The organism is Aeromonas sp. TW 6, from assembly GCF_013168745.1.
Lineage (GTDB): Bacteria > Pseudomonadota > Gammaproteobacteria > Enterobacterales > Aeromonadaceae > Aeromonas > Aeromonas caviae.
Window position 1 is genome coordinate 1 of the sequence record NZ_JABERS010000012.1, and the last position, 57,671, is coordinate 57,671.

The window sequence follows — 57,671 nt, forward strand, 5'->3', positions numbered from 1 at the left end:
GACGATTAAAAAGTGTGAAGGCGATCCTGACTATAAAGTTAACTGCATATCACAGGCCTATAAGTATTTGTTTTGTAGGCAAAAAACTATTTTTAATTTTTAACAAAATGTTCACGATCTCGCCCTGGCTATTACCCCACCATTGATCTGCGTGGTGGCGTTGGTTACGAGAAGACTGACAGTCCCTCGACCCGTGCCGCAGGTCCGAATTCACAGACGATCGATGACTCCATGACGCGCAAGGAGGCCGGGATCAGCCTTCGCCAGATGCTGTTTGACGGCTTTGATGTCAGCAGCAATGTGGCACGGACCGATGCCGCCGCCCAGGCCCAGCGCCTGGCGATGATCTCCGAGGCGGAGAACACGGCCCTGCGCGTGGCCGAGGTCTATCTCAACATGCTGCGTCAGCAGGAGATCCTGGAGCTGTCCAAGCAGAACCTTGAAACCCACGAGCAGATCCGCAATGACATCCAGAAACGGACCGACTCCGGTCTTGGGTCGACCGCTGACCAGACCCAGATCGACGGTCGTGTGGCTCGGGCTTACTCCAATCAGGCGGCGGCGGAGAACAACTATCGGGATGCCGAGAGCGAGTTCATCCGTGTCGTCAATGAAGTGCCCAAGGATCTCGTTCAGCCAGTACCGAACACCCAGCTCCTGCCCGCAACACTGGAAGATGCGCTGAAGACGGCAACAGAGGTTCACCCGACCCTGCTGTCATCCCTGCAGGACATCGAAGAGGCGAAGTACCAGCATGAAGGCTCCAAGTCAGGGTTCTACCCGAACGTAGCCTTTGAAGTGGATCAGAACTGGAACGAGGACATCGATGCGGTCAAAGGCCGTAACGACGATCTCACCGCCATGGTCCGGATGCGTTACAACCTGTTCCGCGGTGGGTCCGATCTGGCAGAAAGCAAGGCAACCTCTGCGCTCTATTCCCAGGCCAAAGACATTCACATGAATGCCTTCCGTCAGGTGGAAGAGGGGACCCGCCTCGCCTGGAACGCCAAAGAGTCGCTGGCCAAGCAAAAAGTCTTCCTCAAAGAGCACGTGGACGCCAGCTATGACACCGTACAGGCGTACAAGAAGCAATTCGGCCTGGGCCAACGGACCTTGCTGGACGTGCTGAACACGGAGAACGAACTGTTCGAGGCTCGCCGCAGCTACATCACGGCCGAGTACGACTCCCTGTTGGCGGATTATCGTATCCTCAATGCCACCGGTGGTCTGCTCAATGCCCTGAATGTGCAGCAACCGGCTGAATGGCAGGCCAACAACAACTGATGGCCCTGCCACTGATGTCATATCAGGCAAGGGGAATGGCTGCAGCGTGCTGCAGTCATTCTTTTATGCGTCCGGCGGTCAGGGGATGATGGCGGCGTCATGACACAGAAAGAAGTGGCATCGACAGGCTGGAGCCGACGTGATGGGTATCGAGCCCTCGCAGCTGCACGTGCGCCCTGGCGGGTTCGCCTGCTATGGCTGGCCCTGCTGGCGATCCCCCTGCTGCTCAGCGCCAGCCAGCCTCTCTCACCGGAGGATATGAAACTGGTCAAGCGCGCGGAGGAGACCTATGGCCCCAGGGCCGGCAAACGGGTCACCAGCTGGCGCACTTTGGCAATGCAGAACAAGGCGGCGGGGCTGACGGATCGGCAGAAGCTGGAGAAGGTGAACCAGTTCTTCAACCAGATGCGTTTCATCGATGACATCAAGTTGTGGCACAAGAAGGATTATTGGGCGACACCGCTGGAATTTCTGGGCGCAGCGGGGGGAGATTGTGAAGACTTCAGCATTTCCAAGTATTTTACCTTGCTGGAACTTGGCATCCCTGATGAAAAAATGCGAATGGTATATGTCAAGGCATTGGATTATAACCAGTTTCATATGGTCGTTGCCTACTATGAGACGCCTGCGGCAGTACCCCTGATTCTGGACAATCTTGTCGGATCAATTCGCCCGGCGACCCAACGGGCGGATTTGTTGCCAATTTACAGTTTTAACGGTAGTCACTTGTGGCTGATGAAGGCGCGTGGTCAAGGGGAACTGGCCGGGCAATCATCCCGCTTGGGATTATGGACAGACTTACGCAATCGCATGACATCGGGGCGATTGGCTCGGCCTGCGGTCAATTTGGATGATTAACCTATGACGCTCTACAGACAACTATTGGCAACCATGCTGCTGCTGTTCGGATTGCTGTTTGCCGCCACCTATTGGGTGCAATTCAATTCGACCCGCAACTACCTGGCGCAGCAGCAGGAGACCACCGTCATCAATACGTCCACCGCACTGGGTCTGGCGCTGACCCCCTATCTGGAGAACGGCGACAAGGTCAGTGCCGAATCCGTGATCAAGGCGGTGTTCGACGGGGGTTACTACAAGCTGGTCCGTCTCGATCTGCTGGCCTCCAAGGATGTCATCGAGCTGGAGAACAGCAGCCATATCGAAGGGGTCCCACAGTGGTTCATTGGGCTGGATCTGTTCCCTGAAGTGGCCAATGAATCGATTTTGACGTCGGGTTGGCTGCAACTGGGCAAGCTGAAGGTCGTCGGCCACCCTGGACAAGCCTACTACGAGCTTTGGAAAGGAATGAGCGAACTGGCCACCTGGTTCCTGGTCGGCTTTCTCGTCACCACTCTCTTGCTGATGCGGGCGCTCAATTATCTGCTCAAACCGCTCAAGCTGATTTGCGATCAGGCGGTTGAAATCGAGCTGCACCATTTCGGCCACGCCATTCCCGAGCCCAAGACCCGCGAGCTGCGGCAAGTGGTACAGGCCATCAATACCCTTTCCAGCAAGCTCGCCGTACAGTTCAAGGAGCAGGCCGACGAAGCCGAGAATCTGCGAGCCCGTGTCTATGTGGATGCCGTCTCCGGGCTTGGCAACCGCTCTTACTTCGTCGGGCAGGTCAATGCCTGGATTGCGGAGGCCGGGCAGGGCGGGGTCATGCTGGTGGCCGTCGACATGCTGGACGATCTCTATCGGGAAGAGGGCTTCGCTGCAAGGGACAACATGGTCAAGTCCATTGCACAGGTGCTCAGGGAACTGCTGGATGGCTGGGATGGCGCGGCACTGGCCCGGATCTCGGCGACGGAGTATGCCTTGCTCTGCCCCACCGATGATCTGTCTCAGCTCAAGGAGCTGGCGGAGCTCATCAACAGCCGTATCGCCGATCTGGTTGTCAATCCCATGGGAGAAAGCGGTGCGCTGTCCGTCGTCGGCATCGCCGGCCGTGATGGCAATGACGATCTCTCGGCCCTGCTGACGAAGGCGGATAACGCCCTTGGCAAAGCGCGCAATGAGCGGCGCGGTGCCGTCGTGATGGAAGGCGGCAATGAGCAGGGACTGATGGGACGCCTTGCCTGGCGAGACCTGGTGCAGGATGCCATTGTCAGACATCTCTGGCGCTTCAAGGCACAGCCTGCATGCCGCTTCGATGATGGTACCCGCCTGCATGCCGAGTTGTTCGCGGCCATCTCGCGAGATGGAACGGATTACTTCGCAGGGCAGTTCTTGCCTGCGATCGAGCAGTTCAAGATGGGGGCCGAGTTTGACAAGGCGGTGCTGGAAGCCTGCGTCCCCTTGTTCAATCAGCAACCGGAATTGGTGTTGGCAGTCAATATCACGGCGGGTTCTCTCTGTTCGGATGAGTTCCTGACATGGCTCAGAGGCTATCTGTCGCTGAACGTGGAGCTGAAGGAGCGACTGCTGTTCGAGATCCCGGAAGCGGCCATCATGAAACACAAAGAGTATGTGACTCATCTGGTTGAGCTGTTGCGAGAGCACGGCTTCTTGTGGGGGGTCGATCACTATGGCCGGCACTTCCAGTCCCTCGGCTATCTGGAAGAGCTGGCCCCCGCTTATGTCAAGGTGGACCACGGGTATACCAGCCAGGTCATGGAACCAGGCGCCGATACCTCCTTCCTGGCGGCTGTCTGTCGGGCTGCCCACAACGCGGGTGTCACGACCATCGCCACCCGGGTGGAAGATAAACGGCAGGTTGAATTGTTGTCCAGTTTGCATATCGATGGTTATCAGGGGTTCGTTCACCCAGCATTTCCACTGGCATAAGCGGTACAACTCGATAGAAAGGGGCTCATTAAGGGCCCTTTTTTATATCTGTTTAGAATATGTACATCATTTTTACGCGACATATAGGTAATATCACTAAAACTCGCGCTGTTACTTAATTGATTTTTATATGTAAAAAATATTCGTTCGATTCGCTGCATCGGATGAAGTCAAAGAGGTGACCGGCGTCAGCTACAACCCGGTGACAGGGGTTGGCAGCGTGACCTACAGCTACACCCTGAACGATAACGAAACACATAACAAACCTGCAAATGATGGGGCTCTGACGGAGAGCTTCAACGTTGTGTTGACGGACCTCGATGGCGACACGACCAGTGCAGGGCTGGATGTCGTGGTGCTGGACGACGTGCCGACGGCGGTGAGCGACGTCAACCTGACGGTGGCGAGCGAGAACAACCTGGTCCTCAATGGCAACGTCATCACCAACGACGTGCAGGGGGCGGATGGCGCGGCGGTGACCGCGGGCACCCTGAGCGGGACCTACGGCAGCCTGGTGCTCAATGCCAACGGCACCTACACCTACACCCTCAACCCGAACGACGGTGACTTCAAGGCGCTGACCGGGGGCGGGGTGGGCAGCGAAGTGTTCACCTACACCCTGACGGATGCGGACGGAGACGTGAGCACGGCGACCCTGACCCTGACCATCAAGAACGACGATGACGGGGTGACCATCACCAACCTGACGCCCAAGGGCGAGGGCGGGGATGTGAAGGTGTACGAAGACGACCTGCTGGCGACCCGCGGCGAGAATGAGTCGGCGGGGTCGGACAGCAGCAAGGAGTCGACCACGGTGACGGGGGACTTCACCATCAGCGCGCCGGACGGGGTGAAGACCCTGAGCGTGGGTGGCATCAACATCGTGGTGAACGGGGTGGTGGCGGGCTTCCCGCTGAGCGGGGTGACCACGCCGCTGGGCAACACCCTGACCATCACCGGGTACAACCCGGCGACCGGGCTGGTGAGCTACAGCTACACCCTGAACGACAACGAGGCGCACCCGACGGCGAACGGCAACAACAGCCTGTTCGAAGACTTCGCGGTGAGCCTGGTGGACAGCGACGGGGACTCGGCCTCGAACACCCTGAGCGTGCAGATTGTCGATGACGTGCCGACGGCGGTGAGCGACGTCAACCTGACGGCGGCGAGCGAGAACAACCTGGTCCTCAATGGCAACGTCATCACCAACGACGTGCAGGGGGCGGATGGCGCGGCGGTGACCGCGGGCACCCTGAGCGGGACCTACGGCAGCCTGGTGCTCAATGCCAACGGCACCTACACCTATACCCTCAACCCGAACGACGGTGACTTCAAGGCGCTGACCGGGGGCGGGGTGGGCAGCGAAGTGTTCACCTACACCCTGACGGATGCGGACGGAGACGTGAGCACGGCGACCCTGACCCTGACCATCAAGAACGACGATGACGGGGTGACCATCACCAACCTGACGCCCAAGGGCGAGGGCGGGGATGTGAAGGTGTACGAGGACGACCTGCTGGCGACCCGCGGCGAAAACGAATCGGCGGGGTCGGACAGCAGCAAGGAGTCGACCACGGTGACGGGGGACTTCACCATCAGCGCGCCGGACGGGGTGAAGACCCTGAGCGTGGGTGGCATCAACATCGTGGTGAACGGGGTGGTGGCGGGCTTCCCGCTGAGCGGGGTGACCACGCCGCTGGGCAACACCCTGACCATCACCGGGTACAACCCGGCGACCGGGCTGGTGAGCTACAGCTACACCCTGAACGACAACGAGGCGCACCCGACGGCGAACGGCAACAACAGCCTGTTCGAAGACTTCGCGGTGAGCCTGGTGGACAGCGACGGGGACTCGGCCTCGAACACCCTGAGCGTGCAGATTGTCGATGACGTGCCGACGGCGGTGAGCGACGTCAACCTGACGGCGGCGAGCGAGAACAACCTGGTCCTCAATGGCAACGTCATCACCAACGATGTGCAGGGGGCGGATGGCGCGGCGGTGACCGCGGGCACCCTGAGCGGGACCTACGGCAGCCTGGTGCTCAATGCCAACGGCACCTACACCTACACCCTCAACCCGAACGACGGTGACTTCAAGGCGCTGACCGGGGGCGGGGTGGGCAGCGAAGTGTTCACCTACACCCTGACGGATGCGGACGGAGACGTGAGCACGGCGACCCTGACCCTGACCATCAAGAACGACGATGACGGGGTGACCATCACCAACCTGACGCCCAAGGGCGAGGGCGGGGATGCGAAGGTGTACGAGGACGACCTGCTGGCGACCCGTGGCGCGAATGAGTCGGCGGGGTCGGACAGCAGCAAGGAGTCGACCACGGTGACGGGGGACTTCACCATCAGCGCGCCGGACGGGGTGAAGACCCTGAGCGTGGGTGGCATCAACATCGTGGTGAACGGGGTGGTGGCGGGCTTCCCGCTGAGCGGGGTGACCACGCCGCTGGGCAACACCCTGACCATCACCGGGTACAACCCGGCGACCGGGCTGGTGAGCTACAGCTACACCCTGAACGACAACGAGGCGCACCCGACGGCGAACGGCAACAACAGCCTGTTCGAAGACTTCGCGGTGAGCCTGGTGGACAGCGACGGGGATTCGGCCTCGAACACCCTGAGCGTGCAGATCGTGGACGACGTGCCGACGGCGAAGGATAACAGCGTTACGGTGACGGAAGCCGGGTTGCCTCCATTCAACCTCGTCTTGGTGATCGATACTTCGGGCAGCATGCTCTGGAAGATAGGCACGACCACTAATGGATCCCCGAATCGTCTGGAACTGGCCAAGAGTGCGTTGAACCACATGATTGACTCTTATGTGGCTCTGGGGGTTCCCCTGACCATCACAGTAATCGATTTTGCCAGTGGTGCTTTGCTGATCCCGCAGACGAGCGATCCCGACGTGGCCAAGGCCAGCATCTCCGGCCTGCCAACAGATGGCGGTGGTACCAACTACAATGCGCCTCTTGTATTAGCACAGAACCAATTGACAGCCGATCTAGCCAATCCGGCATTGGCTGGTTACGAAACCAAGGTCTACTTCCTGTCGGATGGTGCACCCAATGAGGGCAACGTTCCGGCAGGCTGGACAAGCTTTGTGAACAACAACAACGTGGAGGTCTATGCCGTTGGCCTCAACGTCAGTGGCAACGCATCGGCCATTTCGCAACTGGCCCTGGTGGAGGATAACGGTGACACCGTGACTCTGGTCGATAATATCAATGACCTGGATGCCACCTTGCAAGCCACAGTGCCGCCACCGGCAACCGGCAACGTGATCACCGACGTAGATGGCAGTGCTGGTGTGGATGTTGCGGGTGCCGATGGCCCCGTGACCGTAGTGCAGATCAGCTTTACCGTCACCAATCCGGCTGTTTATGCCGGGGTGGCCGACAGCATCAACGGCAATGTCGTGACCTTCCTGGTGCAAGGCGGCACAACGGGTCCCATCCCGACGCCGGCAGGGGGCCGACTGACCGTGAATGCGGACGGTTCCTACTCCTACTCACCCCCCAATGATGTGGCGGCTCATACCCAGGAGGTCTTCACCTACACCATCGTGGATTCGGACGGCGATACCTCCAGCGCCCAGCTGAAAATCCTGGTACTGGATACGTCCCCCATCGTCGCCTCCGTGTTTGAAGACGGCCTGCCCACAGGCTTGCCAGGCAACAATCCTCTGCTGACGACGGTCAGTGGGTCTCTGGCGCAAATGGTGGCGGATAGCGTGGGGGTTAGCTTTGGCATGGGGTCGACGGCAGGGCTGCCTGCACTGACCTCGGGGGGCGTGGCGATTACCTATAGCATCACTCATGGTGCCGGGGTCGATACGCTGGTTGCCATGGCTGGTAGCAAACCCATCTTCACCCTGCAGGTGGAGAGTGATGGGGATTACACCTTCACCCTGCAAGGCTCCATTGATCATCCCCAGGGAGATGGAAACGATCTGGAGCTGAAGGCCCTCAACCTGTCCAGCGTGATCAGCGCACATGAAGGCGTGGACAATGTCGCATTGATCCGCAACTTCATCGTCCAGGTGGAAGATGATGTGCCCTTCGTGATGACGCCCGCCATGGGGGTCATGTTGAACCAATCGGGCGTGACCGGCACCTTCTTGCTGGATGGTGATGGTACCTTGTCAAACAACTATGGCGCGGATGGTGGGAGCATCCGCTTTGACAGTGCACTTAATGGCAGCAACAGCGGACTGACGTCCGGTGGCTTGCCCATTACTTATTCATTATCCTCAAACGGAACAGTGCTCACGGCTTCCACGGCTGCAGGGACTGTCTTCATCGCGACCTTGCAGCCTGCCTCTGCCACTTACCAAGTCCAGATGATAGGAGAGGTTGATGGTGGTCAGACCACGATAGACTTTAATGGTGGTGGCTATAACTTCGTCGGTGGCAACGGTCCTTGGGCTGGATTCACCGCTGTGGCTAATGACAGCAAGGATCTGCTGTTGACGGCGATGACGGGTGGGGTGGACGGCGGTACCGTTAATACCACAGCCAATACCGGGGGGATCAGTGGTGGAGCATCTATCGGCCTCGGTGAGGCTATGCGGATCGACTTTGTTGTCGATCTTACAGGTTCTCCTGGGAGTAGTGGGTCTTATGGCGACCCAGCCACACATGCCTTTGAGGCACACTACGACGTCAATGGTGCCTCGGCTCTGTTTACCGCAATCGGCAGTAGTGGATCCAGCGTGAAGATCGTTGCCCGTCAGGATGTAGACAATGACAACGATATAGGCGATGGAAACAAGGAGTCGTTGACAGCGGTGGCCATCAGCTTCAACGGCTCGACTAAGGTTGTCAGCATAGCTGCAGGCATGTCGCAGATTGTCTCCGTGGGAGGGCGAAACTTTACGGTGAACTTCAGTGATGATGATCCCGGTGCTGGTGTGGCCTATGTCGCAACCGTGGTGGGGGTGGTGAGCAATACCAAGTTGGCTGCCTACACGGCGGATGGGTATAACAGCCTAGAATTCCACTACGCTGCGGGCAGTGACTTCAAGATAGGGGACTTTGGTTCCAGCGTTGCCACTCCTGGGATCCCGGTCAGTCTGCAACTGCCAGTCACACTGATTGACGGGGACGGCGATGCAGTCCACAGCAATATCGGACTAAGCCTGTTGCCGGAAGCCCCGTTCACAGCAGACTATGATGCCGCCGCCAGCGCTGTGAATGTGACCTTCAACAGCACGCAAGGGCATGCCATCGGCTCCGATTTTGGGGACAGCATAACAGGGAACAGTCTGGACAATATCTTGTCGGGTGGCGCCGGTGATGATCTGCTCTTAGGAGCTGGCGGCAAGGATACCTTGGTCGGGGGAACCGGAAACGACCAGCTGGATGGAGGCAGTGGTAACGATACCTTGCTCGGAGAGTCCGGCAACGACACTCTGACGGGTGGCCTTGGCAACGACATCCTGCTGGGGGGGGATGGCAATGACCTGCTGATTGGGGGTACCGGCAGTGATACCCTGACTGGTGGGGCTGGCAAGGATACCTTCAAATGGATGGCAGGTGATGCAGGAGGCACGGATACCATCAAAGACTTCACCACGGGGGCCAATGGAGATGTTCTGGACCTGAGTGAACTGCTCAGTGGTGAGCATGCCGATGCGAGCACACTGGATCACTATCTTACCTTTGCTCCTGGTCCGGGCAGTGGCAAGTCGACACTGACCATTGATCTGGATGGAGCGGGAAGTGGCACCACGACTCATATCATCCTCTTTGACAACGTGGATCTGACGGCTGGCAAATCCAATCTGCAGATCATTCAGGATCTGCTGGATCAGGGCAACCTCAAGGTCGATCCGTAAGCAGGGTATGGGGGCCGGGTGTGCCCGGCCCCTGTTATTTGATGGAGTGGGCAGATAAGATAGCTGCAGTATCAGGAGAGGGTCACCATGCAGTCATTCAACTGGGTCGACATCGACGGCATTCGCTATAGCTGGAACGGGCAGGACAATATCGTCTGCACCGGCCGCTTTGGCTATCAGGCCACGATGACGGGTGACACGCTCAACGGTCTGGAGCTGGAGAGCGAAGATGGTGAGGTGGCGGGGTTGCTGAATGTGGACTTTGCCGCTTCTCGTATCAGCTTCACGCCAGCAGAGGATGCGCCCCTGCCCCACATGATGGTGCTGGTCGGCCATGAGTGGGGGCAGCAGGAGTATTCGTTGCAAAGTCTGAGCGATACCTCCTTGCAGGGGCTGCTCAGCCACGGTGAGGAGCTTGACTGGGGGGCGCTGGCCGTTGTGACGACGTCCGAGCCGAATCTGCCATCACAAGGTCATGTTCTGTCGTGGGATTCGTTCCACTTTGAGGATGAATCGCTGTTTGGCAGCCCGGCGCCTGCTCCCGTGATGACAAGCCATGGCAATTCAGGAGGAGGGGAGATCAGCATCAATATCGACATGACCAATCAGGTGCTGGACCAGATCCCGCCGACACACGATATATGAATCCCAATCGACGACATGCATAATGACCTCCATCTAAATGATGGAGGTTTTTTTATGTGGCGTCCCCTTCTTACCCTGTCCGCGCTGGTTGTCAGTGCTCCGTTGCTTGCCATCGAGGTTCCTCAGGCCCCCCATCTGGTCGTCAGTGGCTATGCGGAGCAGAAGGCTGAACCAGACATGCTGACGCTCAATGTCGCCGTCACGGCACTGGAGAAGCAGGGCATCAAGGCCAAACAGCAGGTAGATACCAAGGTAGCAGCCTTCTTTGGCCAGCTGGAGAGCCTGGGCATCAAGCGCAGCGACGTGGAGGCTGGCAATCTGGTGATCTCCCCCGAGTACCAGTACCCCCAGAACAAGCAGCCTGAAATGGTGGGTTACCGTGCCCAGCGCCAACTGGCCGTCAAACTCTATCAACTCGACAAACTCAGCCAGTTGATGGATACCGCCCTCAAGGCGGGTCTGGAGTCCGTGACCCAGATAGAGTACGGCCTGAAGTCACCACAGGTCATCAAGGAGCAGGCCCGGCTTGGTGCTGTCGCTGATGCCACGAGCAAGGCGGAATCCCTGGCCAAGGCTTTCGGCATGAAGCTTGGCAAGGTGTATAGCGTCGAATACCGCAACAGTTCCCCCATGCCGGTCTATACCCGTGCCATGAAGGCCGCGGCAGCCCCTGCCGCCGACATGATGGAAAACAGCTATCAACAGCAGCAGATCAGCATCACTGACAATGTAGAAGCCGTCTTCCTGCTGGAATAACACAGCCCCTTTGTCCATCACTCAAACCCGAGGCAACCCCTCGGGTTTGTCATTGCAGGGGCTGGCAGGACAAGTGAGCCGCGAATTGGGTCAGGTGAAACGGGAATGGAATAAAAAATGCCGGTCAGTGACCGCAATGCTGTTCACTTAAGAGAATTTGAGTTCCAGTCCACGTAGTATCAGGACAAAAAATCGAGGGAGGCATGATGCCTCCCTCTTTCTATTGCAAGCCCCGCTGGATAAAGGCTGGAGGAAGATCGACTGGACACAGCCTTGCCCCCTCAACTCAAATCCAATTTATGAATAATCAGTCAAAAAAGTGCTTATCTGAACAGCATTGCGGTCAGTGACCGGCATTTTTGCTGGAGAGGGATGATGCCTAGCCCAGGTTGGTCGCCAGCTTGCGTTGGCTCTTCTGTTTGAGCAGATAGCCGATACCGAGTACCAGGACCCAGGCCGGGATCAGCTCGACCGAGATGCGGGTGCCGTCGTTCATGTACATGATCACCAGGATGGCGGCCATGAAGGCGAGGCAGAGGTAGTTGCCAAACGGGCTCCACAACGCCTTGAACTTGGGTTCAACCCCCTCGGCCGCCTTGACCTTGCGGAACTTGAGGTGGGCGAGGCTGATCATGGCCCAGTTGATGACCAGGGCGGAGACCACCAGAGACATCAAGAGGCCGAAAGCCTTGCCCGGGATCAGGTAGTTGATCAGCACGCACAGCAAGGTGGCCGCCGCCGAGATGGTGATGGCGGTCAGGGGAACACCGCTCTTGTTGGTCTTGAGCAGCGCCTTGGGACCGTTGCCCTGCTTGGCCAGACCAAACAGCATGCGGCTGTTGCAGTAGACACAGCTGTTGTAGACGGAGAGCGCAGCGGTCAGTACCACCAGGTTCAGCACGTTGGCCACCAGGTTACTGTCCAAGGCGTGGAAGATCATCACGAACGGACTGCCGCCTTCGACCACCTTGCCCCAGGGATAGAGGGAGAGCAGCACGGTCAGGGCACCGATGTAGAAGATCAGGATGCGATAGATCACCTGGTTGGTGGCCTTGGGAATGCTCTTCTCGGGATTGTCCGCTTCCGCCGCCGTGATGCCGACCAGCTCCAGACCACCGAAGGAGAACATGATGAAGGCCATGGCCATCACCAGCCCGCCGACGCCATTGGGGAAGAAGCCGCCCTGGGCCCAGAGGTTGCTGACCGTGGCCTCGGGGCCGCCGGTGCCGGAAAACAGCAGGTAACCGCCGAACCCTATCATGCCGAGGATGGCGACCACCTTGATGATGGCGAACCAGAACTCCATCTCGCCGAACGCCTTGACGTTGGTGAGGTTGATGGCGTTGATCAGCACGAAGAAGAAGGCCGCCGACATCCAGGTCGGGATCTCGGGCCACCAGTACTGCACGTAGATGCCGACCGCCGTCAGCTCCGCCATGCTCACCAGAACATAGAGCACCCAGTAGTTCCAGCCGGAGGCGAAGCCGGCGAAGTCGCCCCAGTATTTGTAGGCGAAGTGGCTAAATGAACCGGCCACCGGCTCTTCCACCACCATCTCGCCGAGCTGGCGCATGATGAGGAAGGCGATGAAGCCACCGATGGCGTAGCCAAGCAGCACCGCAGGGCCCGCCATCTTGATGGTGTCGGCAATGCCGAGGAACAGGCCGGTGCCGATGGCACCGCCCAGCGCGATGAGCTGGATGTGGCGGTTTTTCAGGCCGCGCTTGAGCTCTTCGCCGTCTTGTTGAAGATCCATTCTTCCTTCCTTACGTCGCTGAATTCACTCGTCTCGCGCCTCGTCTGCCGTGGCACCTCCTGTGCCCGGCGCGGCATCTTGTGCCGAAAACGTGACGAAATCCGTATTAATATCGTTACGGTTTGCCGCGCACTGTTTTTTATGGCGGCTACCAACCCGAGCAGAATAGTGATAATCGACCGCTTGTGCACCTGTTTTCCTCATCATTGGTTTGCTTTGTGGGCAATGTTCAGGTTTTTCATGATCTGGAAAGGGGTTTTGAGAGTGGTTGCTGGTTTTGTGTTCGGGTGGATTTTAATCTATTGACTCAGTCCGGTTTTTATGGCCTTGTTGCCCTTTGATAAAAAGGGACTCATATGATGGAGCGTATAGTCGGTGGCCTGGTGATGGCCGTGCTCTGGCTCGGGATCTGGCTATCCCCCATGTTGCTGACGATGGCGATGAGCAGCCTTGTTGTCTGGGGCTGGTTGGGAGCGGATTACCTGGTGAACCACATCGCCATGGTGCTCATCCTTGCTGCCGGGATGGGGATGGTGCCAGCCTGCTGGCTGAGCGAGCGAGTCCGCAAGGGCAGGGGACTCATCCATTTTCACGGCATGTTGATGAACAACAAGGAACTCAACAAGCCCTGAGCCTGCTTGCCCCGCGAGTGATGGGATGCCAGCGATGATGCTGGCATCATTTTTTCATCCTGTTCTTCTGTTTCGTTATCTTGCCACTCATCTATTTCATGGTGCGTTGTGCTGTCACAGCCTTGAAGGTTAGCAGAGCTGGCGGCGAAGGCCGGTTGCTTCCAGGATCTTGGCGCTGATCTCCTCGACCGAGTGGGAGCTGGTATCGAGGAAGCGGATCGCCTCCTGGCGGAACAGCCTCTCGACGCTGGCCAGCTCCTGTTTGCATTGATCAAGCGAGGAGTAGCGGCTGTTGGCGCGGCGCTGGTTGCGGATCTCGTGCAGCCGCTGCGGCATGATGGTGAGGCCGAACAATTTGTGGCGATTGGCCTTGAGGGCGGCGGGCAGCTCCAGCGATCCCATGTCCTGCTCGATAAAGGGATAGTTGGCGGCGCGAATGCCAAATTGCAGCGCCAGATAGAGGCTGGTCGGTGTCTTGCCGCAACGGGAGACCCCGATGAGGATGATGTCTGCCTCGTCATACTCCCTGGTGGTGATGCCATCGTCGTTGGCCAACGCAAAGTTGACCGCCTCGATGCGATCGTCGTAAAGCTTGCGGTTTTCCATGCCATGGGTGCGATGCAACCTGGGTTCGGCCTTGATACCGAGCTCCTGTTCGAGAGGGCTCACGAAGGTGTTGAGAAAATCGTGGCTGCTGGCCTGGGCCTTGAGCACCTCTTCACGCACCATGGGGTCGACGATGGTGTGAAACAGGATGGGGCGCACCCCGGTCTGGCGAAACTGCTCATCAATGCGTGCCCGTACCTGGCGCGCTTTCTCCTGGGTCTCGACAAAGGGGATGGTGACCTGTTCGAAGGCCAGGGGAAACTGGCTCAACACGGCGTGGCCGAAGACTTCGGCGGTGATGGCGGTGCCGTCGGATACATAGAATACGGTGTGCACTGCGGACTCCTGTGGTGCGCTCCAGAGGGCGGCGAGAAATAAGTATCTCTCGAAACCATATCGTTTTTGTCAACAGATCTGCCATGCCCAAGTTGTGAACTCGCTTGCAAACCTGAGTCGTTACCTTTTTGTGTCGCTATTGTAGAATGCCTGTGTCAAACGACCATCCCCAACTCTTGCTCGGGGATTTTTTTGACAATAAATAGAAAACGTTTTCATGGTCGTTGACAACAGACACTAACAAAAACACACGACTTGGCACAGCAGGTGAATTGTCACCCTGGCCCCCCAACCTGGAGACATGCAAATGCAACAGTACGTACTCTGGTACGAACAGCTAGGTATGCAGGACGTTGAACGCGTCGGCGGCAAGAATGCATCCCTTGGCGAGATGATCAGCAACCTCTCGGGGGCCGGCGTGTCCGTGCCGGGCGGGTTTGCGACCACGGCCTTTGCGTTTAACGAGTTTCTGGAGTTAAGCGGCCTCAACGGCAAGATCCATGACCTGCTCGACAGTCTGGATGTGGATGACATCGCCGCCCTCAACCGGGCCGGTCAGCAGATCCGCGACTGGGTGGTGGAAGCACCCTTCCAGCCCGCTCTGGAGCAGGCGGTGCGCGAGGCCTATGACAAGCTGAGCGCCGGGCTCGAGGCATCCTTTGCCGTGCGCTCCTCTGCCACTGCGGAAGACATGCCGGATGCGTCGTTTGCCGGTCAGCAGGAGACCTTCCTCAACGTGCGCGGTATCGATGCCGTCATGACTGCCATCAAGCATGTGTTTGCCTCTCTGTTCAACGATCGCGCCATCTCCTACCGGGTCCATCAGGGCTATGACCACAAGGGGGTCGCTCTCTCCGCCGGGGTACAGCGTATGGTGCGCTCGGATCTCGCTGCCTCAGGCGTCATGTTTACCCTGGATACCGAATCCGGCTTCAACGACGTGGTCTTCATCACCGGCGCCCAGGGTTTGGGCGAGATGGTGGTGCAGGGGGCCGTCAACCCGGACGAGTTCTATGTGCACAAGCCGACCCTCAAGGCCGGGCGCCCCGCCGTGGTGCGCAAGACGCTGGGCTCCAAGCTCATCAAGATGACCTACTCCGGGGATGCCGGTCATGGCCGTCAGGTGAAGGTGGTCGACACCACCGATGCCGAGCGCAACCGCTTCTGCATCACGGACGAGGAAGTGATGGCCCTGGCAAAGCAGGCCCTCATCATCGAGCAGCATTACGGTCGTCCGATGGACATCGAGTGGGCCAAGGATGGTCAGGATGGCAAGCTCTACATCGTTCAAGCCCGTCCGGAAACCGTGCGTAGCCGCCAGGAAGCCAATACCCTCGAGCGCTTTGCCCTCAAGCAAACCGGCAAGGTGCTGATCGAGGGGCGCGCCATCGGCCACAAGATTGGCGCGGGTCCGGCCCGTGTCATCTCCTCCATCAGCCAGATGGATGAAGTGCAGCCCGGCGATGTGCTGGTCACCGACATGACGGATCCGGATTGGGAGCCCATCATGAAGCGCGCTTCCGCCATCGTCACCAACCGGGGTGGACGCACCTGTCACGCCGCCATCATCGCCCGGGAGCTTGGCATTCCGGCAGTGGTGGGTTGCGGCAACGCCACCGACCACATCCAGGATGGTCAGCTCATCACCGTCTCCTGTGCGGAAGGGGATACCGGCTTCATCTATGACGGCGAGCTCGACTTTGACGTGGCGGTGACCGAGGTGGGCAACATGCCGCGCCTGCCCATCAAGATCATGATGAACGTCGGCAATCCGGACAGAGCCTTCGATTTTGCCCAGTTGCCGAATGCCGGCGTGGGCCTGGCCCGCCTCGAGTTCATCATCAACCGCATGATTGGGGTCCACCCCAAGGCGCTGCTGGAGTTCGATCAGCAGACCCCGGAACTCCAGGCCACCATCACCAGGATGATCGCGGGCTACGAGAGCCCCAGGGAGTTCTACGTAGCCAAGCTGACGGAAGGGATCGCTACCCTGGCGGCCGCCTTCTGGCCTGAGCGGGTCATCGTGCGGATGTCGGACTTCAAGTCCAATGAGTACGCCAACCTGGTGGGGGGCCGTGGTTACGAACCCCATGAAGAGAACCCCATGATCGGTTTCCGTGGTGCGTCGCGCTACATCGCCGACAGCTTCCGCCCCTGCTTCGCCCTCGAGTGCGAGGCGATGAAACGGGTGCGGGATGTCATGGGGTTGACCAACGTCGAGGTGATGATCCCCTTCGTGCGTACCCTGGGTGAGGCGGAGCAGGTGGTGGAGATACTGGCTGAGAACGGCTTGCGCCGTGGCGAGCGCGGCCTGAAAGTCATCATGATGTGCGAGCTGCCCTCCAATGCGCTGCTGGCGGACAAATTCCTTGAGCACTTCGACGGCTTCTCTATCGGCTCCAATGACATGACCCAGTTGACTCTGGGGCTGGATCGGGACTCCGGGCTCATCGCCCACCTGTTCGACGAGCGCAACGAGGCGGTCAAGGCACTGCTGGCCATGGCCATCGCCGCCGCCCGCAAGGCGGGCAAGTACGTGGGGATCTGCGGCCAGGGGCCGTCCGATCACCCGGACTTCGCCGCCTGGCTGGTCGAGCAGGGGATCGATTCCGTGTCGCTCAACCCGGATACCGTGGTCGACACCTGGCTCTATCTGGCCGAGCAGCACAAGGCCGGTTAAACCCGTCCCCGCTTTTTGATGACACGGCGCCGCAATGGCGCCGTTTTTGTCTGCGCCCCCCTTTTTCTGTTACAAGGGGAATGCGCAAGGCGCTCCGCACCCATCACAGGACGATCCCATGACCTCATTGCAGTGGCAATCCGCCACCCTGGCCCTGCGTGGCCACCACACCCTGGTTATTCCCGAACTCTGTCTCACCCCGCAGGCCTGCTGGGCCTTCGTCGGCAGCAACGGCAGCGGCAAGACGGCGCTGGCGTCGGCCCTGTGGGGCGAGCTGGTCGTGCGTGCCGGAGCGGTATCGGGTCGAGTCCGGGCCGAGCGACTCTCGTTCGAGTCGCAGCAACAGCTGGGGGAGCTGGACTGGCAGCGGCGCAATACCGACATGCTGGGGGAAGAGGAGGAGGCGGGGTATCGGGTATCGACCCTGATGCTGGAGGCAGGGGGTGAGGAGCATGAGGCCCGCGCGCTGCTGGCCCGTTTTGGCATTGAATCCCTGTGGGAGCGCCCCTATCGCTACCTCTCGAGCGGGGAGGGGCGCAAGCTGCTGCTGGCCCTGGCCCTGCTGGGGCGACCCGAACTGCTGGTGTTGGACGAACCCTTCGATGGTCTGGATCAGGGGGCCAGGGCTTCTTTGATGATGTTGCTGGCCGACCTGGTGTCAGAGGGGCTGCGCCTGGTGGTGATCGTCAACCGTTTTGACGAGATCCCCCCCTTTGCCACTCACCTCGGCCTGCTCGGCGAGTGTCGTCTGCTGCTGGCGGGGGAGCGCGAGGCGGTGCTCGGCAGCCAGGAGGTTGCCCAGCTGGCACGCGCCGAAACGGTATCCCCCCGTTTGCCGCCACCGCTGACGACCCCCGAGCCCCTGCCTCCCGGCCCTCGGGTCGTCATGAAAGCCATGCGTATCGCTTACGGGGATCAGGTGATCATCGATGGGCTCGACTGGACCATTGACGAGGGGGAGCACTGGCAACTGGTGGGACCGAATGGCGCTGGCAAGTCGACCCTGCTCTCCCTCATCACCGGAGATCACCCGCAAGGTTACAACAATGAGCTCCATCTGTTCGGACGGCGGCGGGGCAGCGGCGAGAGCATCTGGGAGATCAAGCGCCACATCGGGCTCGTGAGCCCGGCGCTGCATCTGGACTATCGTGTCAGCTGCCCGGTGCAGACAGTGATCCTCTCCGGTTTCTACGACTCCATCGGGCTTTATACCCGGCCGGGGGATCGTCAGCTGGCGCTGGCCAACCAGTGGCTGGCCCTGCTGGGGCTGGCCGATCAGGGGGCGCAGCCTTTCCACTCTCTCTCTTTCGGTCAGCAGCGACTGGTGCTGATCGCCCGTGCCCTGGTCAAGCATCCGCCGCTGCTCATCCTGGACGAACCCCTGCAGGGACTGGATCCCCTCAACCGTCACCTGGTGCGGGAGATGGTAGCGCGCCTCGTGGGCGAGGGAACCCAGCTGTTGTTCGTTTCCCATCATGCCGATGATGCGCCCCCCGGTCTGACCCACAGGCTGAGCTTCGTGCCAAGGGAGGGGGAAGGATACGACTATCTGCAGGAGCGTCTGGGGAGCTGAGCCGTCCGGGCGGCATGGTCAGAGAGGGGCCGGTTCGGTGAGGAGCGGCGGCATCCCCAGCAGCGTCCACCACAGCCCGAAGAAGAGCATGATCCCCAGCCAGAGCCAGGCCAGATAGTGACGGGTGGCGGCCATCCCCGTCACAGTCACCATGAATGCCGCCCCGAAGGCGATGAGGGCGAACAGAAAGGGCGCCATATTGTCCATCATGGCGGTCATTTCACCAGGGAGAGGATCTGGCGAAATGCCGGATGGCGGCAGTCCCCCATCAGCTCATAGAGGCACATCTCCACCGAGGTGAGGGCGGCGCCCCGGGCCGCCTGCTGAGCGATGGCGAGATCCCGGTTGGCAAGGGTGCGAGACGACACCGCATCCACCACCAGCGAGACCCGGGCGCCGCTGGCCAGAAGTCCCAGCACGCTCTGGTAGACGCAGATATGGGTCTCGATGCCACATACCAGCCAATGCTCGATCCCACTCTCGGCCAACGCGGTCGCCACAGTGGGCTCCCCCAGGGCGCCGAAGCTGTATTTGGGCAGCACAAGATCGCCTGCCTGCAGCGATTGCAATTCGGGCACGGTGGCACCGAGCTTGTCCGGGTTCTGCTCCAGCCAGACAACCGGCAGCCCCAGCACCCTGGCCCCTTGCACCAGCCTGGCGGTATTGGCAATCAGGGCGTCGCTCTCTTCGACCAGGCGGGCCAGCTTGCCCTGGATATCGACCACCAGCAGGCCTGGGTGATGGTGTTTGTGCATTTTTTGTCTCCTTTCTCCGTTGCGGATGAGATACAGCGCCATCCTGGGAGCCATTCTCGCGTACATCTTGATACAAATTGTGAGCTGACCGACGGCGTGGGGGACACTAGGATGCGCGTCATGGAGCCCGTTTTCTCAGTTGTGGTGTGCATGACAAGGGGCGACGCATCAACCCGCTACTGCGTAGTTGGACGATTTTCCATTAACGATGAGAAGTACCATGAAGAAGATAATCCTGTTCGTCTCCCTGGCTGGCCTTTTGGCCGGTTGCGCCAGCCCGGCACAACGCATGGCGGAATGCCAGGCGCAAGGGATCAGCAAGGACGCCTGCTACCAGGCCGAGCAAAACCGCCAGGCGTCCATCATGAACGCCGCCGAGAAGCAGGCCTTGGAGAACGCCAGCAAGGCGGTCAAATAATCTAACCCGACTCATTACGTGTACTTCTCAGGCCCTGGATTCACCGAATGCAGGGCCTTTTGCTGGGTGGCACAGTGCTGCGATGTGTTTGCGGCGTGTGAGGACTCAATGTAGGTCATCGCCTCGATGTTGCTGCCATCGGGATCGCCCAGGAAGGCGGCGTAGTAATTGGGGGCATAGTGGGGACGTAGTCCCGGCAACCCATTGCAGGCAAAGCCTGCCTTGATCCCCGCGTGATGGAACGCATCCACCTGTGTCGCGTCGTCGGCCCTGAATGCGAGATGGCAGGAGGCGCCCTGCTGCCCCCGCTCAATCAGGAAGCCCACGTGATCGCGGCCCATCAGGCCAAAACCGGCCGCCGCCTCATCAGACCATTTGAGTTCTATCAAAAGAGGAGCCAGCACAGTGGCGTAGAAGTGCTGACAGGAGTCAAAACGCACCACCTTGATTTCAACATGATCGAACACGGTGACTCCTTGTGTTGCCTGGGTGTAGAACAGCCCATCAGGCCCTCATGGGAACCGTTGAAATGGGTATCGAATGACCACAATAAGCCAGTTTGACGCCAGGCAGGGAGAGGGCAAGGCGCATAACTGCGTGCTCCGTCAAAGATTTTTCATCCAGTTGCGGGATGCGCTTTGCTTCGTGCTGGCCAAGCTTGCCCGGTTTTGTTGCTTGGCGAAGGCTACGAGCTCTGTTATGGTGTGCTCAGTTAGCCGTTTGGATGGCTAGATGGTTGTGCGTTGACTGCATGTTCGCGCCCCCGACCGCTCACCGTTTTGATGATCATGTTGACAGGGAGTTTTTATGCAACGTCGTTCCTTCTTCACCCTTTCCGCCCTGGCGCTGCTCGCCAGCAGCCTGCCGCTGTCCGCCTTTGCCATCGATGAGGCGAAGAAAGAGATCGTCATCGGCACCACGGTTGGCGACTTTGCCGACATGGTCACCGACGCCATCAAGCCGCAGCTCGAAGCCAAGGGCTACAAGGTCAAACTGGTGGAGTTCACCGATTACGTGACCCCCAATATCGCCCTGGCGGACGGGTCGCTTGACGTCAACTGCTTCCAGCACAAGCCCTATCTGGAGAGCTTCGCCAAAGACCGGGGTCTCTCTCTGGCGCCCATCACCCAGGTACCGACCGGTCCCATGGGGCTCTACGCCGGCAAGCTGGGGGATCTGAAGGCGGTGAAAGAGGGAAGCACGGTCGCCATCCCGAACGATCCCACCAACCAGGCGCGGGCACTGCTGATGTTGCAGGATCTAGGCTGGCTGAGCCTCAAGGAGGGGATCAATCCCCTCAAGGCGAGCGAGTTCGACGTGGTGAAGAACCCCCACAACCTCAAGCTGGTGCTGCTGGAAGCGGCGCAGCTGCCGCGCTCCCGTGAGGATGTGGACTTCTCCGTCATCAACGGCAACTTTGCCGCCTCAAGCGGGATCCCGTTCAGCTCCGGCCTCTTCCTCGAGCGCAGCTATGACTTCATCAACTGGGTGGTGGTCAAGAGCGCTGATGCGGGCAAGCCGTTCGCCAAGGATGTGGCGGCCGCCTACAACTCCCCCGAATTCAAGGCTTATGCCGCCAAGCGCTTCGTCGGCTACAAGTATCCCGAGGGCTGGCAGCAGAAGGGGTGAGTGGCGTACAAGCGATAAAAACGGGCACCCAGGTGCCCGTTTTTTATTGGAGGTCAGTAGTGGCGCAACCACCAGCGGGCGGCCAGGAGGGCGGTAAGGCTGCCAAGCAGGGCGCTTGCCAGCACATCCAGGGGCCAGTGCATGCCGATAAGGGTGCGCGAGAGGCCGATCCCGATGGCCCAGAGTGGCAGCAGCCAGGCCCCGGCGGGTGCCCGGGCCAGCCAGATCAGGCCGAAGAACTGGGCGAGGCTCATGGCGGCGATGCTGTGACCGGAGGGAAAGGCGTAGTTGACCTCTGCCTGCCAGTGCTGGCCGAGCCAGGCGGGCAGCGCCAGCAACTGGGTCGCGGCGTGGACCTGTTCGCTGCGAAGGGCCTGGCTTCCCCCATAGAACTGGCGGATGGCGGGGATCAGCTCCTGGCTCTCCAGCCAGATGAGGTAGGGCCTGGGCTCCTCGGTCAGCAGCTTGATGAGGCTCTTGATGACCCAGTCGCTCGCCAGCACGGCAAAGAGGGCGCCAGCCAGCGCCAGCAGGGCGCGACCGTCCAGCGTCAGCTTGTGTCTTGTGAGCAGCAGCAGGGCGGCGATGGTGAAGACCAGCCCCGGCGAGTCCACCATGCGGGTGAGAGCGTAGGGCCACCATAGCCAGCCCGATTGCAGGGCCTGGGTCATGAACGGCTGCCAGGGCAGGCAGACGAGCAGCAGCAGGGGGAGGAGCAGGAGGGCATTGAAATGAAGCACCTTGCGGCGTGGCAACGAAGAGGCGTGAGTCGGCATCAAGGGGTCCGGTTCGGTGGCGCGAGCGGCTAAAAAGAGGCGTCATTGTGCCAGTCAGGTTGCTCTGGTCAAGGCGAAGGGGGCGAGGGCAACAGGCTGTTACATATGATGCCGCCGGGCATCGTGCCCGCACCTGAGGCCGGAAGGCGGAAAGATGGCCGTAGGGAGGTCTGCCAACAAGCCTCTGAAAATCCGCCGCGTTTGGGCTAGAATGGCGCGCCTGTGGCCCTTGTGGACGAGATGCGTGCCGATGAAGATCGTCGTTGATGAAAATATGCCCCATGCGGTGGAGCTGTTTGCGGAATTTGGTGAAGTGGTTCCCCTGCCGGGACGAGAAATAAAGGCCGCGGATCTGCAAGAGGCGGATGTGCTGCTGGTGCGCTCCGTGACCCGGGTCAACGAAGCGCTCCTGGCGAGTTGCCCCAGGCTGGGGTTTGTCGGCACGGCCACCATCGGCACGGATCACATCGATCAGGGGCTGCTGGCGGCGCGGGGCATTCCCTTCTTCAGCGCCCCCGGCTGCAACAAGGTGTCGGTGGGGGACTACGTGCTCTCCGCCCTGCTGGTTCTGGCGGAACGCCATGAGCTGACCTTGAGCGAGATGAGCCTCGCCGTCATCGGCGCTGGCAACACCGGCGAGAGCGTGGCCGGCAAGGCCGAGGCGCTCGGGATGAAGGTGCTGCGCTGCGACCCGCCCCTGGCCCGTAGCGGCGCCGCTGGCGACTTCGTGGATTACCGCACTGCCCTGGATGCCGACATCGTCAGCTTCCATGTCCCCTATCTTCGTGAAGGGGATGAGGCCACCTTCCACCTGCTGGGAGCCGAGGAGATCGCCGAGCGTCCGGCCGGGCAGATCCTCATCAACGCATCCCGCGGCGAGGTGTGGGACAACCGTGCCCTGCTTGTCCGCCAGCAGGGACCCCATCCCCTGCGACTGGTGATGGACGTCTGGGAAGGAGAGCCGGAGCCCCTCAATGAACTGGTGCCCCATACCGAGCTAGCCACCCCGCACATCGCCGGTTACAGCCTGGAAGGCAAGGCCCGTGGCACCTGGATGCTCTATGAGGCGCTGTGCCGGCAACTGGGGCGCACCCCGCGCCAGGATCTGCAATCCCTGCTGCCTGCCCCAGAGGTGCGCGAGCTAACGCCGGGGCAGCCAGCGGATCAGGCGCTCATCAAGCAGCTTGTCCACCTTGTTTATGACGTGCGCCGGGACGACGCCCGTTTTCGCAACCGGATCGGGCTGCCCGGCAGCTTCGATGAGCAGCGCAAGCGCTACCCCGAGCGGCGCGAACTTGGTGCCCTGCAACTGAAAGGGCCCTTCGCCGACGACAGACTGGCCCGACTGGGCTTTGCCGTCTCGGAGCAATAAACCCGATTTCAACAAGGGGAGGGGCTTGCCCAGGCGGCGCCTCCCCCGGCCCCGACGGGCCGCATCACAGGAGAACAGATCAGTGAGTCAGCAATTCAACGTAGCGGTATTGGGTGCCAGCGGCGCCGTGGGTCAGGCCATGATCGAGATCCTGGAGGAGCGCGCCTTCCCGGTAGCGACCCTCTATCCGCTCGCCTCCAGTCGCAGCGCTGGGGACACGGTGCGTTTTGGCGGCAAGAACGTCGACATCCTTGATGTGGAGGCCTTTGACTGGAGCCAGGTGGAGATCGCACTCTTCTCCGCCGGTGCCGAGGTCTCGGCCAAATGGGCGCCCATCGCCGCCGAGCACGGCTGCATCGTCATCGACAACACCTCCTGCTTCCGCTACGACGAGGACATTCCCCTGGTCATTCCGGAAGTGAACCCGGACGCGCTGGCCGATTTTCGCAACCGCAACATCATCGCCAACCCCAACTGCTCCACCATCCAGATGCTGGTGGCCCTCAAGCCCCTGCACGATGAGGTAGGCATCAGTCGCATCAACGTGGCGACCTACCAGTCCGTCTCCGGTTCCGGCAAGGAAGGGGTGAGCGAGCTGGCGGGCCAGACCGCCCACCTGCTCAACGGCCGTCCGGTGGAGCCGACCCTCTATCCGCAGCAGATCGCCTTCAACCTGATCCCGCAGATCGATGCCTTCACCGACAACGGCTATACCCGAGAAGAGATGAAGATGGTGTGGGAGACCCAGAAAATTCTGGGGGATGCCAGCATCGCCGTGAACCCCACCTGCGTGCGGGTACCGGTCTTCTACGGTCACGCCGAGGCGGTCCATGTGGAGCTGCATCAGCCGCTGGACGCCGAGCAGGTCAAGGAGCTGCTGCGCAATGCCCCGGGCGTCACCCTGTTTGATGATGAAGGGGACTACCCGACCCCGGTGCGCGATGCCACCGGTCAGGATGATGTGATGGTCGGGCGGGTACGCCAGGATATTTCTCATCCGAGTGGTATCAATATGTGGATCGTGGCCGATAACGTTCGTAAGGGCGCGGCAACCAACAGCGTGCAGATTGCCGAACTGCTGGTACGCGACTACCTCTGAGGCCGGATGTCGGCCCCGGGCGGGGAGGGAACCCCGCCTTGATGTGGGCGCCCTGGCCCCGGTATGTGACCGGGAACCCACTCTCCGGTTTTTGGAATACCGTGTGATATCAGTGGACTAGGTTTTTTTCTACACTCTGGTTCGCGTCTGGGGCTGCTTTCTGGCCGCCGCCGGGCGCGAAATATGTCGGATCGCTGGCTTGAGACCGGCGCCTGATTTATATTGAGCCGATTGTTTTGGGGTAACTATCCAGATTTTTCAATGTGATAGGGCCGTCATACGAAGGAACGAATATGGGACATTCCCGCATAACGCTGGCAACGCTACTCGCATTGGGGCTTCTGGGCACGGTTCAGGCCGAAGAGGGGGCGCGAGAACCCTTCTTTGTCGAACTCAAGGGACCGGATGGCTCACCGCCCCCCGCGGTGCAACCAGAGCCCTGGGCCCAGCCCGTGGCGCCCGTCACCCTGCCCAGAGCCCAGCCCATCGTGCGTCAGGTGCCTGCTGCGTCGGCTGGCAGTTATGGTCCCGTGCGTCCCACCGATACCCTCTGGAGTCTGGCGAGCAAGCATCGCCCGTCCAACCGGGTAAGCGTCTACCAGACCATGGTGGCCATCTATGACAAGAACCCCCGAAGCTTCGCAGACGGCAACATCAACCATATTCTGGTGGGTTCCCACATCCTGCTGCCCACCGCCGCAGAGGCGGGGCGCATCACGGATGCCGAAGCACGCCGTCGCTTCAACAGCGACAACGCGAGCTGGAAGGGGCTGAGCCCCAAATACCTGGCCAACAAGCAATCCCATGTCGCCCAGCCGGTGGCGAGCAAGCCTGCTCCGGCCAAGCCGGCTGTGGTGGCCAAGAATACACCGCCCAAGGCGGCGCCGATCCCGGCGGCACCCAAGGCGACGGCTCCTGCCCCCGAGGTGAAGGAGACCGCCAAGGCGGCTGTCTCCACCCCCGTGGTGGTGAGCGCTGCTGCGAGCAGCGCCGTCAGCACGGCGCCGGCGCCCCTGCCCGCCACTGCGGTGGGCAAACCCTCAACCGAGATGGCGCTGGCCCTGGAAGATGCCAACGCCCAGCTCGGCCAGGTCACCGAGATGAACCACAGGCTCAAGCTGCGTCTGCAAGCCCTGACCGAAGAGGTGGAGACCCTCAAGGCGCAGTTGCAGGATCAGACCGCCCTGCAAAAAGAGGTGGCGGAACTCAAGGCCAATCCGACGCCTCCCGTGGTGGCGCCGGTGCCCAAACAGAGCTGGCTGATGGAGCTGCTCTCTTCGCCGCTCAATCTCGCCATGATCATCCTGCTGCCGGTGCTCCTGGTGCTTGCCCTGGTCACGCTCTGGCTGCGGGCCCGCGCGCGCCGCGAGCTGGAAGAGCAGGAGAAGAGCCTGTCCGAATCGACCTCCATGGTGATGGGGGACGAGAGCAGCGAGTTCGATCAGCTGATGACGGTGGGCATCGCGGATGACGAGCCCCTCCATGGCATGCCGGATCTCAACGAGCCGGAAGTGAGCAGGAAGCAAGATGGCGCCAGTGCTGCCGCCGATGTCATCTTCCGGGATGACGAGACGGCGCTCTCCGCTTTTGATGTGGAGCCTGCGGTGACGACGGCGAACCGGGATCCGGATCTGGTGCCCGAGCTGGATCTGGCCCACGAGGGGGACTTCGATCTGCCCGTGGTGCCGGAACTCGATCTCTCCGACGAGCCCGCCTCCTCTGCTCGTGGTCATGACGAGATCATGACCGAGGAGGAGCTGCAGGCCGCCCTGTTTGCCGAGCTGGACGCGGATTTGGAAGCGGATCTGGCCCAGGCCCAGGAGGAGAGCCGCAGCCAGCGTGACGAGACACTGGCCAACTTCGATCTGAGCGATCTAGAGACCGGGTTTGGCGAGCCGACCGACGATGAGCTTGCCACCAAGGCGCCGCACATCGACGAGACGGGGTTTGGCAAGGACGATGTGGACGACATGCTGGCCGAGCTCGGGCTGGAGCCCACCAAGCCGACGGCGTCCGAGTGGGATCCCAGCGAGCTGGCCCTGGCGGACTTCGAGGATGCCTTCGCCGAGGTGGAGTCCCATCAGGGGGAGGTGAAACCCCGCGAGCAGGTGCAAGACAGCGACTTCGTTGAAATCGACAAGCTGCTGGCCGATGCCGATGCCAGCAGCACGGAGCAGGAACCCTATCAGGGCTTCTCCCTGGATGTGGGGCTGGACGGTTTCCCCGAGGTGCTGCCGGAGTCCAACGGCTTTGATGTGGATGCCGATGACGGCGGGGTGGGGGCCAAGCTGGATCTGGCCCGGGCCTACCTCGAGATCGACGACAAGGAGAGCGCCCGGGAGTTGCTGGAAGAGGCCGCTGCCCAGGGCAGCGAACACCAGCGTGCCGAGGCACAGAAGCTGCTCAAGCGCCTGGGATAAGGGCCGTTTGCCGGCGAACGAACCAAGAGGGCAGCCTGCGGGCTGCCCTCTCTTTCATGGTCACGAGTGCCGCCGCCTCCACGGTCTGGGACTTTTGAGCCCGAGCGCGTATAATCCGCCCCGTTTCTTTCACCGCATCCTTTCATCAGAAGACACCGTTATCCATGCGAATTGCCCTAGGTATTGAATATGACGGCAGCCGGTATTTCGGCTGGCAGCGTCAGCGCGAAGTGATCAGCGTCCAGGAGGAGCTGGAAAAAGCCCTCAGCCGCATCGCCAACCACCCCGTCTCCATCCAGTGTGCCGGTCGCACCGATGCGGGGGTGCACGCCACCGGCCAGGTGATCCACTTCGATACCGAGTCCAATCGCGCCGAGGGGGCCTGGACCCTGGGGCTCAACTCCAACCTGCCCCCTGACATCGCCGTGCGCTGGGTCAAGGAGGTGGACGAGCACTTCCACGCCCGCTTCAGCGCCACCGCCCGTCGCTACCGTTACGTCATCTACAACCACAACTACCGCCCGGCGATCCTGGGCCAAGGCGTCAGCCACTACCACGAAACCATCGACGCCGAGCTGATGCACCAGGCCGGCCAGTCCCTGCTGGGCGAGCACGACTTCAGCACCTTCCGGGCCGTCGCCTGCCAGTCCAACACCCCCTGGCGCAACGTGACCCACCTGTGCGTCAGCCGCTCCGGCCCCTATATAGTGCTCGACATCAAGGCCAACGCCTTCCTGCACCACATGGTGCGCAACATCACCGGCTCCCTGCTGCTGGTGGGGCAGGGGCTTCAACCGGTGGAGTGGATTGCCGAGGTGCTGGCGGCGAAGGATCGCAACCTGGCGGGCCCGACCGCCAAGGCGGGCGGCCTCTATCTGGTGGATGTGGATTACCCGGCCGAATTCGGGTTGCCCCGGCCGCCCCTCGGCCCGCTGTGGCTGCCGGACTCGGCACCGGGTACGACCAGTTTTTAGTAACTGGGCCCGAAAATTTGTGGTTTAATGATCCGTCGTTTATTGCCATCGAGCCGTTAAGTCATTGAACAATCAAGGCTCGATGTGTTTTGTCAGGCACAAATGCATTAAGGAATTCCATGAGCTGGCTTGAGAAGATCCTTCCCAAGAGCAAGATCACCACACCGCGTCGTCACAACATTCCGGAAGGGGTGTGGACAAAGTGTACTGCTTGCGAACAGGTGCTCTACCGGGCAGAGCTGGAGCGCAATCTCGAAGTGTGCCCCAAGTGTGACCATCATATGCGCATCAGCGCACGTGCCCGTCTCGAGAGCTTCCTCGACGCCGAGGGACGCAGCGAAGTCGCGGCCGAGCTGGAGCCGCAAGACATCCTGAAATTCAAGGATTCCAAGCGCTACAAGGATCGTTTGTCTGCCGCCCAGAAAGAGACGGGCGAGAAGGATGCGCTGGTGGTGATGAAGGGGACCCTTAAGGGGGTACCGGTCGTCGCCTGTTCATTCGAGTTCTCCTTCATCGGGGGCTCCATGTCCTCCGTGGTCGGTGCCCGCTTCGTGCGTGCCGTCGAGGAGAGCATCAAGGAGGGCCGCGGCCTGGTCTGCTTCTCCACCTCCGGTGGTGCGCGGATGCAGGAAGCCCTGTTCTCCCTGATGCAGATGGCCAAGACCAGTGCGGCCCTAGATCGCCTCACCAAGGCGGGCCTGCCCTTCATCTCCGTGCTGACTGACCCCACCATGGGTGGCGTCTCCGCGAGTCTGGCCATGCTGGGTGACATCAACGTAGGCGAACCCAAGGCGCTGATCGGCTTTGCCGGCCCTCGCGTCATCGAGCAGACCGTGCGCGAGAAACTGCCGGAAGGCTTTCAGCGCTCCGAGTTCCTGCTGGAGAAGGGTGCCATCGATCTCATCATCGACAGGCGCGAAATGCGCAACCGTCTGGCCGGTCTGCTGGCCAAGCTGATGAACACTCAGGTCATCGAAGACTGAAGATGAGTTCACACATGCAACAATCCCAAAGCCGGTCGCTGGTCGACTGGCTTTCTTATTTGGAGCAGATCCACCCGGCCAACATCGACATGGGGCTGGAGCGGGTCGGCACGGTTGCCCGCCGCATGGGCCTCACCGAACTGCCGTTCAAGGTGATCACGGTGGCGGGCACCAACGGCAAAGGCTCCTCTTGCGCCATGGCGGCCAGCATCCTGATGGCCGCCGGCTACCGGGTCGGTGTCTACTCCTCCCCCCATCTGCTGCGCTTTACCGAGCGCGTGCGCGTCAATGGCCAGGAGCTGGCCGATGGCGATCACTGCGCGGCCTTTGCCGAGGTGGAAGCCGCCCGGGGCGACATCGCCCTCACCTTCTTCGAGTTCGCCACCCTGGCGGGTCTGTGGCTGTTTCGTCGCGCCGCGCCCGATGTGCTCTTGCTGGAAGTGGGGCTGGGGGGGCGGCTCGACGCCACCAATGTGGTGGAATCGGACGTCGCCCTGATCACCTCCATTGCCCTGGATCACTGCGACTGGCTCGGGGATACCCGGGAGGCGGTGGCGGTGGAGAAGGCTGGCGTCTATCGCAAAGGTAAACCCGCCATCAGCGGGGAGCCCAATCCGCCGTCGACCATCGCAAGCGAAGCGGCGCGCCTCGGCGCCTGCCTGCGTCAGGTCGGCATCGATTTTCGTGGTGACGAGCATGAAGGTGACTGGGATTATCACGGCCTGCACCACTGGTCGGGATTGCCCAAACCGGCCCTGCCGCTGATGAATGCGGTCACCGTGCTGGCGGCCCTGGAGTCCCTCGGTCTGCCATTGGCGGAGTCCGCCATCCGCGACGGCCTGGCCAATGCCCGCCTGGCTGGCCGGATGCAGCAGTTGCAAACCTCGCCGCTGGTCATCGTCGACGTGGCCCACAATCCCCACTCTGCGGCCTATCTCGCCAGCCAGTTGCGCCAGCTCCCCGGCAAGGGCAAGCGCCGCGCCGTGGTTGGCATGCTCAAGGACAAGGACATGGCGGGGTCGCTGGCCGAGCTTGGCGGTCTGATTGACGAGTGGTTCCTGGCAAGCCTCCACGGCCCGCGCGCGGCCACGGCCGACCAGTTGGCGACGGCCCTTGGCGGCGGCCGGGGCGTGGCGCTCACCTTTGCCTGCGTGGGGGATGCCTACGGCGCCGCCTTGGCCGCATCGAGTCCTGACGATATGGTCATTGTGTTCGGCTCGTTTTACACTGTCGCCGACGTGCTGGCTCTGGGCTCGGTCTGAGCCGTTCGCTCCCCTGCTCCGTCAACGTGACGACGGGCCGGGTTTTGCACTGGATAATCCCCTTTCAGGCCAAGTGGGTGGCGAGGGACTCGGCTTCGCCAGCCGGCGTGAGGGGAGGCGTTCTTTGCGAAGTGTGCAAGATTGCAATGGATCCTAAGTAACATGGGTGGAAATTAACTTGGCTTCGAAGTTTCAAAACAGATTGGTGGGGACCGTCATCCTGGTCGCCCTGGTGGTCATCTTTCTGCCGGACCTGATGGACGGCAACAAGCTGGAGCAGAAGGACGAGGCCTTCGCCAAGATCCCCCTGCGTCCGGAGCTGGAGCCCGCCAAACCTGCGCTTCAGGTCTCGGCGGCGAGCACCCTGCCGGCCGAGCATCTGGCGAGTCAGCAGCAGGCCTCTGCCGCGACCCAGTGGCAGGTAGAGGAGATTGGCGATACCGTGACCCTGGCCAATCAGGGGGGAGCCAATCCAGCGGGAGCCAGTCAGGCTCCCATCACCCAGCAGCAGCCGGTACAGGCCGTGGCGCAACCCAAGCCCCAGCCCAAACCCGAGCCCAAGCCGGAAGTGATCGCCAAGAAACCGGTGGAGCAGCCCAAACCCAAGCCGGTGCCAACCAAGCCGGTAGAGGTGCAAAAACCGGTGGAGGCCAAGCCGCAGGCGGGCCAGATCAAGACCATGGATGATCTCATCGCGAGCAAGATGGCCCAGCCGACTACGGCACCGGCAGCAGCAGCCCCGGCTCAGGGGAGCTGGATCCTGCAGCTCGGCGCCTTCAAGAATGCAGACAGCGTCAATGCCCTGGTGAGCAAGCTGAGGGCGGCGGGCTACTCGGCCCAGACGTCGCCGAGAACCCCGGTGCAGGGGCAGATCAACCGGGTCTTCATCGGGCCGGATGTCTCCAAGGCCAAGTTGCAGGGTATGCAGAGCCGGATCAGCCAGATGACGGGCTTGAGCGGCTCCGTGGTGGCCTACAACCCCTGACAGCATGATGAAATGAAAAGACCGCGCCTCATGGCAACATGGGCGCGGTCTTTTTTTTGTGTCCAACACGGGGGAGGCAGTGTGGATATCGGGCTATCGGGCTGCCGAGGAGGCCTAGATGCACTTCACCGGCTTGGGGAGGCCTGCGAGCTTGGTGGCCTGCTTGGCGGGGCCTTCCGGGAACAACTTGTAGAGGTAGCGGCTGTTGCCCTTCTCCGGGCCATACTGCTTTTCCATTGCCTTGACCAGGGCGCGGATGGCGGGGGAGGTGTTGAACTCCAGATAGAAGGCCCGCACGAAACGCACCACTTCCCAGTGCGGATCCTCCAGCACTATCCCCTCTTTCTCGGCCAGCACCAGGGCCAGCGCCTCGCTCCATTGCTCGCTGTGGCGCAGATAGCCCTGGGCATCGGTCTCGATGAGTTGGCCGTTGAACTGCAAATGGTGTGGCTCGGACATGACGCTTCCTCGAAAAGGCTATCTCAATGGGGCGGGCATGGTAGCGCCTTGCGTCCCGTCCGGCAACCGGGGCGGCGCTTGGCGCCTGCCTCGGGTGGGACTGGCCCGGCGGCTATGGCTGGCTAGGTTCGCCCCTGACCTGTCAGCAACTGGCCGTCGTTGGCCAGCACCAACAGCTCGTCTGCCAACTGGCTGATGAGGGAGAGCTGCTGGCTCAGCATCAGCTGCTCCTCGCTGCTCTCCGGAGCGATGGTTGGACAGGCTCCCGCCAGCGGCGTCGGCATCTGCCCCGCCAGGTGACCGGCGGCCTGCTCCAGGGTCTGGCTGATGTGGCGGCTTATCTCCTCCAGCCCCTCGATGGGCTCGAGTTTGTCGCGATGGGCCCCGAGTGCCGAGATATAGGAGAGCAGGGCATGGTTGCGCCAGGTGAGAGTGAAGCAGAGATCCAGGAAGCGGCGGCGCTTGCTCGGCTCCACCAGCATGCTCTGCCAGGCCATGGCCAGCTCGCTGTCGGCGAGGTGGGCACACTTGCGGGCCACCCGGTAGTCCAGGGATTCATCCCGTTGGCGATGCAGGCTGGCGAGTACCGCCGAGAGGTACTTCGCATTGGCGGACAGGGAGTTGGCGATAAGGGTTGGCAACCGCTTGTATTGCCAGTCGGGCCAGAGCCAGGCCACCAGGGCGTAGGAGAGCAGGCAGCCGAGCAGGGTATCGAGCAAGCGGGGTCCGAGGATGGCGAAGCCGATGCCATCCAGCAGGTTGAACGCCATCAGCACGTAGAGGGTGATGAAGCAGACGGCGGCGCTGTAGTTGCTACGCACCTGGGTGAAGAACAGGAAGGCGGCGAGCCCCATGATCCCCAGTTGCAGGTGCAGCTCGGGGAAGAACCAGAGCACGGGCACGCCGATGAGGATACCGGCGAAGGTGCCGAGCATCCGCTGCACCAGGCGACGGCGGGTGGCGCTGTAGCTCGGCTGGCAGACGAACAATACGGTGAGCAGGATCCAGTACCCCTTGTCCAGGTGAAACGCCTGCAGAATGCCATAGCCCACGACCAGCCCGAGGGAGAGCCGCAAGGCATGGCGAAACACCATGGAGTTCGGTGTCAGGTGCTGCCTGAGCAATGCCAGCAGGGGCAGGGCGACCGGCCGTGCCAGGGGAGGCAGGCTGGTGGGGGGCGCGGCGGGGTTTTGCAGCTCTTCGGCGCTTTGCAGCAACTGGTTGATGCTGGCCAGGTTGCGACGCAGGAACTTCATCGGTGTCAGCAGGGTCTTGGGGTAGTGCTGCTTGAGGTGGGTGAACTCCAGCTGATCGCCGAGGGCCTCCAGGGTCCAGTGAATGCGTTTGTGGTGGGTGTAGGGCTTGTGCACCAGGATGGCGTAGCCAAGCTGCTGACAGGCGTCGGCAAGCTGTGACAGCACCTCCTGGAAGCCGTCGAGGACGATGCCCTGCTTGAGCTCGGCTTCCAGCTTGCTGTAGGGGTAGTGGCTGGAGGTGGCCCGCTCCTGGATCTCCAGGGCAAGCAGGTAGAGGCGCAGCAGGCCCGCGAGCTCGGGGGCAACCCCGTGGCGGCCGGGGGCATGAAGACGGGCATTGAGCGCCGTCTTGGCCTGGTTCAGGGCATTGACCAGGTTGATGTTGAGCTGGGCCAGATTGTGGCGGATGGCCTGGGCGCCGTGTTCGTCGGCCGGGAAGAAGCGGGATTTCTCCTGCAAGTAGCGGGCGAGGGCGAAGTAGCTCTGGGCCAGTTGCTCGTGCAGGGTCTTGTAGGGCAGCAGCCAGAGCCAGACCAGGGACACCAGGCCGTACCAGAGGGCCCCGGCGCACAGGGCCAGCGGCTGATAGAAGAGATCCGGCGCCTTGGCGGCCCCCAGCATGGTGTAGATGGCAATCAGCAGGGAACCAAAGCTGATGGTGGCGTAGCGTTGGCCGAGGGCACCCACCATGACGAAGATAAAGGTGGAGCCCGCGAGCCCGATGGCAAAGAGCCAAGGAGTGGGGAAGAGATACTGCACGCACAATGAGGCGAACAGGAAGCAGAGCAGGGTCATGGCGAGGTTCTTGACCCGGCCCCAGAGGCTGTCGTCGGTCTCGGCGATGGCGCCGGCCACCACCCCGAGGGAGAGCAGCACGGTGAGCTGGATGTCTCCGGTAGCCAGCGCGAAGGCGAGCAGCCCCGCGATGGCGAGCAGGACCTTGAGGGCGAAATAGATGTGGCTGTCTGTCAGCAGCCGGCGCAGCAGGCCGGAGAAATCCATCGGCATGCTAGGCACCACCCTTGAACGAGGTGAAATCGATGTGGCTGTCGGTCAGCAGACGGCGCAATAAACCTGAGAAGTCCATGGGCATGGGATGAAGGCAACCCTTGAGCGAAACGAAAGCGACAGCATAACCCGTCGATAACGAAACGGCCCTGATTTGGATCAGGGCCACTTCGCTTCATATCCTTGATTTGCAACTTATCCTGACAGAAATGGGCGCCAATAAAAACCCCGCCGAAGCGGGGTCTTGTGCATATCAAGCATCCATCAGTTGCGGTTGCCGCCAAGCAGGCTCAGCAGGCTCAGGAAGATGTTGTAGATGGAGACATACAGGGTGACGGTGGCAGAGATGTAGTTGGTCTCGCCGCCGCGCACGATCTGCTGGGTGGTCAGCAGGATGGCGCCGGAGGAGAAGAGCATGAACATGGCGGACAGGGCCAGGCTCAGGGCGCTCATCTGCAGGAAGATGTTGGCGACCATGGCTACCAGCAGTACCCAGAACCCGACGAACAGCATGCCGCCGAGGAAGGAGAGGTCCCGCTTGGTGGTCAGGGCATAGGCAGACAGGCCGAAGAAGGTGAGCGCTGTACCGCCCAGCGCCGTCATCACGATCTCGCCGCCGCCATTGTTCATGTACATGTTGATGATGGGGCCGAGGCTATAGCCCAGCAGGCCGGTCAGGGCGAAGGTGAACACCAGCCCCATGCCGTTGTCACGGTTCTTCTCGGTCAGGAACATCAGGCCGTAGACACCGATGAGGAACACGGCCCAGTGCAGGGGCGGCATGTTCATGACGGTCGCTACCCCGGCTACCACGGCTGAGAAGCCAAGAGTGAGGGAGAGCAGCATGTAGGTGTTGCGCAGCACCTTGTTGGTGTCGCGCACGGCACCCTGGGTGCCAGTGTAGATAGAACGGGTATCCATCTTGATGTCCTCTTGATTTCCGGGGTGAAGCGACCAGTTGTGCTTCGTTAACGCATTGTATGCACTGAATGTGTGGATGACGAGCGCTGATTTCAAGCACCACCCCACCTGCGTGGTGCCTACTATCCCAGAGCAAAGATGTATTGCGCATGAACAAGGAGGCTCAAGGCGTTGCAGAGGGCGCCTGCTCCTGCTCTTTACCCTGTCTGGCGATCCGCGTCGGCGAGAAGCCGAACTGCTTTCTAAACGCCGTGATGAAATTGGCCACATGGTCATAGCCGGCGTGGGCGGCGGCCCCTTGCAGAGAGAGGCTGCGCGCCTCCAGCCTGGCCCGCGCTTCTTGCAGCTTTCGCTGGCGAAGGTAGCGCTGCAGGCTCATGCCCAGCTCTTTTTTTGCGGCCCGCTGCAAGGTGGAGACGCTCATGCCGAGGGTGGCCGCGATCTCGGTCAGGGTCATCTCGTCCACTTTTTCATCCCTGAGCAGCATCTTGAGGCGCGTCGGTTGCTCGTTCTGGCGTTGGCAGCAGGGGGAGGCGGCCTGCTGGAGGTGGGTCATCAGGCTCTCCCAGACACTGAGGGCAAAGGCCTTGCGCATCAGCATCTCGGAGGCGTTCTGGCTGCTGGTGAGATTGAGCGCTTCCGCAATCTGTCCAAGGGCAGCGGGCAGGGTCCAGTCGACGCGGCTCAGATGGCGGCTGAAGGTCTGTGCGAAAGCCTTGCGATGCGCCTGTGCCAGGTTGTGGGCGAGCCAGGTGTGGTCCAGGGAGAGGACGATGCTGCGGCTGCGCACCTGGGCTTTGGCCGCCCCCTGCACGATGTCGGGCTCGGTATAGAGGATGGCGGTTGCCACTATGGGGTCGGACTCGTGGAAGCGGCACCCCTTGAGCCTGTGAGTGGCGCCATAGGTCATCAGGGCCCGGCTCTCGAGGGGAATGGCGATGATCAACTGCGGCGGCAACTCCCGCTCGGTGGCGAAGTCTGCCTTGTGAACGATGTCCTTGTTGTGAAAGCGAAGACCCTCCTGGATCACCAGGTTCTCCACCCTGCCGGTGAAGCGGCCTCGCTGGCGTGCGCTGGTGTCCCTTGCCACTGTGTCAGTCATGTGCAATTTGACCATGTCGAAGAGTGAAATGACCACACCGCAAAACTGCGGCGGAAGATGGAGTGATATATTAGCCCCCGGAAAATTAAATGAAAATGATTATCATCTATATCTTGGGGTCACTCTTACTATGGTTGTCTTGAAGGATAAAGCGCGAAGCCCGCTGGCGCTGGCCATCTCTGCCGCCCTGGCCGTCACCTTTGCCGCCCCGGCAGGGGCACACACACCGGACATCAAGCCGGACGAAACCCTGGTCGTCTATGGCAATCCACTCTACGGGATGTCGCCGTCGGAGGAGACGGGAGGCTATGGGGTCGACTCGGCCACCGTCGGCACCAAGACGCCGGCGGCCCTCAAAGACATCCCCCAGTCGATCACCGTGTTGACCAACGACTACATCGAGGAGCGCAACTTCGTGGCGGTGGACGATCTGGCCAAGTACACGCCGGGTCTGCGCACCCTGGTCAACGACAGCGGTCGCTCCTCCATCTTCTCCCGCGGCTATGAATACGACGAGGTGAACCTCAACGGTCTGCCATCGCCCATGCAGAGCAAGTACGGCACCCTGCCGTCGCTGGCGGCGGTGGATCGGGTGGAGATCATGCGCGGCCCCTCCGGCCTCTTCAACAGCACCAGCGAGCTGGGGGGCGTGATCAACATGGTGCTCAAGCGTCCGACCGACGCCTTCAAGGGCTCGGTCACGGCGCGCTATGGCAGCTGGGACAGGCATTACCTGGAGGCGGACATGGGGGGCGCACTCAACGACGAGGGTTCCCTGCGCGGCCGCGTCGTGGTGGCCAACGCCGACATCAAGAACCAGGTGGACTACAACAACAACGACAACGGTACCTACTACGGCACCCTGGAGTTCGATCTCTCGGATCGCACCCGGCTCTCCGTCTACGCCCTGCACCAGACCAAGGACATCCTGCCCACCAACGGCCTGCCGGCGTACAAGGACGGCTCCCTGCTCGACATCGGCCGCAGCACCTACCTGGGGTCGGCTGAAGACTTCTTCGACGCCGACACCACGGATGTGGGGGCCTCGCTGCAACACGCCTTTGCCAACGGCGGGGTGGGTCAGGTCTCGGCCCGCTACATGGATCACGACATGCGGCTGGAGCAGACCTTCACCAACGGCCCCGTGGACGCGGCGGGCAACACCGGGCTGATGTTCAACGGCCAGGGGAACCAGCAGAAGAACATGGCCTTCGATGCCAACTACAGTCAGATGTTCGATCTGTTGGGGCACAAGAGCGAGTTTGTGCTGGGCTCCGACTACAAGCGCTACGAGTCGGACATCCAGACCTACACCAACCGCAACCTCGGCAAGATCAATGTGTTCGATTTCGACCCGACCCGGGTCGCCAAGCCGGACTACAGCTACACCAAGAATGACCATGAGGAGCAGTCGGAGCTCGGTCTGTACGGCAAGGTGACCTGGCGTCTGCTGGAGCCGCTCGCGGTGATCACCGGGGCCCGCGTCTCCTGGTACGATCTGGATGCCGTCAGCACGACCCTGAGTTCCGGAGCCCAGAGTGGCGAGTCCAGTGCGTTCAACGGCAAGCTCACCCCCTACGCGGGGGCCGTCTATGACCTGAGCGACGAACACGCCTGGTATGCCAGCTACTCCAAGGTGTTCAAGCCCCAGACCAGCCAGGACGAGAGCGGCAACCTGCTCAAGCCCCGGGAGGGCAGCCAGTGGGAAACCGGCATCAAGTCCTCGCTGCGTGACGGCCTGCTCAACACCCGGGCGACCCTCTTCCTGATGAAGGACGACAACATCGCGGCCCAGGCCTACGACGATCAGGGCATTGCCATCACCAACACCTACTGGGCCACCGGCAAGGTGGAGACGCAAGGGGTCGAGCTGGAGGCGAGCGGCTATCTCAGCCAGAACTGGATGGTGATGGCCGGCTATACCTTCACCGACATCGAGGAGAAGGCCGGGGATCACAACCCGAAATTCGACACCATCCCCCGTCATGCCCTCTCACTCTGGACCGACTACCACCTGGCCGACTGGGTGCAGGGGCTGCACCTCGGGGCCGGGATGACGGCGGTGAGCGACTACGGCTTCAACCAGAAGGGGGTCGAGACCCATCAGGGGGGCTATGCCCTGTTCGATGCGGCGGTGCGTTACGAGATCAACGACAGGATGCAGGCGACCCTGAACCTCTACAACCTGCTCGACCGGGAGTACTTCTACCGGGTCGGCTCCACCAGCACCTTCAACATGTACGGCGAGCCGGCGAACCTGATGGCAGGCTTCACCTACAAGCTGTAACGACCGACGACAGCAGGGTCTGCGGGCCCTGCTGCCGTCTCTGTGCGCCGCCCTACGGGGGATCCCCAAGGTTGGCGACACAATTCTGGTTCATCCCATGACAAGACTCATCATCCTGCTGCTCACCATGATCACATTCTCTTCTGCCCAGGCAGACATGCTCCACTATGCCCAGCGCTTCACCCACCATTCGGCCCTGCTGGGGGAGACGCGGCAATACAGCGTCTCCCTGCCCCAGGAATATGAACGCGAGCCCGGGGCTCGGTTCCCCGTGCTCTATCTGCTCGACGGGGAGAAGAGCCTGCTGGAGGTTGTCGGCATCACCCGGGCCCTGCGGGCCGGGCTCAATCCGGCTATCCCCCCCCTCATCATCGTCGCGGTCCACAACACCGACCGGATGCGGGATTACACCCCGAGCCACACCATGACCTTGCCAAATGGGGCACCGGCGGGGCCCGGCTATGCCGTGACGGGGGGCGGGCCCCGGTTCCTGCGCTATCTGAGTGAGGAGCTGCGCCCCCTCATCGAGGAGAGGTTTCGGACCCGGGCGCCGGCCCTGCTGGTGGGCCACTCCCTCGGCGGCCTGCTGGCGCTCGATGCACAGGCGCAAGATAGCGGCCAGTTCCAGGGAGTGATCGCCATCGACGCCAGCCTCTGGTTCGACTATCCCCGCAATTACGAGCGCATCGCGTCGGAGTTGACCGGGCCGCTCAAGCACGCCTCCTCGCTGTTCATGGCGGTGGCCAACAACCCCTTCACCCCGGGATTCGGGCGCTCGGCGTTTCACCGGGATCGCCTGCAGCAGTTTGCGCGGCAGGTGGTGGCAGCGCCCGGCGCAAACCTGCACGTCACCAGCCGCTACTTCGAGGAGGAGGATCACCACAGCGTCTACCACCCCGCCGTCTATCAGGGACTCCAGTGGCTGTTTCAGGGCTACCGGCTGGATCTGGCGCCCGGGCACTTCAGTCGACAGGGGGTGATCGCCCGCTTTGATGCCCTGAACCGCCACCTCGGCAGCGCACTGCGCCCGGAGCTGGGGAGCCTGCGGGACATCAGGGAGAAGGCCGTGCGCTGGCCGCAGATGGCGATCCCCGTGGACGAGGCCGATGCCCTGCTGGCCCACTACTACGGGTCGAAGCCGTGAAAGCCGATATTTTTGCCTGTGTCTGGAATCGTCACAACGGCGCCGGAGACGGGTGTCGGTTCGGCGCCATCCCTGGGTAGACTGCCGAAACGAGGGGCTCCGGGTCGGTGCCCCGACAGAGGCAGGGAGTGAACGATGGCGGTTGCAGGAAAGAGGGGAGGCATGCTGGCTCTGTGGTGCGGCGCACTCCTGATGTCGGGGTGCAGTGGGTTTGCGCCTGCGCCCATTCCCGTCACCTATCTGAGTCAGGATCCGCCCCCAGGCAGGCTGCCCCTTGGGGAGACCGCCTATGTGGATGACGGTCGCTGCCCACCCGGGCAGGTCAAGCGGCTCATCGGCGGGGACGCGAAGCACAATGTGCCAAGAAAGGTGGAGTGTGTGGCAAGACCGCAATGATGATGAGATTTTCACAGCCTGAAACATCCAAGAAAGAGCCCTGAGGCAGTCGCCTTGGGGCTCTTTTCGTCTGGCTGGCCTGGTCGGTGTGATGCCGCAGCGGGCTAGAAGGCATCTCCAGGGACCCGCACCCAGCCTTCCATCAGGATGCGGGCGGAGCGGGACATCACCGCCTTGGTGACCGTCCACTGTCCCGCTACCTGCTCTGCCTGGGCTCCGACGCTCAGGGTGCCGGAGGGGTGACCAAAGCGCACCGCTTCGCGCTCGCCGCCCCCGGCGGCCAGATTGACGAGGGTGCCGGGAATGGCCGCCGCCGTGCCGATGGCCACGGCGCAGGTGCCCATCATGGCGTGGTGTAGCTTGCCCATGGAGAGGGCCCGCACCAGCAGATCGATCTCGCCGGCAATAATCTCCTTGCCGCTGGCGGTGCGGTAATCCTTGGCGGGTGCGACGAAGGCAATTTTCGGGGTGTGCTGGCGAGTGGCCGCCTCTTCGGGGCGCTTGATGAGCCCCATGCGCAGGGCACCGGCAACCCGGATCGCCTCGAAACGGGCGAGCGCTTGCGGGTCTGTGTTGATCGCCTCGCGCAGCTCGGTGCCCTCATAACCAATGTCCTCGGCGTTGACGAACACCGTGGGGATGCCTGCGCTGATCAGGGTGGCTTTCAGTACGCCGCTCTTTACAACAGACGCGGGTACCTCCAGATCGTCCACCAGATTGCCGGTGGGGAAGAGGGCGCCGCCGTCTTCACCCTCGTCGGACGGGTCGAGAAACTCCAGCACGATCTCGGCGGCGGGGAAGGTCACCCCGTCCAGCTCGAAATCGCCTGTCTCCTGCACCTGGCCGTTTGTCACCGGCACGTGGGCGAGGATGGTCTTGCCGATATTGGCCTGCCAGATCCGCACCACGCAGGTGCCGTTGTCCGGGATGCGGGCGGGATCCACCAGGCCCGCGTGGATGGCGAAGGCGCCGGCGCCGGTGGAGAGGTTGCCGCAGTTGCCGCTCCAGTCGACGAACGCCTTGTCGATGGCGACCTGGCCGTAGAGGTAGTCCACATCGTGATCGGGTTGCTGGCTTTTGGAGAGGATCACGCACTTGGCTGTGGAGGAGGTGGCCCCCCCCATGCCGTCCATGTGGGCGCCGTAGGGGTCGGGGCTGCCGATGACCCGCAGGAAGAGGGCATCCCGTGCCGGGCCCGGCTGCTGGCAGCGCTCGGGCAGGTCAGATAAGCGAAAGAAGACCCCCTTGCTGGTGCCGCCACGAAGGTAGGTGGCCGGGATTTTTACTTGTGGTATGTGGGCCATAGAGAGTGTCCTGAAAAGAGTCATAGATCCTGCTCCCTCTGGGAGAAGGTGCCCGAAGGGCGGATGAGGGGGATTTCCCCTCACCCCAACCCTCTCTCAAAGGGAGAGGGTGCTTTATGCCTTCCCCTTTTTCAAAGGGGTGGAGCGGGGTTGCGATTTAGCTCACGGCCTTTTGCGCGGTCGACGCCAGGAAGTCCTGGGCGAAGCGTTGCAGCACGCCGCCCGCCTCATAGACCGAGACCTCCTCGGCGGTGTCGAGGCGGCAGGTCATGGGCACCTGGATCACTTCGCCGCTGCGACGGCGGATCACCAGAGTGAGATCGGTGCGCGGCTGGCGTGCTCCCACCACGTCATAGGTCTCGGTGCCATCGAGGCCCAGCGTGAGGCGGGTGGTGCCCGGTTTGAACTCGAGCGGCAGCACCCCCATGCCGATGAGGTTGGTGCGGTGAATGCGCTCGAAGCCTTCCGCCGCGATCACCTCCACCCCGGCAAGGCGTACCCCCTTGGCCGCCCAGTCCCGGGACGAGCCCTGACCGTAGTCGGCACCGGCCACGATGATGAGGGGCTGCTTGCGTGCCATGTAGGTCTCGATGGCTTCCCACATCCGCATCACTTTGCCATCCGGCTCGACGCGGGCGAGGGACCCCTTCTGCACCACGCCGTTCACCACCGCCATCTCGTTGACCAGCTGGGGGTTGGCGAAGGTGGCGCGCTGGGCGGTCAGGTGATCGCCGCGGTGGGTGGCGTAGGAGTTGAAGTCCTCCTCCGGCAGGCCCATCTTCGCCAGGTATTCCCCCGCCGCGCTGCCGGGCAGGATGGCGTTGGAAGGGGAGAGGTGGTCTGTGGTGATGTTGTCCGGCAACAGCGCCAGGGGCCGCATGCCGCGCAGGGTGCGCTCGCCCGCCAGTGCCCCCTCCCAGTAAGGCGGGCGACGGATATAGGTGCTTTGCGCACGCCAGTCGTACAGGGGCGTCACCTTGGGACCCTGATCCTCTTCCTGGGTGAACATGGGGATATAGACCTGGCGGAACTGGGACGGCTTGACCGACGCCTTGACCACGGCGTCGATCTCTTCATCAGACGGCCAGATATCCTTGAGGCGAATTTCCTTGCCGTCCACCACCCCCAGCACATCTTTTTCAATGTCGAAGCGGATGGTGCCAGCGATGGCGTAGGCCACCACCAGGGGGGGCGAGGCGAGAAACGCCTGCTTGGCATAGGGATGGATGCGACCGTCGAAGTTGCGATTGCCCGAGAGCACCGCCGTGGCGTAGAGGTCCCGCTCGATGATCTCCTGCTGGATGGCGGGATCCAGGGCACCGGACATGCCGTTGCAGGTGGTGCAGGCAAACGCCACGACGCCGAAGCCGAGCTGTGCCAGCTCATCCATCAGCCCCGCCTCTTTCAGGTAAAGCGCGACCGTCTTGGAGCCGGGGGCGAGGGAGGATTTGACCCAGGGCTTGCGCATCAGGCCGAGCCGGTTGGCGTTGCGGGCCAACAGGCCTGCGGCAATCACGTTGCGCGGGTTGCTGGTGTTGGTGCAACTGGTGATGGCGGCGATGATGACGGCGCCATCGGGCAAGAGGCCGTCAGCCTCCTGGGCACGAGCCTTGTCCAGGTCCACCGCGATTCCGCGCTCGGCCAATGCCGATACCGGCAGGCGGCGATGGGGATTGGAGGGGCCCGCCAGGGTGCGCACCACGCTCGACAAGTCAAAGTGCAGCACCCGCTCGTACTGGGCGCCCGCCAGGGCATCGGCCCAGAGACCGGCCTCCCTGGCATAGGTTTCCACCAGCCTGACCTGCTCGTCGTCACGGCCGGTGAGCTTGAGGTAGTCGAGGGTCTGCTGGTCGATGAAGAACATGGCCGCGGTAGCGCCATACTCCGGCGCCATGTTGGAGATGGTGGCCCGATCGCCGAGGGTGAGGGCGGCGGCGCCCTCGCCACGAAACTCCAGGTAGGCGCCGACTACCTTCTGCTGGCGCAGGAATTCGGTGAGCGACAGCACCAGGTCCGTGGCGGTGATGCCGGGCTGCGGCTTACCGGAGAGCTCCACGCCGACGATCGAAGGCAGCCGCATCCAGGAGGCGCGCCCCAGCATCACGTTCTCGGCTTCCAGCCCGCCCACCCCCACCGCGATGACGCCGAGGGCATCCACGTGGGGGGTGTGGCTGTCGGTACCGACGCAGGTGTCCGGGTAGGCAATACCGCGGTCCGCGTGGATGACAGGGGACATCTTCTCCAGGTTGATCTGGTGCATGATGCCGTTGCCGGGCGGGATCACCTCGATGTTCTTGAACGCCTGCTTGGTCCAGTCGATGAAGTGGAAGCGATCCTCGTTGCGGCGATCCTCGATGGCGCGGTTCTTCTCGAACGCTTGCGGGTCAAAGCCGCCGCACTCAACGGCGAGGGAATGGTCGACGATGAGCTGCACCGGCACCACAGGGTTCACCAGGGCGGGATCGCCACCCTGCTCGGCGATGGCGTCGCGAAGGCCCGCCAGATCCACCAGGGCGGTCTGCCCCAGGATGTCGTGGCACACCACCCGCGCCGGGAACCAGGGAAAGTCGCGATCGCGCTTGTTGTGCACTATCTGGCCGAGGCACTCGCCGAGGATGGCCGGATCGCATTTGCGAACCAGGTTCTCGGCATGGACGCGGGCGGTGTAGGAGAGCCTGTCCCAGGCGCCGGGGGCGATGGCGTTGACCGCCTCCCGGGCGTCGAAGTAGTCGAGCTGTGTGCCGGGCAGGGGCTTGCGATATTGCGTGTTGATCATCACTTGCGCTCCTTGAGCGGCACGAACTGGAGATCTTCCGGGCCGACGTAGTTGGCGCTCGGGCGGATGATCTTGCCGTCGATGCGCTGCTCGATGACGTGGGCCGACCAGCCTGAGGTGCGGGCGATGACGAACAGCGGGGTGAACATGGCGGTGGGCACCCCCATCATGTGGTAGCTGACGGCACTGAACCAGTCGAGGTTCGGGAACATCTTCTTGGCCTCCCACATGGTGGATTCCAGCCGCTCGGCGATATCGAACATCTTGGTGTTGTGCTGCTCCTGGCTGAGGGCGCGCGCCACCTCCTTGATCACCTTGTTTCGCGGATCGGAGACGGTGTAGACCGGGTGGCCGAAGCCGATGACCACCTCTTTTTTCTCGACCCGGGCGCGAATGTCGGCCTCCGCCTCGTCCGGATTCTCGTAGCGCTTCTGGATCTCGAAGGCCACCTCGTTGGCGCCGCCGTGCTTGGGCCCGCGCAGGGCACCGATGGCTCCCGTGATGCAGGAGTACATGTCCGAGCCGGTGCCGGCGATGACGCGGCCGGTGAAGGTGGAGGCGTTGAACTCGTGCTCGGCGTAGAGGATGAGAGAGGTGTGCATGGCGCGAACCCAGGAGTCGCGTGGCTTGTGCCCGTGCAGCAGGTGGAGGAAGTGGCCGCCGATGGAGTCGTCGTCGGTCTCCACATGGATGCGCTTGCCGTTGTGACTGAAGTGGTACCAGTAGAGCAACACGGAGCCGAGACAGGCCATCAGCTTGTCGGCGATGTCCCGGGCGCCCGGGTGGTTGTGATCGTCCTTCTCCGGCGACAGGCACCCCAGCACGGAGACGGCGGTGCGCATCACGTCCATGGGGTGGGCAGAGGGAGGCAACTGCTCCAGGGCGGTCCTGACCCCGGTGGGCAGGCCGCGCAGGGCCTTGAGCTTGGCCTTGTAGGCGGCGAGCTCCGCCACATTGGGCAGATGGCCGTGCACCAGCAGGTGGGCTATCTCTTCAAACTCGCAGCTGGTGGCCACGTCCAGGATGTCGTAGCCACGGTAGTGCAGGTCGTTGCCGGAGAGGCCGACGGTGCACAGGGCGGTGTTGCCGGCGGCGCTGCCGGAGAGGGCGACGGATTTCTTCGGCTTGAAGCCGGTGGTTTCGGGCAGGGCGCTCATCACATGTTTCCTCATTCAGTCCGTTGATGCGCCAGCCGCCAGCATAAGGCGGCCGGTCGCCGTCTTATTCCTTGGTCGACAGATCCTGGGTGAACAGCCTGTCCAGGGTCTGCTCGTAGTGGTGGTAACCGAGAAAATCGTAGAGGGACTCCCGGGTCTGCATGGTGTCGACCACGGCGCGCTGGTGGCCGTCACGGCGAAGCGTCTGATAGACGTTGAGGGCGGCCTGGTTGGCGGCGCGGGCGGCGCTCAGGGGGTAGAGCACCATGTCCACGCCGTGGGCGGCGAGCGCCTCCTTGTCAAACAGCGCGGTCTTGCCGAACTCGGTCATGTTGGCGAGGATCGGCACCCCGGCCGCCTGCCTGAAACGGTCGTACTGCTCGAGCTCGGTGACCGCCTCGGCGAAGATCATGTCGGCACCGGCCTCCACATAGGCGGCGGCCCGCTCCAGGGCCGAGCCCAGTCCTTCCACCGCCAGGGCGTCGGTGCGGGCCATGATGACGAAATGTTCGTCCTGGCGGGCATCCACCGCGGCCTTGATCCTGTCCACCATCTCGGTGACGCTGACCACGGCCTTGTTGGGCCTGTGACCGCAGCGCTTCTGGGCCACCTGATCTTCCATGTGGACGGCGGCCACACCGCCACGCTCGAAAGCGCGGATGGTGCGGGCGATGTTGAAGGCACCTCCCCAGCCGGTGTCGATGTCCACCAGGAGTGGCACCTGGGTGGCAGCCGTGATGCGTTCGGCGTCGATGAGCACGTCATTCATGGAAGTCATGCCGAGATCCGGCAGGCCATAGGAGGCGTTCGCCACCCCGGCGCCGGAGAGATAGAGGGCCTGGAAGCCGCTGCGCTCTGCCATTAGCGCCATGTAGGCATTGATGGTGCCGACAATCTGCAGGGGCTTTTCGTTGGCCAGGGCCGTGCGAAAACGCCTGCCGGCCGAGGGGGAGAGGTTGGACATGGTGACTCCTTTCATGGGGTGCGTGTCTGCTGGATGTGTAGGGTGAACGGCATTATCTCATACTACGTTTACGTTAACGTCAATTATGCTTAGGTCCAAGGTCGTATCAAGTGTGCTCTCCTCTGACGGCCTCCTGGCAACGCCAGCACCACAGACTCGTTGGAACCATTTTTTGGTGTGATGCATCGTGTGGGAGAGAGGTGAACCTGGGAAAATGCCGAGTGTTTTTTGGCCAAACCTGGGCTTTTGGGGTCAAAATCTTGCGCGGCGTCAAACAGGATGCAAATTGTGTCTCAGCCATCCTCCCCGACTGGGTCTCTGCGTTGCTTGCCCGTAGGCGTTTGGCTACGCTCAGTGGGTGATCAAACAAGGGGTGTGCGCCATGAAGAAAAGCCAGGTTCATCTCATCGACGAAGAGGTGGATTTTCCTGCCAATGAACAGCTGGTCTCCACTACGGACCTGCAGGGTGTGATCACCTATGCCAATGATCACTTCTGCCGGGTAGCGGGGTACAGCCGGGCCGAGCTCATCGGCCAGCACCACAACATGGTTCGCCACCCGGACATGCCCAAGGCCGCCTTTGCTGACCTCTGGGGCAAGCTCAAGCAGGGCAAACCCTGGCGCGGCATGGTGAAAAACCGCTGCAAGGATGGGCGTTACTATTGGGTGGATGCCTATGTCACCCCTATCTTCGAGCAGGGGCGGATCAATGGCTACCAGTCGGTCCGCAGTCGCGCCGCGCCGGAGATGAAAGCCGTGGCCGGGCGCACCTATGCCAGATTGAAGAGCGTGGAGCGGGGGGAGCGAAAGGGCGGATTGAGCCTGCGCCCGATGCGCCACGGGCTGGCCATCATCGGTGTCTTGCTGATGCTGGCAGGGGGGGCCTATCTGATGGGGCCCTGGGGGCCGTTGTTCACCCTGTTGCCTCTCTTGTGGCTGGCCCTGATCTATCGTGACACCCTCATCACTACCCCCCGTTATCTGCGACAGCTCGCGGACGAATATGACAGCCTGACCCGGCTCATCTATTCGGGGGAGGATGCCAGTGCCATTGCAGACTTCCACATCAAGCTGTTGCAGGCCAGGATCCGCACCGTCCTTGGACGAGTGGACGATGCGACCCTCTCCCTGCAGGATCTCGCGGTGCATCTGAAAACAGCCTCCAGCGAGGCGAGCGCCGACATCGCCGAACAGGATATCCAGACCCAGCAGGTGGCGACGGCCATCACCGAGATGGCGGCGACAGCCCACGAGATTGCCCGCAATATCCTGGAGACGGACAACCAAATAGCCCAGGCCAAGGCGCACTGCCAACACACCGATCAGCAGTTGGAAGATACCCAGCACAGGGTGACGGAGCTGGCCACCCAGGCAGAGCATGCCTTCACGGCCGCCGTGGCACTGGCGGAGGAGTCGGACCGCATCGGTGTGCTGATGAGCGAGATCCAGGGCATTGCGGATCAGACCAATCTGCTGGCGCTCAACGCCGCCATCGAGGCGGCGCGGGCAGGGGAGCAGGGGCGAGGCTTTGCGGTGGTGGCGGACGAGGTGCGAACCCTCTCCACGCGCACCCACAAGGCGACCGAGCAGATCCAGAGCAGCATAGGCCAGATCCAGCGTACCCTGAACGGCTGGAAGGGAATGATGCAGCAGAACCTGCAACAGACCCAATCCTGCGTGACCCTGACCCGCCAGGGATCAGAGAGCCTGCATCAGGTGCTGGCGGAAATAGAACGGGTGGTGGACCTCTCGGCCCAGATCTCGACGGCGGCAGAGGAGCAGCAGGTGGTGGTGGAGGACATCAGCCGCAACGTCAACGCCATCTCCCAGCACTCCCACACCAACAGCAACAAGATGCAGGACATGGACGCCTCGAGCGACATCCTGCTCACCAAGGCTCGCCAGCTCAAATCCCTGGGGCAGACCTTCGGGTAAGAGCGGTCAGACTCATGCAATGCAGGAAGGCCACCCCTGGGGTGGCCTTCCTGTTTATTGGTTTCATGGGGGTATCGGCTCTGTGTGCCGGGAGATGAACCAGTCAGCCGGACTGCTCCGCCAGCGTGATGACGCGGCCACCCTTGTCACAATACATGGCCCTGTCGGCCTGGATGAGCCACTGCTCCGGGCTCCAGTCATGCTGGTAGTGGCTGACGCCGATGCTGATGCCCACCTGCATCGGCTGGTCATTGACCACGAAGGGGGTCTGCATGGCCTGGCGGATCACGGCGGTGACCTCCTCTGCCTGACGGATATCGTAGCCCGGCAGCAGCAGGATGAACTCGTCCCCTGCCAAGCGGGCAAAATAGCACTGGTGGCCGATGGCGTCGTGGATCCGTCGGGCCAGTTGGCAGAGGATGGCATCCCCCTGGCTGTGGCCGAAGTTGTCGTTGATGCGCTTGAAGTCATTGAGATCGCAAAACAGCAGGCAGCCAGGATTGTCGCTTTGCACCTGGTGTTTCAACTGCTCCATCAGGCTCAGTCGATTGGGCAGCCCGGTAAGGGGATCGAGGCGGGCCAGTTGCAGTATCTCCTGCTCTCGCTGTTTGCGCAGGGCCACTTCCTGGTTGAGCCGCTTGTTGCTCATCAGAAGATAGAGGGAGAGCAGCAGGATGAGACCACCAACCCCCAGGCTCAGCAGGAACCATGGACGCCAGAAGCTCCACTGTTCTGAGGGAACCTGATAGAGAAAACGGGTCAGGGAGACCGGTTTGGCAAGGAGGCCTATCTCCACCAGCTGCTGCATGATGTGAGCGAAGCGATCCGGATTCATATACCCGATCTCCACATAGAGCGGCTGGATCATCTCCTTGCTCATCTGCAACTCTTATTCCATGTGGGCCTGACTGCGGTTGACGCCATACTCTGTGCGCAGCAGGGCGATGGCTTCCTCGGGGTGGGTGAGGGCATAGCGCCATCCCTTGAGGCTGGCTGCACGAAAACGTGCCACCCGCTCCGGATTAAGCCGCTCCTGTGCCTGGGTGGTGAAGAGAATGTCGCTGTAGAAATCGATGCCGTAGTTGCGAGGGTTGATGACGGACACCGAGATGCCGCGCTCTTCCAGATAGAAGGGCTCATTGCTCAGATAGGCGTTGAAGATGTCTATCCGGCCGGCGATCAGATCGTCGATGTTGACCGAAGTGGGTACCGGGATGAGCTGGCGCTCGTGAAGCCCCTGATAGTAGAGGGTGGCCAGCAGTTCGGCATCCTGATGACCCGGAAACATCATGATCCGTTTGCCACGCATGTCCGCAACGGTGAGAATGCCGCTGTCGCGGCGTGCCAGGAAGATGGAGGGAGAGTGCTGGTAGACGCTGGCCAGCGCCAGCAGCGGCTTGCCCTGGGCGTAGTGGGTCAGCACCTCGGTGTTGCCGACGCCAAAGTCGGCGCGTCCGGCCAGCACCTCCTGAACCGGACTTATTCCCTTGCCACCTGGCCTTATCTCGACATCCAGACCGGCGTCGGCGTAATACCCCTTGGCCTTGGCCATGTGATAGCCCACAAACTGGGGCTGATGCAGCCAGCGCAACTGCAATACCACCTTCTCCGGCAGATCACGTGTCCGTTCACTGGCCTGGAGGGGCGAGAAGCAAGTGATGCCAAGCAACAACAGCCAAAACAGGCATTTTTTCATTCGTGCGATTCTTGTGCTGAGGGTCCATGAAGATGGCCTGCAGGCCTGCATTCAAGTTGTTAACAAATAACATTCTAAAGGGTTATACATGTACCGGATACAATTGCAGCACAAAGATTTCATGGTGATCAACAAGCGTCCGGGCATTGGCATGCACGATGATGCCGGCGAGCCGGGTCTCGTCAATCGGGTCAGAATGGATACCGGTCTTGACCTCTATCCGGTCCATCGACTGGACAAGATGACCTCTGGGTTGGTGCTGCTGGCCCGCACCCCCGAAGCGAATCGCGCCCTCAGCATGGCTTTCGCGGCGCGGGAAGTGAGCAAGCAGTATCTGGCCCTCTCCGATCGCAAGCCGAAGAAGAAGCAGGGCTGGGTGAAGGGGGACATGGAGAAAGGGCGAGGCGGCAGCTGGATGCTGAGCCGCACCCAGGATAACCCGGCCATCAGCTGGTTCGACTCCGTTTCGGTGCGCGAGGGGCTGCGCCTTTATCGCATCAAGCCCCGGACCGGCAAGACCCATCAGATCCGGGTGGCCTTGAAGAGCGTGGGAGCCCCCATCCTCGGGGATGAGCGTTACGGCGGCACGGTGGCGGATCGCGGTTATCTGCACGCCTGGCGCCTCGCCTTCACCCTGGCAGGTGAGAGTTTCGATCTCGTCTGTCCGCCCGATGAGGGGACACTGTTCCTCCTGCCCGAGTTGCATGCCGCCATCGCAGAACTCACCGAATGAGCGCTGCAACTGCGAGTGTCTCAGCCCGCGGCTGGATCCTGGCCGACTTCGATGACACCCTGGCGCCGGATGACAGCCATGCAGGGTTGCTGCGTTTCATCTTGCGCCGCCGTATCTGGCCGCTGCTGCTGTGGCCACTGATGGCGTTCGGTGCCGTGATCTATCTGCTGCCAGGTCAGCGCAGTCGCGGCATTGCACTCATCTGGTGGGCCATCACCCTCGGGCTATCCCCCCTGGCCTGGCGCGCCCTGGTACGGCAGTACAGCCTGACCCGGCCCGGTCTGTATCGGGAGGCGCGAGCCCTCTTGATGGGAGAGGGGCACCGCTGCTGGGTCATCTCCGCGAGCCCCCGCGCCCTGGTACGAGCCCAGCTCCATCGTCAACTGCCAAGGCTCCCCCATCGCATTCTGGGCTCACGCATGCACTATCGCCTCGGTGGCCTGGTGCCGCGTTGTTATTGCCACGGCAGGCACAAGTTGCAGCCCGAGCTCCTCACCCTGGACGCCGTGCTCACCCTGAGCGACAGCCTGCACGATCTGCCGCTGCTGGCGTTGGGGGAAGAGGCCTGGCTCATCAATCCGACGCGCCGCCGTCTGCAACTGGCGCGGGCCCGCTTGCCCCACCTCAGGGTGAAAACCTGGCACCTGTAAGGCAAAGCTGACAGCCTTGTGGGGCGCCAAGGAGCGCAGCGCAAGGCTGTGACATGGTTGTCACACTTAATTTACATTTTTTTGCCGCAGATCCCCGCCAAACTATCTGAACGCCGCCCCTTCTCATTCCCTGCGCTCGCCACTCTAATGAAACAAGTTGTTAACAAAGCCGTGCGGGCTGCCTGTCGAGCCCTTGCGGCGTGAACCGTTTCGTTATCAGTTCATCGCAAGGAGCGCATTATGACCACCCCTTCTTCCCGTACTCACACCATCAACCCCCTTGGCACCGACGGGTTTGAGTTCGTCGAGTACACGGCGCCGGATCTCAAGGGCATTGCGGCTCTCAAGGCGCTGTTCGTCTCACTGGGCTTTGCCGAAGTGGCCAAGCACAGGCACAAGCAGTGCTGGCTCTATCGCCAGGGGGACATCAACTTCGTGGTCAATGCCGAGCCCCACTCCCAGGCGGAGGAGTTTGCCCGGGCCCATGGTCCGAGCGTGTGCGGCATGGCGTTTCGGGTGAGCGATGCCGGCCGCGCCCAGCAGTACGCCATCGGCCAGGGGGCCAAGCCGTTTGTGGGCAAAATCGGCCCCATGGAGCTCAACATCCCCGCCATCTACGGCATCGGCGAGAGCACCCTCTCCTTTGTCGATCGCTATGGCGAGCGGGGCTCCATCTATGACGTGGACTTTATCTTCTACCCCGACTGGCAGGCCCGCATGGCCGAGGTGGACGCGGGGCTCTATGAGATCGACCACCTGACCCACAACGTCCATCGCGGCAACATGAACCTCTGGTCGAATTTCTACGAGCGGATCGGCAACTTCCGGGAAATCCGCTACTTCGACATCGAGGGCAAGCTGACCGGATTGCACTCGCGCGCCATGACGGCCCCTTGCGGCAAAATTCGCATTCCCATCAACGAGTCGGCGGACGACAAGTCCCAGATAGAGGAGTACCTGCGTCAGTACAAGGGGGAGGGGATCCAGCACATCGCGCTCGCCTCTGCCGACATCTATCACACCATCCGCACGCTCAGAGGGCGGGGAACCGGCTTCATGCCGACGCCGGACACCTACTACGAGAAGGTGGACAGCCGGGTCGCGGGTCATCAGGAGGATCTGGCGGCGCTGAAGGCGCTGCGCATCCTCATCGACGGCTCGCCGACGAAGGACGGCATCCTGCTGCAGATCTTCACCGACACCGTCATCGGTCCCGTGTTCTTCGAGATCATCCAGCGCAAGGGCAACGAGGGCTTTGGTGAGGGCAACTTCCAGGCATTGTTCGAATCCATCGAGCTGGATCAGATCCGCCGTGGCGTGCTGGACGGATCCACGCAAGGGGAGGTGAACAGTGCCGCGCAGGACCAGAAAAACGGAGAACCGAGCGATGCGTAACTGGATAAGCTTCCCCCATCGGGAGGGAACCCACTCCCGCCAGGCCCATGCCGATCTGCCGGAGCAGGCCATCTATGAGCGCGAGCTGGGGCGCTCGGGCTTCTTCGGTCCGGCCACCCACATGCACCACAAGCATGCTCCCACCGACTGGGTCAACTGGGAAGGGCCGCTTCGGCCACGGGCGTTTGACTTGAACGATCTGCAGGAGGAGGTGAGCTCCCTCTCCCCCTGGGTGATGCCGGATATTCTCAGCAACCCCCACTGCCGCTACCGCATCTGGCGCCTGCATGAGCCCATGCCGTTTCTGGTGCGCAACGCCGATGGCGACGAGCTCCTGTTCATTCACGAGGGGAGCGGCGAGTTCTACTGCGACTACGGGCACCTCATCTTGAGAGATGGCGACTATGTGGTGATCCCCCGTGGCACCATGTGGCGCATCGAGCCCACCGCGCCCCTCTTCATCCTGATGATCGAGGCGACGGAAGACAGTTATCAGCTGCCGGACAAGGGACTGGTGGGCAATCACGCCATCTTCGATCCGGCGGCCCTGGACGTGCCCGCCATCAACGAGCGCTTCCTGGCCCAGCAGGATGAAAACCCCTGGTCGCTGCAGATCAAGCGCCACGATCAGGTCTCGGTCGTCACCTGGCCGTTCAACCCGCTGGATGCACAAGGGTGGCACGGGGACTTGTGCGTGGTGCGCCTCAACTGGCGGGATATCCGCCCGCTGATGAGCCACCGCTACCACCTGCCTCCCTCGGCCCACTCCACCTTCGTGGCGAGCCGTTTTGTCATCTGCACCTTCGTGCCGCGTCCCATCGAGAGCGACCCAGGTGCCCTGCGGGTGCCTTTCTACCACAGCAATGACGACTTCGACGAAGTGCTCTTCTACCACGCCGGGGACTTCTTCAGCCGGGACAACATCAAGCGGGGCATGGTCACCTTCCACCCTGCCGGCTTCACCCATGGTCCTCATCCCAAGGCCTTTGCGGCGGGGCTGGCCCATGCCAAGACCTTCACCGACGAGGTGGCGGTGATGCTCGACACCCGTGATGCCCTGGCCGTCGGCCCGATCTGCGAAGGGGTCGAACACCCCGGTTATGTCACCAGCTGGCAGCGTCCAGAGACGCTCGGCAAATAAGGAATTCGATATGAAATTGGCAACCCTGAACAATGGCAAGCGCGACGGCGCCCTGGTGGTGGTGAGCCGCGATCTGGCGCGCGCCGTCCATGTGACGACCATTGCCCCGACCCTGCAGTCGGCCCTCGACCAGTGGGGCGAAGTGGCGCCGCAATTGGCGAAGGTTTATCAGCGACTCAACGAGGGCGCCTGCCCCGACGCCTTCCCCTTCGATGAGGAGGCGTGCCTCTCCCCGCTGCCTCGCGCCTACCAGTGGATTGACGGCAGTGCCTACGTCAATCACGTGGAGCTGGTGCGCAAGGCGCGCGGCGCCGACATGCCAGAAAGCTTCTGGCACGATCCCCTGATGTATCAGGGAGGCTCTGACAGCTTCCTGCCACCCCGTGGCCCCATCGTGATGGGCTCCGAGGAGTGGGGCATAGATTTTGAGTCGGAAGTGGCCGTCATCACCGACGACGTGCCCATGGGCACCCGTTCGCAGGGGGCGGCGAGTCACATCAAGCTCTTGATGCTGGTCAACGACGTGAGCCTGCGCAACCTCATCCCCGGGGAGCTTGCCAAGGGCTTCGGCTTCTTCCAGTCCAAGCCCTCCAGCAGCTTCTCGCCGGTGGCCATCACCCCGGACGAGCTGGGGGATGACTGGCGCGATGGCAAGGTCCACCTGCCCCTGGTGACCCACCTCAACGGCGCCCTGTTCGGGCAGCCCGACGCTGGGGTGGACATGACCTTCACCTTCCATGAGCTGATTGCCCATGCCGCCAAGACAAGGCCGCTCGGGGCGGGCTGCATCATCGGCTCGGGCACCGTCTCCAACTACGACAGAAGCCGGGGATCCTCCTGCCTTGCCGAGCGGCGGATGCTGGAAATTATCGAGTCAGGTCAAGCCACTACACCCTTTCTGCGCTTTGGTGATACAGTGTCCATCGCGATGCAGGATCGCAACGGGATGAGTCTGTTTGGCACCATTTTGCAGCGGGTCACGCAAGCAACGGCCGAGCGGGCGAGCTAGGAGAGCCCGACCCCGGGAGGGGCGGGCGACACGGCAGGTGGCAGACACCTGCCACCACAGGGACACACTATGCTGCAGTTGTTTGGATATTGGCGCTCATCGGCCAGCTTTCGCGTGCGTTTGGTACTGCAACTCAAGGGGCTCGATTATGAGCAGCACCCGGTCAACTTGCGGCAGGGTGAGCAGAAGGAGAAGGCCTACCGCCGGGTCAATCCCCAGGGGCTGGTGCCGTTTCTCGTGGACGATGACGTGCATCTGGGTCAGTCGGTGGCCATCATGGAGTACCTCGACGAGACCTATCCCGCCTACCCCCTGATGCCCTCCGCCCCCATCGAGCGCGCCCGGGTGCGCCAGATAGTCAACATGATCGCCTGTGACACCCACCCCCTCAACAACCTGCGCGTGCTGCACTACTTGGAGCAGGAGTTGGGGCAGAGCAAGATGGCGCGGGATGCCTGGTATCGCCACTGGATAGACGAGACCTTCACCGCGCTGGAGCAGCTTCTCATGACCACCGCCGGCATCTATTGCGTGGGCAATGAGGTTACCCTGGCGGACTGCATGCTGGTGCCCCAGGTCTACAACGCCCGCCGCTTCGACATGACCCTGGATGACTACCCCACCATTGCGCGCATCGTCGCCAACTGCGAGCAGTTGCAGGCCTTTATCAAGGCCGCCCCCGCCAATCAGCCGGATGCCCAGCCCTGAAGCTGTGCAGACCGGACCAGCGGGTTGGCCCGGTCTGCTGTCTCTTTCCTTGCCCGAGTTATCTTGCTCGCCTCAGGGCGTGCCATTGGCCCCATAGCGTCGAAACCCCGGCCGCTCTTTCAGTCGCAGGTAGTAGTCGTCCACGGTGGGTAGCGACGGGCGATCATAGGGCGTCTCCAGCCAGCGGTTGACTGACAGCCCGATGGGAATGTCTGCCAGCGAGAAGTGCGGACCGGCCACATATCCTCCGGTTGTTTGAAGCTGTCTCTCCAGGATCTCCATGCAGTGAGACCACTGCAGGCAAGCTGCGTGAAGGGCCTGATGGTCTTGATGCTGGGGGGAGCGCCTCACCAGCGACAGGAAGGCGTAGCGCCAGGCGGTGTTCAAGTCCGATGCCTGCCAGTCAATCCATTGATCGACCCGAGCCCTGGCTCTCGCCTCGGCGGGATAGAGTGCATTGGCACCATGGCGCGTCGCCAGGTAGCGGATGATGGTGTTCGACTCCCACAGCGTAAAATCCTCATCCTGAATGACGGGCACCATGGCATTGGGGTTGAGTGCCAGAAACGCCGGGGTATCCGTGGGTTTGAAGCCGGATCCCCACTCCTCCAGTTCGAACGGGAGGGTCAGCTCGGCACAGGTCCACAGTACCTTGCGCACATTGATTGACGACGCCTTGCCCAGTATTCGCAACATCTTTTTCGTCCTTGTCCGGGGTGATGGATGGCCTGTTTGTCGCAGACATGCCACTTCCCTGTTTGCGTAGCCATCAGGGCCCTGCACTGTCACTGACCGTGCGGTGCCCTGTTTTATTGACTGGCGAGTCAGCCGTGGGTGGTCCTGGGCTGGAAATAGGCGATAAATTTGCCGAGTTTCTCCCCGTCGTAACTCTTCCCCTTCTCCAGCAGCCCGGTGTTGAAGGACTCGAGCAGCCTGCCCTTGGCATCCAGCACGTAGAAGTGGGGCACCCCCAGATACTCGGGGTAGGCTTTCAGGAAGGATTCATTCTTGTTCTGCTCGCTGACGTTCACCTTGACCACCACGAAGGTGCGGTTGAGCTGGCCGGCGAGATCGGGTTCCCGGTCCAGAAAGCGGTTCATCTCCTGGCACCAGCTGCACCATTCGCCCCCCACCAGCAGCAGGACTTTCTTGCCCTCGGCACTGGCCTTGGCGGTGGCGGCAGCGAGATCGCGGGCCGGATCCCGCGTCTCGTCATAACCCTGGCTGTAAGCGGGCAGGCTCTGACTCCAGAGGTGGTCGCCCGCGCAGGCGGCGCCATTGAAAAGGAGGGTGCCCAGTATCAGGGGCAGTAACAGTCGTTTCATGGTCTCTTCCTTGTGTCGTTATCTTTGCTTCCAGGCGCAGACAATGTGACACGAGGCGTTTCCTGCGCCAAGCCGCAAACAGGGAAGGGGAAGGCAAAAAGCGGCAATGGAATGGCAGAAAACAACAAAGCCCCTCGAGAGGGGCTTTGTATTCAGGTCAGGGGCGATCAGTAACCCTGCTGGTGGACATCCATCACGGCGCGACCGGAGGGGTCGGCCATCTCCTTGAACTTGGCATCCCACTCCAGCGCCGTCGGGGTGGAGCAGGCGACCGACTTGCCGTAGGGCACGGTGCGGGCGGCGGACTCCAGCGGGAAGTGCTCGTCGAAGATGGCGCGGTAGTAGTACGCCTCCTTGGTGAGCGGGGTATTGACGGGGAAGCGGAAGGCCGCGGCCTCGAACATCTGATCCGTCACCTCTTCCTCGACCATGGCTTTCAGGCTGTCAATCCACGAATAGCCCACACCGTCGGAGAACTGCTCCTTCTGGCGCCACGCCACTTCGTGGGGCAGCAGATCCTCGAAGGCTTCCCGCAGGATGTGCTTCTCGATCTTGCCCTTGCCGCACATCTTGTCGGCGGGATTGAGGCGCATCGCCACGTCCATGAACTCCTTGTCGAGGAAGGGCACGCGGCCTTCCACGCCCCAGGCAGCCATGGACTTGTTGGCCCGCAGGCAGTCATAGAGGTGCAGGGAGGCGAGCTTGCGCACGTTCTCCTCGTGGAACTC

General features: G+C 61.9%; 44 protein-coding genes and 2 pseudogenes (1 of these 46 running past the window's edge). 28 read left to right on the plus strand and 18 right to left on the minus strand.

Annotation, left to right across the window (positions count from 1 at the left end):
- Nucleotides 1-117: 117 nt before the first annotated feature.
- From HKD46_RS07980 to HKD46_RS08005, 6 genes and pseudogenes are all read left to right on the plus strand, one after another.
- A pseudogene (locus HKD46_RS07980) lies at nucleotides 118-1,284 on the plus strand (TolC family outer membrane protein); the annotation flags it as partial.
- A gap of 99 nt (nucleotides 1,285-1,383) precedes the next feature.
- Nucleotides 1,384-2,142 (plus strand): transglutaminase-like cysteine peptidase, encoded by a 759-nt coding sequence (locus HKD46_RS07985; RefSeq protein WP_234888045.1) that lies wholly within the window; start codon nucleotides 1,384-1,386, stop codon nucleotides 2,140-2,142.
- A 3-nt stretch (nucleotides 2,143-2,145) separates the two neighbouring features.
- Complete coding sequence (locus tag HKD46_RS07990; RefSeq protein WP_171865172.1) at nucleotides 2,146-4,071, plus strand: EAL domain-containing protein; 1,926 nt, start codon at nucleotides 2,146-2,148, stop codon at nucleotides 4,069-4,071.
- Between the two features lie 178 nt (nucleotides 4,072-4,249).
- Nucleotides 4,250-9,919, plus strand: a complete 5,670-nt coding sequence (locus HKD46_RS07995) for an Ig-like domain-containing protein (protein WP_171865174.1) — start codon at nucleotides 4,250-4,252, stop codon at nucleotides 9,917-9,919.
- 87 nt (nucleotides 9,920-10,006) lie between these two features.
- Nucleotides 10,007-10,564, plus strand: a complete 558-nt coding sequence (locus tag HKD46_RS08000; RefSeq protein ID WP_042879892.1) for a hypothetical protein — start codon at nucleotides 10,007-10,009, stop codon at nucleotides 10,562-10,564.
- Between the two features lie 54 nt (nucleotides 10,565-10,618).
- A complete protein-coding gene (locus HKD46_RS08005) occupies nucleotides 10,619-11,320 on the plus strand; it encodes an SIMPL domain-containing protein (protein ID WP_010675156.1) in 702 nt (233 codons plus the stop codon).
- Between the two features lie 379 nt (nucleotides 11,321-11,699).
- Here the strand turns inward: HKD46_RS08005 and HKD46_RS08010 are convergent, their stop codons facing one another.
- Entirely contained in the window at nucleotides 11,700-13,076 is a 1,377-nt protein-coding gene (locus HKD46_RS08010) for an amino acid permease (protein WP_171865176.1), read from the minus strand.
- Nucleotides 13,077-13,432: 356 nt separating this feature from the next.
- On the opposite strand from HKD46_RS08010, the gene HKD46_RS08015 reads away from it, so the two are divergent.
- On the plus strand, nucleotides 13,433-13,708 hold the full coding sequence (locus HKD46_RS08015) for a hypothetical protein (protein ID WP_010675154.1): 276 nt from the start codon (nucleotides 13,433-13,435) through the stop codon (nucleotides 13,706-13,708).
- Nucleotides 13,709-13,837: 129 nt separating this feature from the next.
- Here HKD46_RS08015 and HKD46_RS08020 read toward each other — a convergent pair whose 3' ends face one another.
- Nucleotides 13,838-14,650 carry a pyruvate, water dikinase regulatory protein gene (locus HKD46_RS08020; RefSeq protein WP_010675153.1) on the minus strand — a complete coding sequence of 271 codons (813 nt, stop codon included), beginning with the start codon at nucleotides 14,648-14,650 and terminating at the stop codon, nucleotides 13,838-13,840.
- Between the two features lie 307 nt (nucleotides 14,651-14,957).
- Between HKD46_RS08020 and ppsA the strand changes: the two genes are divergently transcribed.
- Together ppsA and modF are read left to right on the plus strand one after the other, a co-directional pair.
- A complete protein-coding gene (ppsA, locus tag HKD46_RS08025; RefSeq protein ID WP_048207926.1) occupies nucleotides 14,958-17,330 on the plus strand; it encodes a phosphoenolpyruvate synthase in 2,373 nt (790 codons plus the stop codon).
- 118 nt (nucleotides 17,331-17,448) lie between these two features.
- Complete coding sequence (modF, locus tag HKD46_RS08030; protein WP_171865178.1) at nucleotides 17,449-18,903, plus strand: molybdate ABC transporter ATP-binding protein ModF; 1,455 nt, start codon at nucleotides 17,449-17,451, stop codon at nucleotides 18,901-18,903.
- 18 nt (nucleotides 18,904-18,921) lie between these two features.
- On the opposite strand, the gene HKD46_RS08035 is transcribed toward modF, so the two are convergent.
- Complete coding sequence (locus tag HKD46_RS08035) at nucleotides 18,922-19,113, minus strand: hypothetical protein (protein ID WP_235673814.1); 192 nt, start codon at nucleotides 19,111-19,113, stop codon at nucleotides 18,922-18,924.
- A 5-nt stretch (nucleotides 19,114-19,118) separates the two neighbouring features.
- Nucleotides 19,119-19,658 carry a hydrolase gene (locus tag HKD46_RS08040; RefSeq protein ID WP_171865182.1) on the minus strand — a complete coding sequence of 180 codons (540 nt, stop codon included), beginning with the start codon at nucleotides 19,656-19,658 and terminating at the stop codon, nucleotides 19,119-19,121.
- A gap of 220 nt (nucleotides 19,659-19,878) precedes the next feature.
- On the opposite strand from HKD46_RS08040, the gene HKD46_RS08045 reads away from it, so the two are divergent.
- Entirely contained in the window at nucleotides 19,879-20,076 is a 198-nt protein-coding gene (locus HKD46_RS08045; protein WP_010675148.1) for a hypothetical protein, read from the plus strand.
- A gap of 14 nt (nucleotides 20,077-20,090) precedes the next feature.
- Here HKD46_RS08045 and HKD46_RS08050 read toward each other — a convergent pair whose 3' ends face one another.
- Entirely contained in the window at nucleotides 20,091-20,543 is a 453-nt protein-coding gene (locus tag HKD46_RS08050; protein WP_069651436.1) for a VOC family protein, read from the minus strand.
- Nucleotides 20,544-20,883: 340 nt separating this feature from the next.
- Between HKD46_RS08050 and HKD46_RS08055 the strand changes: the two genes are divergently transcribed.
- Nucleotides 20,884-21,705 (plus strand): MetQ/NlpA family ABC transporter substrate-binding protein, encoded by an 822-nt coding sequence (locus HKD46_RS08055; protein WP_010675145.1) that lies wholly within the window; start codon nucleotides 20,884-20,886, stop codon nucleotides 21,703-21,705.
- A 53-nt stretch (nucleotides 21,706-21,758) separates the two neighbouring features.
- Here HKD46_RS08055 and HKD46_RS08060 read toward each other — a convergent pair whose 3' ends face one another.
- Nucleotides 21,759-22,481, minus strand: coding sequence for a phosphatase PAP2 family protein (locus tag HKD46_RS08060; RefSeq protein WP_171865184.1), 723 nt, complete (start codon nucleotides 22,479-22,481; stop codon nucleotides 21,759-21,761).
- 250 nt (nucleotides 22,482-22,731) lie between these two features.
- Here HKD46_RS08060 and HKD46_RS08065 point away from each other — a divergent pair, with 250 nt between their 5' ends.
- From HKD46_RS08065 to dedD, 7 genes are all read left to right on the plus strand, one after another.
- Nucleotides 22,732-23,853, plus strand: a complete 1,122-nt coding sequence (locus tag HKD46_RS08065; protein WP_103858298.1) for a 4-phosphoerythronate dehydrogenase — start codon at nucleotides 22,732-22,734, stop codon at nucleotides 23,851-23,853.
- Nucleotides 23,854-23,935: 82 nt separating this feature from the next.
- A complete protein-coding gene (locus HKD46_RS08070; protein ID WP_041214974.1) occupies nucleotides 23,936-24,952 on the plus strand; it encodes an aspartate-semialdehyde dehydrogenase in 1,017 nt (338 codons plus the stop codon).
- Between the two features lie 293 nt (nucleotides 24,953-25,245).
- Nucleotides 25,246-27,372, plus strand: coding sequence for a FimV/HubP family polar landmark protein (locus tag HKD46_RS08075; RefSeq protein WP_171865186.1), 2,127 nt, complete (start codon nucleotides 25,246-25,248; stop codon nucleotides 27,370-27,372).
- A 164-nt stretch (nucleotides 27,373-27,536) separates the two neighbouring features.
- On the plus strand, nucleotides 27,537-28,346 hold the full coding sequence (gene truA / locus HKD46_RS08080; protein ID WP_171865188.1) for a tRNA pseudouridine(38-40) synthase TruA: 810 nt from the start codon (nucleotides 27,537-27,539) through the stop codon (nucleotides 28,344-28,346).
- A 119-nt stretch (nucleotides 28,347-28,465) separates the two neighbouring features.
- Nucleotides 28,466-29,329 (plus strand): acetyl-CoA carboxylase, carboxyltransferase subunit beta, encoded by an 864-nt coding sequence (gene accD / locus HKD46_RS08085; protein ID WP_010675139.1) that lies wholly within the window; start codon nucleotides 28,466-28,468, stop codon nucleotides 29,327-29,329.
- 2 nt (nucleotides 29,330-29,331) lie between these two features.
- A complete protein-coding gene (gene folC / locus HKD46_RS08090) occupies nucleotides 29,332-30,591 on the plus strand; it encodes a bifunctional tetrahydrofolate synthase/dihydrofolate synthase (RefSeq protein ID WP_171865190.1) in 1,260 nt (419 codons plus the stop codon).
- 178 nt (nucleotides 30,592-30,769) lie between these two features.
- Nucleotides 30,770-31,576, plus strand: coding sequence for a cell division protein DedD (gene dedD, locus HKD46_RS08095; protein ID WP_069785214.1), 807 nt, complete (start codon nucleotides 30,770-30,772; stop codon nucleotides 31,574-31,576).
- A 114-nt stretch (nucleotides 31,577-31,690) separates the two neighbouring features.
- On the opposite strand, the gene HKD46_RS08100 is transcribed toward dedD, so the two are convergent.
- From HKD46_RS08100 to HKD46_RS08115, 4 genes are all read right to left on the minus strand, one after another.
- Nucleotides 31,691-32,035: a TusE/DsrC/DsvC family sulfur relay protein gene (locus HKD46_RS08100; RefSeq protein WP_171865192.1), complete on the minus strand. Its 345-nt coding sequence runs from the start codon at nucleotides 32,033-32,035 to the stop codon at nucleotides 31,691-31,693.
- Nucleotides 32,036-32,157: 122 nt separating this feature from the next.
- Complete coding sequence (gene yccS / locus HKD46_RS08105; protein WP_171865194.1) at nucleotides 32,158-34,299, minus strand: YccS family putative transporter; 2,142 nt, start codon at nucleotides 34,297-34,299, stop codon at nucleotides 32,158-32,160.
- A gap of 264 nt (nucleotides 34,300-34,563) precedes the next feature.
- Nucleotides 34,564-35,220 carry a Bax inhibitor-1/YccA family protein gene (locus HKD46_RS08110; RefSeq protein ID WP_010675134.1) on the minus strand — a complete coding sequence of 219 codons (657 nt, stop codon included), beginning with the start codon at nucleotides 35,218-35,220 and terminating at the stop codon, nucleotides 34,564-34,566.
- A gap of 163 nt (nucleotides 35,221-35,383) precedes the next feature.
- Nucleotides 35,384-36,322, minus strand: coding sequence for a helix-turn-helix transcriptional regulator (locus HKD46_RS08115; protein WP_042880087.1), 939 nt, complete (start codon nucleotides 36,320-36,322; stop codon nucleotides 35,384-35,386).
- A gap of 130 nt (nucleotides 36,323-36,452) precedes the next feature.
- Here HKD46_RS08115 and HKD46_RS08120 point away from each other — a divergent pair, with 130 nt between their 5' ends.
- From HKD46_RS08120 to HKD46_RS08130, 3 genes are all read left to right on the plus strand, one after another.
- On the plus strand, nucleotides 36,453-38,609 hold the full coding sequence (locus HKD46_RS08120; RefSeq protein WP_171865196.1) for a TonB-dependent siderophore receptor: 2,157 nt from the start codon (nucleotides 36,453-36,455) through the stop codon (nucleotides 38,607-38,609).
- 97 nt (nucleotides 38,610-38,706) lie between these two features.
- Entirely contained in the window at nucleotides 38,707-39,753 is a 1,047-nt protein-coding gene (locus tag HKD46_RS08125; protein WP_171865198.1) for an alpha/beta hydrolase, read from the plus strand.
- 162 nt (nucleotides 39,754-39,915) lie between these two features.
- Nucleotides 39,916-40,149: a DUF6719 family protein gene (locus tag HKD46_RS08130; RefSeq protein ID WP_102983837.1), complete on the plus strand. Its 234-nt coding sequence runs from the start codon at nucleotides 39,916-39,918 to the stop codon at nucleotides 40,147-40,149.
- Between the two features lie 104 nt (nucleotides 40,150-40,253).
- On the opposite strand, the gene prpF is transcribed toward HKD46_RS08130, so the two are convergent.
- From prpF to prpB, 4 genes are all read right to left on the minus strand, one after another.
- Nucleotides 40,254-41,453, minus strand: coding sequence for a 2-methylaconitate cis-trans isomerase PrpF (gene prpF, locus HKD46_RS08135; protein WP_171865200.1), 1,200 nt, complete (start codon nucleotides 41,451-41,453; stop codon nucleotides 40,254-40,256).
- A 157-nt stretch (nucleotides 41,454-41,610) separates the two neighbouring features.
- Nucleotides 41,611-44,229 (minus strand): Fe/S-dependent 2-methylisocitrate dehydratase AcnD, encoded by a 2,619-nt coding sequence (gene acnD / locus HKD46_RS08140; protein ID WP_185219238.1) that lies wholly within the window; start codon nucleotides 44,227-44,229, stop codon nucleotides 41,611-41,613.
- Complete coding sequence (gene prpC, locus HKD46_RS08145; protein WP_161469636.1) at nucleotides 44,229-45,386, minus strand: 2-methylcitrate synthase; 1,158 nt, start codon at nucleotides 45,384-45,386, stop codon at nucleotides 44,229-44,231. The genes acnD and prpC overlap by 1 nt, the downstream gene beginning before the upstream one ends.
- 64 nt (nucleotides 45,387-45,450) lie before the next feature.
- Nucleotides 45,451-46,350, minus strand: coding sequence for a methylisocitrate lyase (gene prpB, locus HKD46_RS08150; RefSeq protein ID WP_161469637.1), 900 nt, complete (start codon nucleotides 46,348-46,350; stop codon nucleotides 45,451-45,453).
- Nucleotides 46,351-46,732: 382 nt separating this feature from the next.
- Between prpB and HKD46_RS08155 the strand changes: the two genes are divergently transcribed.
- On the plus strand, nucleotides 46,733-48,286 hold the full coding sequence (locus tag HKD46_RS08155) for a PAS domain-containing methyl-accepting chemotaxis protein (RefSeq protein WP_171865202.1): 1,554 nt from the start codon (nucleotides 46,733-46,735) through the stop codon (nucleotides 48,284-48,286).
- A 103-nt stretch (nucleotides 48,287-48,389) separates the two neighbouring features.
- Here HKD46_RS08155 and HKD46_RS08160 read toward each other — a convergent pair.
- Nucleotides 48,390-49,982 (minus strand): annotated as a pseudogene (locus tag HKD46_RS08160) (ABC transporter substrate-binding protein).
- Between the two features lie 88 nt (nucleotides 49,983-50,070).
- Between HKD46_RS08160 and HKD46_RS08165 the strand changes: the two are divergent.
- From HKD46_RS08165 to maiA, 6 genes are all read left to right on the plus strand, one after another.
- Complete coding sequence (locus tag HKD46_RS08165; RefSeq protein ID WP_113977541.1) at nucleotides 50,071-50,715, plus strand: TIGR01621 family pseudouridine synthase; 645 nt, start codon at nucleotides 50,071-50,073, stop codon at nucleotides 50,713-50,715.
- The gene (locus HKD46_RS08170) at nucleotides 50,712-51,365 is read left to right on the plus strand and encodes an HAD family hydrolase (RefSeq protein WP_171865204.1); all 654 of its coding nucleotides are present in this window, start codon (nucleotides 50,712-50,714) and stop codon (nucleotides 51,363-51,365) included. Before HKD46_RS08165 ends, HKD46_RS08170 begins: the two co-directional genes overlap by 4 nt.
- A 240-nt stretch (nucleotides 51,366-51,605) precedes the next feature.
- The gene (gene hppD, locus HKD46_RS08175) at nucleotides 51,606-52,760 is read left to right on the plus strand and encodes a 4-hydroxyphenylpyruvate dioxygenase (RefSeq protein ID WP_171865206.1); all 1,155 of its coding nucleotides are present in this window, start codon (nucleotides 51,606-51,608) and stop codon (nucleotides 52,758-52,760) included.
- Entirely contained in the window at nucleotides 52,753-53,901 is a 1,149-nt protein-coding gene (locus tag HKD46_RS08180) for a homogentisate 1,2-dioxygenase (RefSeq protein ID WP_171865208.1), read from the plus strand. The genes hppD and HKD46_RS08180 overlap by 8 nt, the downstream gene beginning before the upstream one ends.
- Before the next feature lie 10 nt (nucleotides 53,902-53,911).
- Nucleotides 53,912-54,910: a fumarylacetoacetate hydrolase family protein gene (locus HKD46_RS08185; RefSeq protein WP_043155130.1), complete on the plus strand. Its 999-nt coding sequence runs from the start codon at nucleotides 53,912-53,914 to the stop codon at nucleotides 54,908-54,910.
- Between the two features lie 69 nt (nucleotides 54,911-54,979).
- Entirely contained in the window at nucleotides 54,980-55,618 is a 639-nt protein-coding gene (maiA, locus tag HKD46_RS08190) for a maleylacetoacetate isomerase (RefSeq protein WP_010675120.1), read from the plus strand.
- A gap of 72 nt (nucleotides 55,619-55,690) precedes the next feature.
- Here maiA and HKD46_RS08195 read toward each other — a convergent pair whose 3' ends face one another.
- From HKD46_RS08195 to asnB, 3 genes are all read right to left on the minus strand, one after another.
- Nucleotides 55,691-56,314: a glutathione S-transferase family protein gene (locus HKD46_RS08195; RefSeq protein ID WP_171865210.1), complete on the minus strand. Its 624-nt coding sequence runs from the start codon at nucleotides 56,312-56,314 to the stop codon at nucleotides 55,691-55,693.
- Between the two features lie 128 nt (nucleotides 56,315-56,442).
- A complete protein-coding gene (locus HKD46_RS08200) occupies nucleotides 56,443-56,943 on the minus strand; it encodes a thioredoxin family protein (RefSeq protein WP_041213051.1) in 501 nt (166 codons plus the stop codon).
- Nucleotides 56,944-57,110: 167 nt separating this feature from the next.
- A protein-coding gene (gene asnB, locus HKD46_RS08205; RefSeq protein ID WP_041213050.1) for an asparagine synthase B crosses the window boundary here: on the minus strand, nucleotides 57,111-57,671 show its 3' portion. 1,104 nt of this gene lie beyond the right edge of the window; 561 of the gene's 1,665 nt are visible here — the last part of the coding sequence; its start codon lies beyond the right edge, outside the window — the gene reads right to left on this strand; the stop codon is at nucleotides 57,111-57,113.

Coding starts and splice junctions, on each gene's coding strand:
- HKD46_RS07985 (WP_234888045.1), top strand. CDS start 1,384: ATGACACAGAAAGAAGTGGCATCGACAGGCTGGAGCCGACGTGATGGG.
- HKD46_RS07990 (WP_171865172.1), top strand. CDS start 2,146: ATGACGCTCTACAGACAACTATTGGCAACCATGCTGCTGCTGTTCGGA.
- HKD46_RS08000 (WP_042879892.1), top strand. CDS start 10,007: ATGCAGTCATTCAACTGGGTCGACATCGACGGCATTCGCTATAGCTGG.
- HKD46_RS08005 (WP_010675156.1), top strand. CDS start 10,619: ATGTGGCGTCCCCTTCTTACCCTGTCCGCGCTGGTTGTCAGTGCTCCG.
- HKD46_RS08010 (WP_171865176.1), bottom strand. CDS start 13,076: ATGGATCTTCAACAAGACGGCGAAGAGCTCAAGCGCGGCCTGAAAAAC.
- HKD46_RS08015 (WP_010675154.1), top strand. CDS start 13,433: ATGATGGAGCGTATAGTCGGTGGCCTGGTGATGGCCGTGCTCTGGCTC.
- ppsA (WP_048207926.1), top strand. CDS start 14,958: ATGCAACAGTACGTACTCTGGTACGAACAGCTAGGTATGCAGGACGTT.
- modF (WP_171865178.1), top strand. CDS start 17,449: ATGACCTCATTGCAGTGGCAATCCGCCACCCTGGCCCTGCGTGGCCAC.
- HKD46_RS08035 (WP_235673814.1), bottom strand. CDS start 19,113: ATGATGGACAATATGGCGCCCTTTCTGTTCGCCCTCATCGCCTTCGGG.
- HKD46_RS08040 (WP_171865182.1), bottom strand. CDS start 19,658: ATGCACAAACACCATCACCCAGGCCTGCTGGTGGTCGATATCCAGGGC.
- HKD46_RS08045 (WP_010675148.1), top strand. CDS start 19,879: ATGAAGAAGATAATCCTGTTCGTCTCCCTGGCTGGCCTTTTGGCCGGT.
- HKD46_RS08055 (WP_010675145.1), top strand. CDS start 20,884: ATGCAACGTCGTTCCTTCTTCACCCTTTCCGCCCTGGCGCTGCTCGCC.
- HKD46_RS08060 (WP_171865184.1), bottom strand. CDS start 22,481: ATGCCGACTCACGCCTCTTCGTTGCCACGCCGCAAGGTGCTTCATTTC.
- HKD46_RS08065 (WP_103858298.1), top strand. CDS start 22,732: ATGAAGATCGTCGTTGATGAAAATATGCCCCATGCGGTGGAGCTGTTT.
- HKD46_RS08075 (WP_171865186.1), top strand. CDS start 25,246: ATGGGACATTCCCGCATAACGCTGGCAACGCTACTCGCATTGGGGCTT.
- truA (WP_171865188.1), top strand. CDS start 27,537: ATGCGAATTGCCCTAGGTATTGAATATGACGGCAGCCGGTATTTCGGC.
- accD (WP_010675139.1), top strand. CDS start 28,466: ATGAGCTGGCTTGAGAAGATCCTTCCCAAGAGCAAGATCACCACACCG.
- folC (WP_171865190.1), top strand. CDS start 29,332: ATGAGTTCACACATGCAACAATCCCAAAGCCGGTCGCTGGTCGACTGG.
- HKD46_RS08100 (WP_171865192.1), bottom strand. CDS start 32,035: ATGTCCGAGCCACACCATTTGCAGTTCAACGGCCAACTCATCGAGACC.
- yccS (WP_171865194.1), bottom strand. CDS start 34,299: ATGCCGATGGATTTCTCCGGCCTGCTGCGCCGGCTGCTGACAGACAGC.
- HKD46_RS08110 (WP_010675134.1), bottom strand. CDS start 35,220: ATGGATACCCGTTCTATCTACACTGGCACCCAGGGTGCCGTGCGCGAC.
- HKD46_RS08115 (WP_042880087.1), bottom strand. CDS start 36,322: ATGACTGACACAGTGGCAAGGGACACCAGCGCACGCCAGCGAGGCCGC.
- HKD46_RS08120 (WP_171865196.1), top strand. CDS start 36,453: ATGGTTGTCTTGAAGGATAAAGCGCGAAGCCCGCTGGCGCTGGCCATC.
- HKD46_RS08125 (WP_171865198.1), top strand. CDS start 38,707: ATGACAAGACTCATCATCCTGCTGCTCACCATGATCACATTCTCTTCT.
- HKD46_RS08130 (WP_102983837.1), top strand. CDS start 39,916: ATGCTGGCTCTGTGGTGCGGCGCACTCCTGATGTCGGGGTGCAGTGGG.
- prpF (WP_171865200.1), bottom strand. CDS start 41,453: ATGGCCCACATACCACAAGTAAAAATCCCGGCCACCTACCTTCGTGGC.
- acnD (WP_185219238.1), bottom strand. CDS start 44,229: ATGATCAACACGCAATATCGCAAGCCCCTGCCCGGCACACAGCTCGAC.
- prpC (WP_161469636.1), bottom strand. CDS start 45,386: ATGAGCGCCCTGCCCGAAACCACCGGCTTCAAGCCGAAGAAATCCGTC.
- prpB (WP_161469637.1), bottom strand. CDS start 46,350: ATGTCCAACCTCTCCCCCTCGGCCGGCAGGCGTTTTCGCACGGCCCTG.
- HKD46_RS08155 (WP_171865202.1), top strand. CDS start 46,733: ATGAAGAAAAGCCAGGTTCATCTCATCGACGAAGAGGTGGATTTTCCT.
- HKD46_RS08165 (WP_113977541.1), top strand. CDS start 50,071: ATGTACCGGATACAATTGCAGCACAAAGATTTCATGGTGATCAACAAG.
- HKD46_RS08170 (WP_171865204.1), top strand. CDS start 50,712: ATGAGCGCTGCAACTGCGAGTGTCTCAGCCCGCGGCTGGATCCTGGCC.
- hppD (WP_171865206.1), top strand. CDS start 51,606: ATGACCACCCCTTCTTCCCGTACTCACACCATCAACCCCCTTGGCACC.
- HKD46_RS08180 (WP_171865208.1), top strand. CDS start 52,753: ATGCGTAACTGGATAAGCTTCCCCCATCGGGAGGGAACCCACTCCCGC.
- HKD46_RS08185 (WP_043155130.1), top strand. CDS start 53,912: ATGAAATTGGCAACCCTGAACAATGGCAAGCGCGACGGCGCCCTGGTG.
- maiA (WP_010675120.1), top strand. CDS start 54,980: ATGCTGCAGTTGTTTGGATATTGGCGCTCATCGGCCAGCTTTCGCGTG.
- HKD46_RS08195 (WP_171865210.1), bottom strand. CDS start 56,314: ATGTTGCGAATACTGGGCAAGGCGTCGTCAATCAATGTGCGCAAGGTA.
- HKD46_RS08200 (WP_041213051.1), bottom strand. CDS start 56,943: ATGAAACGACTGTTACTGCCCCTGATACTGGGCACCCTCCTTTTCAAT.